This window comes from Streptomyces sp. HB132 (assembly GCF_016909575.1).
In the GTDB taxonomy this organism is placed as follows: Bacteria; Actinomycetota; Actinomycetes; order Streptomycetales; family Streptomycetaceae; genus Streptomyces.
In genome coordinates, this window is the sequence record NZ_JAFBGA010000012.1 from 114,913 (window position 1) to 169,743 (window position 54,831).

57 protein-coding genes and 2 pseudogenes (2 of these 59 cut by a window edge) are annotated in these 54,831 nt (G+C 70.0%); 24 read left to right on the forward strand and 35 right to left on the reverse strand.

Annotation, left to right across the window (positions count from 1 at the left end):
• Positions 1-1,255, forward strand: the 3' portion of a protein-coding gene (locus JOC24_RS24365; RefSeq protein WP_205022520.1) for a 3-oxoacyl-ACP reductase. 65 nt of this gene lie to the left of the window's left edge; only the last 1,255 of its 1,320 coding nucleotides appear in the window; the start codon falls outside the window, past its left edge; its stop codon occupies positions 1,253-1,255.
• 2 nt (positions 1,256-1,257) lie between these two features.
• Entirely contained in the window at positions 1,258-2,097 is an 840-nt protein-coding gene (locus JOC24_RS24370) for a MaoC family dehydratase (protein WP_205022521.1), read from the forward strand.
• A 33-nt stretch (positions 2,098-2,130) separates the two neighbouring features.
• On the opposite strand, the gene JOC24_RS24375 is transcribed toward JOC24_RS24370, so the two are convergent.
• Positions 2,131-2,751 (reverse strand): TetR/AcrR family transcriptional regulator, encoded by a 621-nt coding sequence (locus tag JOC24_RS24375; RefSeq protein ID WP_205022606.1) that lies wholly within the window; start codon positions 2,749-2,751, stop codon positions 2,131-2,133.
• A gap of 238 nt (positions 2,752-2,989) precedes the next feature.
• On the opposite strand from JOC24_RS24375, the gene JOC24_RS24380 reads away from it, so the two are divergent.
• Entirely contained in the window at positions 2,990-4,198 is a 1,209-nt protein-coding gene (locus JOC24_RS24380; protein ID WP_205022522.1) for an alpha/beta hydrolase family protein, read from the forward strand.
• Between the two features lie 254 nt (positions 4,199-4,452).
• On the opposite strand, the gene JOC24_RS24385 is transcribed toward JOC24_RS24380, so the two are convergent.
• From JOC24_RS24385 to JOC24_RS24405, 5 genes are all read right to left on the reverse strand, one after another.
• The gene (locus JOC24_RS24385; RefSeq protein WP_205022523.1) at positions 4,453-5,808 is read right to left on the reverse strand and encodes a dicarboxylate/amino acid:cation symporter; all 1,356 of its coding nucleotides are present in this window, start codon (positions 5,806-5,808) and stop codon (positions 4,453-4,455) included.
• A gap of 391 nt (positions 5,809-6,199) precedes the next feature.
• Positions 6,200-6,496: a DUF4229 domain-containing protein gene (locus JOC24_RS24390; protein WP_205022524.1), complete on the reverse strand. Its 297-nt coding sequence runs from the start codon at positions 6,494-6,496 to the stop codon at positions 6,200-6,202.
• 113 nt (positions 6,497-6,609) lie between these two features.
• A complete protein-coding gene (locus tag JOC24_RS24395; protein ID WP_205022525.1) occupies positions 6,610-7,137 on the reverse strand; it encodes a GNAT family N-acetyltransferase in 528 nt (175 codons plus the stop codon).
• 142 nt (positions 7,138-7,279) lie between these two features.
• Complete coding sequence (gene mqnE / locus JOC24_RS24400) at positions 7,280-8,443, reverse strand: aminofutalosine synthase MqnE (RefSeq protein ID WP_205022607.1); 1,164 nt, start codon at positions 8,441-8,443, stop codon at positions 7,280-7,282.
• Between the two features lie 101 nt (positions 8,444-8,544).
• Positions 8,545-9,000, reverse strand: a complete 456-nt coding sequence (locus JOC24_RS24405; protein ID WP_205022526.1) for an Lrp/AsnC family transcriptional regulator — start codon at positions 8,998-9,000, stop codon at positions 8,545-8,547.
• A gap of 121 nt (positions 9,001-9,121) precedes the next feature.
• On the opposite strand from JOC24_RS24405, the gene JOC24_RS24410 reads away from it, so the two are divergent.
• On the forward strand, positions 9,122-9,271 hold the full coding sequence (locus JOC24_RS24410; protein WP_205022527.1) for a hypothetical protein: 150 nt from the start codon (positions 9,122-9,124) through the stop codon (positions 9,269-9,271).
• A gap of 10 nt (positions 9,272-9,281) precedes the next feature.
• Here JOC24_RS24410 and JOC24_RS24415 read toward each other — a convergent pair whose 3' ends face one another.
• Positions 9,282-9,947 (reverse strand): UbiX family flavin prenyltransferase, encoded by a 666-nt coding sequence (locus JOC24_RS24415; protein ID WP_205022528.1) that lies wholly within the window; start codon positions 9,945-9,947, stop codon positions 9,282-9,284.
• Positions 9,948-10,060: 113 nt separating this feature from the next.
• Here JOC24_RS24415 and JOC24_RS24420 point away from each other — a divergent pair, with 113 nt between their 5' ends.
• Entirely contained in the window at positions 10,061-10,654 is a 594-nt protein-coding gene (locus tag JOC24_RS24420) for a rhomboid family intramembrane serine protease (protein ID WP_205022529.1), read from the forward strand.
• Between the two features lie 61 nt (positions 10,655-10,715).
• On the opposite strand, the gene mqnP is transcribed toward JOC24_RS24420, so the two are convergent.
• A complete protein-coding gene (mqnP, locus tag JOC24_RS24425) occupies positions 10,716-11,627 on the reverse strand; it encodes a menaquinone biosynthesis prenyltransferase MqnP (RefSeq protein ID WP_205022530.1) in 912 nt (303 codons plus the stop codon).
• Positions 11,624-13,081 carry a menaquinone biosynthesis decarboxylase gene (locus JOC24_RS24430; RefSeq protein WP_205022531.1) on the reverse strand — a complete coding sequence of 486 codons (1,458 nt, stop codon included), beginning with the start codon at positions 13,079-13,081 and terminating at the stop codon, positions 11,624-11,626. Before JOC24_RS24430 ends, mqnP begins: the two co-directional genes overlap by 4 nt.
• Before the next feature lie 89 nt (positions 13,082-13,170).
• Between JOC24_RS24430 and JOC24_RS24435 the strand changes: the two genes are divergently transcribed.
• On the forward strand, positions 13,171-13,593 hold the full coding sequence (locus JOC24_RS24435) for a PLD nuclease N-terminal domain-containing protein (RefSeq protein ID WP_205022532.1): 423 nt from the start codon (positions 13,171-13,173) through the stop codon (positions 13,591-13,593).
• A gap of 24 nt (positions 13,594-13,617) precedes the next feature.
• Here JOC24_RS24435 and JOC24_RS24440 read toward each other — a convergent pair whose 3' ends face one another.
• Positions 13,618-14,058: a MarR family winged helix-turn-helix transcriptional regulator gene (locus JOC24_RS24440; RefSeq protein WP_205022533.1), complete on the reverse strand. Its 441-nt coding sequence runs from the start codon at positions 14,056-14,058 to the stop codon at positions 13,618-13,620.
• 176 nt (positions 14,059-14,234) lie between these two features.
• Here JOC24_RS24440 and JOC24_RS24445 point away from each other — a divergent pair, with 176 nt between their 5' ends.
• Both JOC24_RS24445 and JOC24_RS24450 read left to right on the forward strand, forming a co-directional pair.
• Entirely contained in the window at positions 14,235-14,930 is a 696-nt protein-coding gene (locus tag JOC24_RS24445; protein ID WP_205022534.1) for a type 1 glutamine amidotransferase domain-containing protein, read from the forward strand.
• Positions 14,927-16,252 (forward strand): aldehyde dehydrogenase family protein, encoded by a 1,326-nt coding sequence (locus JOC24_RS24450; RefSeq protein WP_205022535.1) that lies wholly within the window; start codon positions 14,927-14,929, stop codon positions 16,250-16,252. Before JOC24_RS24445 ends, JOC24_RS24450 begins: the two co-directional genes overlap by 4 nt.
• A 66-nt stretch (positions 16,253-16,318) precedes the next feature.
• On the opposite strand, the gene ccsB is transcribed toward JOC24_RS24450, so the two are convergent.
• The 7 genes from ccsB to hemL all read right to left on the reverse strand — a co-directional run bounded on the left by ccsB (position 16,319) and on the right by hemL (position 23,973).
• On the reverse strand, positions 16,319-17,401 hold the full coding sequence (gene ccsB / locus JOC24_RS24455; RefSeq protein WP_205022536.1) for a c-type cytochrome biogenesis protein CcsB: 1,083 nt from the start codon (positions 17,399-17,401) through the stop codon (positions 16,319-16,321).
• Positions 17,398-19,104, reverse strand: coding sequence for a cytochrome c biogenesis protein ResB (locus JOC24_RS24460; protein ID WP_205022537.1), 1,707 nt, complete (start codon positions 19,102-19,104; stop codon positions 17,398-17,400). The genes ccsB and JOC24_RS24460 overlap by 4 nt, the downstream gene beginning before the upstream one ends.
• Before the next feature lie 6 nt (positions 19,105-19,110).
• On the reverse strand, positions 19,111-19,875 hold the full coding sequence (locus JOC24_RS24465) for a cytochrome c biogenesis CcdA family protein (protein WP_205022538.1): 765 nt from the start codon (positions 19,873-19,875) through the stop codon (positions 19,111-19,113).
• Between the two features lie 4 nt (positions 19,876-19,879).
• Positions 19,880-20,485 carry a TlpA family protein disulfide reductase gene (locus JOC24_RS24470; RefSeq protein WP_205022539.1) on the reverse strand — a complete coding sequence of 202 codons (606 nt, stop codon included), beginning with the start codon at positions 20,483-20,485 and terminating at the stop codon, positions 19,880-19,882.
• A 67-nt stretch (positions 20,486-20,552) separates the two neighbouring features.
• Positions 20,553-21,806, reverse strand: a complete 1,254-nt coding sequence (locus JOC24_RS24475; RefSeq protein WP_205022540.1) for a polysaccharide deacetylase family protein — start codon at positions 21,804-21,806, stop codon at positions 20,553-20,555.
• Between the two features lie 173 nt (positions 21,807-21,979).
• Positions 21,980-22,669, reverse strand: a complete 690-nt coding sequence (locus JOC24_RS24480; protein WP_205022541.1) for a histidine phosphatase family protein — start codon at positions 22,667-22,669, stop codon at positions 21,980-21,982.
• On the reverse strand, positions 22,666-23,973 hold the full coding sequence (hemL, locus tag JOC24_RS24485; RefSeq protein WP_205022542.1) for a glutamate-1-semialdehyde 2,1-aminomutase: 1,308 nt from the start codon (positions 23,971-23,973) through the stop codon (positions 22,666-22,668). Before hemL ends, JOC24_RS24480 begins: the two co-directional genes overlap by 4 nt.
• Positions 23,974-24,265: 292 nt before the next feature.
• Here hemL and JOC24_RS24490 point away from each other — a divergent pair, with 292 nt between their 5' ends.
• Positions 24,266-24,850, forward strand: coding sequence for a hypothetical protein (locus JOC24_RS24490; protein ID WP_205022543.1), 585 nt, complete (start codon positions 24,266-24,268; stop codon positions 24,848-24,850).
• A 106-nt stretch (positions 24,851-24,956) separates the two neighbouring features.
• Here the strand turns inward: JOC24_RS24490 and JOC24_RS34270 are convergent.
• The 6 genes and pseudogenes from JOC24_RS34270 to JOC24_RS24515 form a co-directional block, all read right to left on the reverse strand.
• A pseudogene (locus tag JOC24_RS34270) lies at positions 24,957-25,204 on the reverse strand (site-specific integrase); the annotation flags it as partial.
• Between the two features lie 57 nt (positions 25,205-25,261).
• Positions 25,262-25,795, reverse strand: coding sequence for a hypothetical protein (locus JOC24_RS24495; protein WP_374104521.1), 534 nt, complete (start codon positions 25,793-25,795; stop codon positions 25,262-25,264).
• A 95-nt stretch (positions 25,796-25,890) separates the two neighbouring features.
• Entirely contained in the window at positions 25,891-27,876 is a 1,986-nt protein-coding gene (locus tag JOC24_RS24500) for a hypothetical protein (protein WP_205022545.1), read from the reverse strand.
• Positions 27,873-29,033: a 5'-methylthioadenosine/S-adenosylhomocysteine nucleosidase family protein gene (locus tag JOC24_RS24505; RefSeq protein ID WP_205022546.1), complete on the reverse strand. Its 1,161-nt coding sequence runs from the start codon at positions 29,031-29,033 to the stop codon at positions 27,873-27,875. Before JOC24_RS24505 ends, JOC24_RS24500 begins: the two co-directional genes overlap by 4 nt.
• Complete coding sequence (locus tag JOC24_RS24510; protein ID WP_205022547.1) at positions 29,034-29,777, reverse strand: NUDIX hydrolase; 744 nt, start codon at positions 29,775-29,777, stop codon at positions 29,034-29,036. It lies immediately after the preceding gene.
• Between the two features lie 598 nt (positions 29,778-30,375).
• Positions 30,376-30,729, reverse strand: a complete 354-nt coding sequence (locus tag JOC24_RS24515) for a hypothetical protein (protein WP_205022548.1) — start codon at positions 30,727-30,729, stop codon at positions 30,376-30,378.
• A gap of 120 nt (positions 30,730-30,849) precedes the next feature.
• Between JOC24_RS24515 and JOC24_RS24520 the strand changes: the two genes are divergently transcribed.
• The 3 genes from JOC24_RS24520 (at position 30,850) to JOC24_RS24530 (ending at position 32,217) form a co-directional block, all read left to right on the forward strand.
• Positions 30,850-31,203 carry an STAS domain-containing protein gene (locus JOC24_RS24520; protein WP_205022549.1) on the forward strand — a complete coding sequence of 118 codons (354 nt, stop codon included), beginning with the start codon at positions 30,850-30,852 and terminating at the stop codon, positions 31,201-31,203.
• 73 nt (positions 31,204-31,276) lie between these two features.
• Complete coding sequence (locus JOC24_RS24525; RefSeq protein WP_239580915.1) at positions 31,277-31,756, forward strand: ATP-binding protein; 480 nt, start codon at positions 31,277-31,279, stop codon at positions 31,754-31,756.
• Positions 31,757-31,845: 89 nt separating this feature from the next.
• Entirely contained in the window at positions 31,846-32,217 is a 372-nt protein-coding gene (locus tag JOC24_RS24530; RefSeq protein WP_205022550.1) for an STAS domain-containing protein, read from the forward strand.
• Between the two features lie 13 nt (positions 32,218-32,230).
• On the opposite strand, the gene JOC24_RS24535 is transcribed toward JOC24_RS24530, so the two are convergent.
• From JOC24_RS24535 to JOC24_RS24550, 4 genes are all read right to left on the reverse strand, one after another.
• Positions 32,231-32,662: an STAS domain-containing protein gene (locus tag JOC24_RS24535; RefSeq protein ID WP_205022551.1), complete on the reverse strand. Its 432-nt coding sequence runs from the start codon at positions 32,660-32,662 to the stop codon at positions 32,231-32,233.
• Positions 32,659-33,759: a cobalamin B12-binding domain-containing protein gene (locus tag JOC24_RS24540; RefSeq protein ID WP_205022552.1), complete on the reverse strand. Its 1,101-nt coding sequence runs from the start codon at positions 33,757-33,759 to the stop codon at positions 32,659-32,661. Before JOC24_RS24540 ends, JOC24_RS24535 begins: the two co-directional genes overlap by 4 nt.
• Positions 33,756-35,435: a PP2C family protein-serine/threonine phosphatase gene (locus tag JOC24_RS24545; RefSeq protein ID WP_205022553.1), complete on the reverse strand. Its 1,680-nt coding sequence runs from the start codon at positions 35,433-35,435 to the stop codon at positions 33,756-33,758. Before JOC24_RS24545 ends, JOC24_RS24540 begins: the two co-directional genes overlap by 4 nt.
• Before the next feature lie 225 nt (positions 35,436-35,660).
• Positions 35,661-36,842, reverse strand: coding sequence for a PP2C family protein-serine/threonine phosphatase (locus JOC24_RS24550; RefSeq protein WP_307792754.1), 1,182 nt, complete (start codon positions 36,840-36,842; stop codon positions 35,661-35,663).
• Positions 36,843-36,936: 94 nt separating this feature from the next.
• On the opposite strand from JOC24_RS24550, the gene JOC24_RS24555 reads away from it, so the two are divergent.
• Positions 36,937-37,434: a MarR family winged helix-turn-helix transcriptional regulator gene (locus JOC24_RS24555; protein ID WP_205022555.1), complete on the forward strand. Its 498-nt coding sequence runs from the start codon at positions 36,937-36,939 to the stop codon at positions 37,432-37,434.
• Positions 37,435-37,609: 175 nt separating this feature from the next.
• The gene (locus JOC24_RS24560) at positions 37,610-37,918 is read left to right on the forward strand and encodes a hypothetical protein (RefSeq protein ID WP_205022556.1); all 309 of its coding nucleotides are present in this window, start codon (positions 37,610-37,612) and stop codon (positions 37,916-37,918) included.
• Here the strand turns inward: JOC24_RS24560 and JOC24_RS33480 are convergent.
• Positions 37,851-37,994: pseudogene (locus JOC24_RS33480) on the reverse strand (TIGR03086 family protein); the annotation flags it as partial. The gene JOC24_RS24560 and the pseudogene JOC24_RS33480 overlap by 68 nt on opposite strands.
• A gap of 110 nt (positions 37,995-38,104) precedes the next feature.
• Between JOC24_RS33480 and JOC24_RS24565 the strand changes: the two are divergent.
• Positions 38,105-38,854, forward strand: coding sequence for a Mut7-C ubiquitin/RNAse domain-containing protein (locus JOC24_RS24565; RefSeq protein ID WP_205022557.1), 750 nt, complete (start codon positions 38,105-38,107; stop codon positions 38,852-38,854).
• 37 nt (positions 38,855-38,891) lie between these two features.
• Here the strand turns inward: JOC24_RS24565 and JOC24_RS24570 are convergent, their stop codons facing one another.
• Entirely contained in the window at positions 38,892-39,392 is a 501-nt protein-coding gene (locus JOC24_RS24570; RefSeq protein WP_205022558.1) for a hypothetical protein, read from the reverse strand.
• Positions 39,393-39,496: 104 nt separating this feature from the next.
• Here JOC24_RS24570 and JOC24_RS24575 point away from each other — a divergent pair, with 104 nt between their 5' ends.
• The 3 genes from JOC24_RS24575 (at position 39,497) to JOC24_RS24585 (ending at position 41,707) form a co-directional block, all read left to right on the forward strand.
• Positions 39,497-39,832 carry a YnfA family protein gene (locus JOC24_RS24575; protein ID WP_205022559.1) on the forward strand — a complete coding sequence of 112 codons (336 nt, stop codon included), beginning with the start codon at positions 39,497-39,499 and terminating at the stop codon, positions 39,830-39,832.
• A gap of 63 nt (positions 39,833-39,895) precedes the next feature.
• A complete protein-coding gene (locus JOC24_RS24580; protein WP_205022560.1) occupies positions 39,896-40,654 on the forward strand; it encodes an SDR family NAD(P)-dependent oxidoreductase in 759 nt (252 codons plus the stop codon).
• A 168-nt stretch (positions 40,655-40,822) separates the two neighbouring features.
• Positions 40,823-41,707, forward strand: a complete 885-nt coding sequence (locus JOC24_RS24585) for an LAGLIDADG family homing endonuclease (protein ID WP_205022561.1) — start codon at positions 40,823-40,825, stop codon at positions 41,705-41,707.
• A gap of 54 nt (positions 41,708-41,761) precedes the next feature.
• On the opposite strand, the gene JOC24_RS24590 is transcribed toward JOC24_RS24585, so the two are convergent.
• A complete protein-coding gene (locus tag JOC24_RS24590) occupies positions 41,762-42,955 on the reverse strand; it encodes an RtcB family protein (protein ID WP_205022562.1) in 1,194 nt (397 codons plus the stop codon).
• Between the two features lie 171 nt (positions 42,956-43,126).
• Between JOC24_RS24590 and JOC24_RS24595 the strand changes: the two genes are divergently transcribed.
• From JOC24_RS24595 to JOC24_RS24605, 3 genes are all read left to right on the forward strand, one after another.
• Positions 43,127-43,984 (forward strand): DUF3558 domain-containing protein, encoded by an 858-nt coding sequence (locus JOC24_RS24595; protein WP_205022563.1) that lies wholly within the window; start codon positions 43,127-43,129, stop codon positions 43,982-43,984.
• Positions 43,985-44,212: 228 nt separating this feature from the next.
• Positions 44,213-45,043 (forward strand): DUF3558 domain-containing protein, encoded by an 831-nt coding sequence (locus JOC24_RS24600; protein ID WP_205022564.1) that lies wholly within the window; start codon positions 44,213-44,215, stop codon positions 45,041-45,043.
• A gap of 182 nt (positions 45,044-45,225) precedes the next feature.
• On the forward strand, positions 45,226-46,641 hold the full coding sequence (locus tag JOC24_RS24605) for a DUF2637 domain-containing protein (RefSeq protein WP_205022565.1): 1,416 nt from the start codon (positions 45,226-45,228) through the stop codon (positions 46,639-46,641).
• Positions 46,642-46,707: 66 nt separating this feature from the next.
• Here JOC24_RS24605 and lysS read toward each other — a convergent pair whose 3' ends face one another.
• Positions 46,708-48,474 carry a lysine--tRNA ligase gene (gene lysS, locus JOC24_RS24610; RefSeq protein WP_205022566.1) on the reverse strand — a complete coding sequence of 589 codons (1,767 nt, stop codon included), beginning with the start codon at positions 48,472-48,474 and terminating at the stop codon, positions 46,708-46,710.
• Between the two features lie 147 nt (positions 48,475-48,621).
• Here lysS and argS point away from each other — a divergent pair, with 147 nt between their 5' ends.
• On the forward strand, positions 48,622-50,391 hold the full coding sequence (gene argS, locus JOC24_RS24615; protein WP_205022567.1) for an arginine--tRNA ligase: 1,770 nt from the start codon (positions 48,622-48,624) through the stop codon (positions 50,389-50,391).
• Positions 50,392-50,465: 74 nt separating this feature from the next.
• Here argS and JOC24_RS24620 read toward each other — a convergent pair whose 3' ends face one another.
• From JOC24_RS24620 to JOC24_RS24630, 3 genes are all read right to left on the reverse strand, one after another.
• Complete coding sequence (locus JOC24_RS24620; RefSeq protein WP_205022568.1) at positions 50,466-50,828, reverse strand: DUF5955 family protein; 363 nt, start codon at positions 50,826-50,828, stop codon at positions 50,466-50,468.
• Positions 50,825-51,439: a DUF6232 family protein gene (locus tag JOC24_RS24625; RefSeq protein WP_307792755.1), complete on the reverse strand. Its 615-nt coding sequence runs from the start codon at positions 51,437-51,439 to the stop codon at positions 50,825-50,827. Before JOC24_RS24625 ends, JOC24_RS24620 begins: the two co-directional genes overlap by 4 nt.
• A gap of 188 nt (positions 51,440-51,627) precedes the next feature.
• Positions 51,628-53,067 carry a transcriptional regulator gene (locus tag JOC24_RS24630; RefSeq protein WP_205022569.1) on the reverse strand — a complete coding sequence of 480 codons (1,440 nt, stop codon included), beginning with the start codon at positions 53,065-53,067 and terminating at the stop codon, positions 51,628-51,630.
• A 389-nt stretch (positions 53,068-53,456) separates the two neighbouring features.
• On the opposite strand from JOC24_RS24630, the gene JOC24_RS24635 reads away from it, so the two are divergent.
• Positions 53,457-54,194, forward strand: a complete 738-nt coding sequence (locus JOC24_RS24635; protein WP_205022570.1) for a DUF4232 domain-containing protein — start codon at positions 53,457-53,459, stop codon at positions 54,192-54,194.
• 213 nt (positions 54,195-54,407) lie between these two features.
• On the opposite strand, the gene JOC24_RS33485 is transcribed toward JOC24_RS24635, so the two are convergent.
• The gene (locus JOC24_RS33485; RefSeq protein ID WP_374104522.1) at positions 54,408-54,641 is read right to left on the reverse strand and encodes an alpha/beta fold hydrolase; all 234 of its coding nucleotides are present in this window, start codon (positions 54,639-54,641) and stop codon (positions 54,408-54,410) included.
• Here JOC24_RS33485 and JOC24_RS24645 point away from each other — a divergent pair.
• Positions 54,640-54,831 carry the start of a sigma-70 family RNA polymerase sigma factor gene (locus JOC24_RS24645; RefSeq protein WP_205022611.1) on the forward strand. 333 nt of this gene lie beyond the right edge of the window, so the window shows 192 of its 525 coding nt (coding positions 1-192); its start codon is at positions 54,640-54,642; its stop codon lies beyond the right edge, outside the window. The genes JOC24_RS33485 and JOC24_RS24645 overlap by 2 nt on opposite strands.

Here is a 54,831-nt window from a genome sequence, read left to right on the forward strand (position 1 = left end):
CCTGCCGCAGCCCGCGCCGCTCCGCCGCTGGACACTGGAAACCCCCACTCTCGACGGGCCGTTGCTCCACCTGACCGCGGGACACTCCGCCGCCCCCGACCTCGGCCCGGTGCTCGCCGCGACGGGGCTGAAGGTCACCGGGCAGGCCGAACGCCCCGCCGCCGTCGTCCTGGACGCCACCGGCGTCACCACGGCCGCAGGGCTCGCCGACGTACACGCCGCTCTCCACCCTGTCGTACGGTCGCTGGCCGGCGGCGGCCGCGTCGTGGTCATCGGCACCGCACCGTCCGCCGACGACCACCACCAGGCGGCGGCCCAGCAGGCACTCGAGGGGTTCGTACGCTCGCTCGGCAAGGAGGTCGGCCGGGGTGCCACCGCCCAGCTGCTGCGGCTCGCCCCCGGCGCGAGCGCGGCCTCGGCCGAGTCCACGCTCCGCTTCCTGCTGTCACCCCGTTCGGCGTACGTCAGCGGCCAGGTCGTCGAGCTCACCGCCGACGCGCCCGGCGAGGTGGCCGACTGGGCGGCACCGCTGTCCGGGCGCACCGCACTGGTCACCGGCGCGGCGCGCGGCATCGGAGCGTCCATCGCCTCCGTCCTCGCCCGGGACGGCGCCCAGGTGATCTGCCTCGACGTCCCGCAGGCCCAGGAGGAACTCGTACGCACCGCCGACCGGCTGGGGGCCACCGCCCTGCCGCTGGACATCACCGCACCCGACGCAGCCGACCTGATCGCCGCGGCCGCCCCCGGCGGCCTCGACGTCCTCGTCCACAACGCGGGCATCACCAGGGACCGGCGGCTCGCCAACATGCCGGCCGACCGCTGGGCCTCGGTCGTCGACGTCAACCTCGACAGCGTCCTGCGCACCACGGACGCCCTGCTGGGGGCGGGCACCGTGAACCGCGGTGGCCGGATCGTCGCCACCGCGTCCATCGCCGGGATAGCGGGCAACGACGGCCAGACCAACTACGCGGCCAGCAAGGCCGGCATCATCGGCCTGGTCCGCTCGCTGGCCCCACGAGCCGCAGCCGAGCACGGCGTCACCGTCAACGCGGTCGCTCCCGGCTTCATCGAGACCAGGATGACGGCCGCCGTGCCCCTCTTCATCCGGGAGGCCGGACGGCGCATGAACTCCCTCTCCCAGGGCGGGCTGCCGGTCGACGTCGCGGAGACCACCGCCTGGTTCGCCCAGCCCGCGTCCGGCGCCGTCAACGGCCAGGTCGTGCGGGTCTGCGGCCAGAGCCTGCTGGGGGCGTGACCATGACCGGCCTGAGCCTGTCCCTCGTCCGCGGGGCCGTCACCTCCCCCTTCAAGCGGGCCGGGCGCCCCGGCGCCACACTGCCCGCCGGCCGCGAGGTGCTCCCACCCGGACGCGTCGCCCCCGGCCCGCTCGCCGCGTACAGCAGGGTCTGCGGCTTCGCCGAATCCGGCCCGCTGCCGCTCACCTATCCGCACGTGCTGGGCTTCCCGGCCGCCATGCGGCTGATGACGGCCCACGACTTCCCGCTGCCGGTACTGGGACTGGTCCACACCTGGATCGAGATCACCGGGCACCGGGCGCTGCATCCCACGGATGAGCTCGAACTCACCGTGTACGCGGACGGCTTGACGCCACACCGCCGCGGCACCGAGGTCACGATGGTGACCGAGGCGCGCCTCGGGGGCGAGCTCGTGTGGGAGTCCCGCAGCGGCTACCTGTCCCGCCACACGACCGGAGCGGCAACAGCTCCCCCGCCTCCGCCTGCCGCGCCCCCGGAGCTGCCCGCCGTCGCCGAGTGGCGGCTGCCCGCCGGTCTCGGGCGGCGGTACGGAGCCGCTTCGGGTGACCGCAACCCCATCCACCTGCACCCCGTGACGGCACGCCTCTTCGGCTTCCCCCGGCCCATCGCACACGGGATGTGGACCGTGGCCCGCTGCCTGGCGGAAGCGGGGGGCGGCGCCGGAGCGGGTGAGTCGGGCCGTATCCACTCCGTGCGGGCGGACTTCAGGGCCCCCGTCCCGCTGCCCTCCACCGTCACCTACGCCGCCGACGGCTCCGACTTCCAGGTGCGGGCCGGCAGCCGCGTCCACCTCACCGGCAGCGTGACCCGGGAGGGATGAACACTCCGGCGCGGCCCGGGAGGGATGAACCCTCTACTCCCCCCGGGACTGCCAGCCGCGCCCGTGCATGAGGTTCTCCAGCCCCGCCCAGGAGAAGTTCATCAAGGTGGTGGCGGCCTCCTTGGCCGAGACGCCGGGAGTGACGTTCGCCCATCCGGCGAGCGCCTCCGCCGCCCCCACCAGCGCCTGCGCGAGCCCCGCCACATCCCGGTCGGGCAGCGCGCGATCACGGTGCGCCTCACGCGCCGCCGCACCGATCAGACCCGTCACGAACGCAACGATCTCCTTGCGCAGTGCCCCCACCTCGCTGACGAACGGCTCCCCGTGCGAGCTGGCCTGCTGGTGCAGCACCGCCCAGCCGTCCGGGTTGTCCGCCGTGTGCGTGAAGAACGCCCGCAGCCCCGACCACAGTTGCCGATCCGCCGGAAGCCCCGGTTCCACCGCTGCCTGCACGGCTTCCACCAGCGCTTTCGACTCGCGGCGGATGCACGCGGTGAAGAGCTCCTCCTTGGAGTTCAGATACAGGTAGACCAAGGGCTTGGACACACCGGCCAGTTCGGCGATCTCGTCCATCGAAGCGGCCCGGTAACCACGCTGCGCGAACGTCCGCACGGCCGCGTCCATCATCTGCTGCTCACGCACCGCGCGCGGCATCCGTTTGCTCTTCACTGCACTCACGTCAGACATCCCTCCCACCCCCACTGCGCTGCTCCCGGGTAAGAGTACGGCGCGGCCCTGCGGCCCGCCGTACGGAAGGGAGACGGCGAGGCCCGCCCCGGCCGGGAGTCGTCCCGAAGGACCATCGGGCGGCGCTTCGTACATCCCTGGTCCCCCACCGGATAGCACCTCAGGCCGACTCCTTCGCCCGAGTCCGCCGTCTAGTGTCCCGGGCATGACGATCAGACCACGCACATCCGTTGTGGCCGCTGCCGCCCTCACCGCCTTGGTCCTCCTGGCCCCGGTCGCCACCGCCCACGCGTTACCGGGCCCCGCGAGGGCATCCGCTCCGACCGCGACCGTCGCCGCACTCGGACTGCCCCGCCCCACCGGCCCGTACTCCGTCGGCGCCGAGGTACTGCACCTCGTCGACCACAGCCGCACCGACCCCTGGGTCCCCGCGGCGGGGGCCCGGGAGCTGATGGTGTCGCTCCACCACCCCGCCCGCCCCGGCGGCGCGGGCGCCCCCGCCCCGTACATGAGCACGGAGGAGGCGCGGCTGATGCTGGTGCAGCGCGGGCTGGAGGACGTCGTGCCCGCCACCGCCGTCAGCTCCGCCACCACCCATGCCCGCCTGGACGCCCGCCCCGCCCCGGGCCGGTTCCCCCTGGTCTTGCTCTCCCCCGGCTTCGGTACGCCGCGCGCCACCCTGACCTCCCTCGCCGAGGACCTGGCGAGCCGGGGCTATGTCGTGGCGAGCGTGGACCACGCGTACGAGTCCACCGGGACCTCCTTCCCGGGCGGGCGGGTACTGACCTGCGCCGCCTGCGACGCCGACAACGCCACACCGGACGAGGCGGCGGCACGGGCTCTGCGGAAGAGGGTCTCCACCGGACGGGCGGCCGACCTCGCGTTCGTACTCGACCGGCTGACCGGCCACCGTCCCGCCTGGGACCACGCCCGCATGATCGACCCACGCCGGGTCGCGGCAGCCGGCCATTCCATCGGCGGCAGCGCGGCGGCCTCCACGATGCTCGCCGACTCCCGCGTGGACGCCGGGATCAACATGGACGGCACCTTCTTCGAGGAGATCCCGGCCACCGGCCTGGACGGGCGCCCGTTCATGATGCTCGGCACCGACGCCCGCCACAGCCCCGGCACCTTGGACACGTCCTGGAACGACGGCTGGAAGCGACTGGACGGCTGGAAGCGCTGGCTGACCGTCAAGGGCTCGGGGCACTTCACCTTCACCGACACCCCGTACCTGGCCGAGCAGGCGGGCCTCCCGGTGGACCCCACGGCCCCCCTCTCCGGCGCCCGCTCGACGGGAATCACCCGGGCCTACGTCGCCGCCTTCCTCGACCGGCACCTGAAGGCCCGGCATCAGCGGCTCCTGGACGGCCCGACGCCGGGCAACCCCGAGGTGGTCTTCAACAACCCCTGACACGCACCGGGGCCCGTCCGCCCCCGGCCTGTCCGGTCTGGCGTGGTACGACGTCGAGGACGGGGTCGACGGCGACCCGTCGGGCAGCGACTTCTCTGCTGGGCACCTGCGGGGCCCCTGGCGTCGTGAGAACTTCGTCGCCGAACCGGACGACCGTCTCCTGGACGTACTGGGCACCTGCCCGGACGCACGAAACCGCCCTGCCCCCGGCCGGAGCCGGGGGCAGGGCGGTTCTTCGCACGGGCCGGGTGTCGTCACGCCGTGACGGGGACGCCCTTCGGCTCCGCGTCGCGGACCTCGGGCTCGTCGACCGGGGAGGACGACGCGGAGTTGTACGCGTCGTGGTCGAGGATCTTCTCGCGGGCCGCGACGATCACCGGGACCAGAGCCTGCCCCGCCACGTTCGTGGCGGTGCGCATCATGTCCAGGATCGGGTCGATGGCGAGCAGCAGGCCCACACCCTCCAGCGGGAGGCCCAGGGTCGACAGGGTGAGGGTCAGCATGACCGTGGCGCCGGTGAGGCCGGCGGTGGCCGCCGAGCCGATGACCGAGACGAACGCGATCAGGATGTAGTCACCGATGCCCAGCTGGACGTCGAAGATCTGCGCGATGAAGATCGCCGCCAGCGCCGGGTAGATCGCGGCGCAGCCGTCCATCTTGGTCGTGGCCCCGAACGGGACCGCGAAGGAGGCGTACTCCTTCGGGACGCCGAGACGCTCGGTGACCTGCTGGGTGACCGGCATGGTGCCGACCGAGGAGCGGGAGACGAAGGCCAGCTGGATCGCGGGCCAGGCTCCCTTGAAGAACTGCAGCGGGCTGACCTTGGCGACCGTGGCGAGCAACAGCGGGTAGACGCCGAACATGACCAGGGCGCAGCCGATGTAGACGTCCGCGGTGAAGGTGGCGTACTTGCCGATCAGGTCCCAGCCGTAGTCGGCGATGGCGTAGCCGATGAGGCCGACGGTGCCGATGGGGGCGAGGCGGATGACCCACCACAGAGCCTTCTGCAGGAGCGCCAGGATCGACTCGCTGAAGGAGAGGATCGGCGCGGCCTTCTCACCGAGCTGGAGCGCGGCGATACCGGCGACGGCGGCCATGAAGACGATCTGCAGGACGTTCAGTTCGGTGAACGGCGTGATGACGTCGGTGGGGATGATGCCGGTGAGGAAGTCGAGCCAGGAGCCGGCGCTCTCGGGCTTGGCGCCGTCCTTCGGGGTGAGGCCGGTACCGGCGCCCGGGTTGGTGACCAGGCCGATCGCGAGGCCGATGGCGACGGCGATCAGCGAGGTGATCATGAACCAGAGCAGCGTGCGGGTCGCCAGCCTCGCGGCGTTGTTGACCTTGCGCAGGTTGGTGATCGAGACCAGGATCGCGAAGAAGACGAGGGGCGCGACGGCCAGCTTCAGCAGCTGGACGAAGATGTGGCCGACCTGGTCGAGCGTGGTGTAGAGCCAGCCGATCTCGAAACTGCGGGTGATCCAGCCGAGCAGTACGCCGAGGACCAGACCGGCGACTATCTGTATCCAGAACGGAATGCTGGGCAGGCGGAAACCGGAGCCGGACGGCTTGCCGGCTTCGGTCTCGGCGGGGGACGCGGAATTCGCGGACACGGACACACTCCAGATGTGACGCATCGGGACGTACGGGGACAGACGTACGGTCGTGCGGTCGAACAGGGGGACGGGGGTGCGGCGCCCGCGTCAGGGGCGGCGCCGCTGCATGATGCCGGTCAGACGCTGCGGCAACAGACCGCGGACATACAGCGGCAGAGATCGACGTGCAGGCGCACCACGAGCGGGACGCCCAAGGCGTGACGGGTGCGCACTGCGGTCATCATGTCGAATACGTTAACACTGCAACTTTGAGAACCTCAAAGGTCCACTTCTTGATCAACTTCGCACGCGGGGGCCCCGGACACGCCGAAGCCCCGGTCGGGAGCGGCTGCTCCGGTCCGGGGCTCGGTTCGTACGAAGTGCGGGTGTGAGGAACCTTACGCGGCGCCTACCGGGCGACACTGTCCTCGCGGGTGCGGTTCGCTTCGAGCCTGGCCTTGGTCCTGTCGACCGACGAGATGATCTGCTCGGACATCTCGTCGCGCTGCTTGCGCAGCAGGATGAAGCTGAGGGGTGCGGACAGCAGCAGGCCGAGCAGGAGGACCCAGACGACGTTGGATCCGCCGACGCCCGAGGGCAGCACGCCGAAGTGGACCGCCACGCCGGCGACGAAGAAGCAGCCCACGAAGATCAGCAGCCGCATGGCGGTGTACCGGATCGTTGCGCTCGGCTTGGCAGCGGACACGGCTGGCCTTCTCTCTACGTCCGACGTTCCTGCGGTCGTGCAGTGTGGAATCCTGCCCGACCAGTGAAGCATGCCCCGAATTCGATCAGTTCGCTGGGTTGTTCCCCGCACTCCTACCGGAAGAGCGGGAGCAGCATGATGACGTCGTCGCGGTAGTCGTCCTCGGAGACCCGGATGGCGTTCGGGACCCGGCCCACCTCCTTGTATCCGCAGGAGGCGTAGAAGCGGTCCGCCCCGGTGCCGCCGCGGCAGGTCAGCCGGATGGCGTCGATACCGTCGAGCCCCTGGGCGGCGTCGGCCGTGGCCGCCATCAGGGCGCGGCCGAAGCCCTTGCCCTGGTGGCGCGGGTGGACCATCACCGTGTAGGCGCCGATCCAGTGCCGCATCAGCCGGTGGGTGTTGCGGATGAGGAAGGCGGTGGCGGCGACCGTGCCGTCCTCGTCCCGGCCGATGACGAGGTGGGTGCGGCCCTCGGCCATCGCCGCGAGGTGTTTGACCAGCTCGGGCCGGACGTCGTCCTCGGTGACGGGCGGCACGAAGCCGACGGCTCCGCCCGCGTTGCTGACGTCGGCCCAGAGCGCGGTGATGCCGTCCCGCAAGGGCCGGTCGAAGGTGGGATCCACGGTGAAGGTAAGCGCCATATTCGCAGATTAACTATTACGAGAAGTGCTCTTCAAACCGCGTCCACCACGCGAGAAAGCCCCGGCCCGGGGACGGCGGGCCGGGACTTCCGGACAACGGGACACCTCGGGCACCCGCACCGGGCGCCCGACGGGCGGGGCCTCAGACGCGCATCGGCTGCGGCGTCTCGCGCCGGTCGGCGTCCGGACCCGGGTACTCGCGCAGGATCTCGTACCGGGTGTTGCGCTCCACGGGCCGGAAGCCCGCGTCCCGGATGAGGTCCAGCAGGTCCTCGCGGCCGAGCTTGTTCGGGGTGCCGTAGTCGTCGGCGTCGTGCGTGATCTTGTACTCGACGACCGAGCCGTCCATGTCGTCGGCGCCGTGCTGGAGCGCGAGCTGCGCCGTCTGCACTCCGTGCATCACCCAGAAGACCTTGACGTGCGGGACGTTGTCGAAGAGCAGCCGCGAGACGGCGAAGGTCTTGAGGGCCTCGGCGCCGGTCGCCATCGACGTCCGCGCCTGGAGGGTGTTACGGACCTTGCCGTCCTTCATGTCCACGAAGTCGTGCTGGTAGCGCAGCGGGATGAAGACCTGGAAGCCGCCGGTCTCGTCCTGCATCTCCCGCAGCCGCAACACGTGGTCGACGCGGTGACGGGGCTCCTCGATGTGCCCGTACAGCATCGTCGCCGGGGTCTTGAGACCCTTCTCGTGCGCGAGGCGGTGGATGCGCGACCAGTCCTCCCAGTGGGTGCTGTGGTCGACGATGTGCTGACGGACCTCCCAGTCGAAGATCTCCGCGCCGCCGCCGGTCAGCGACTCCAGACCGGCCTCGATCAGCTCGTCGAGGATCTCGGAGGCGGAGAGCCCCGAGATCGTCTCGAAGTGGTGGATCTCCGTCGCCGTGAAGGCCTTGAGCGCCACCTCCGGCAGGGCTTCCTTGAGCGCGCTGAGCGAGCGCGGGTAGTAGCGCCACGGCAGGGTGGGGTGCAGCCCGTTGACGATGTGCAGCTCGGTGAGGTTCTCGCCCTGCATCGCCTTCGCGAGACGGACGGCCTCCTCGATGCGCATGGTGTACGCGTCCTTCTCGCCCGGCTTGCGCTGGAACGAGCAGTACGCGCAGGACGCGGTGCACACGTTGGTCATGTTGAGGTGACGGTTGACGTTGAAGTGGACGACGTCGCCGTTCTTCCTCGTACGCACCTCGTGGGCCAGCCCGCCGAGCCACGCGAGGTCGTCGGACTCGTAGAGCGCGATCCCGTCCTCGCGGGTCAGCCGCTCGCCGGCCCGGACCTTCTCCTCCAGCTCGCGCTTGAGTCCCGCGTCCACTAGGGCGCCTCCCATATCTCCGTGTAACAGATCAGACGGCCCACGTTACTCCCCCGCCTTTCCGGCGGAGGACCCCCGCCCTCCCCCGCCGCCGCTCCGCGTCACTCCCCCTCGGGGAGCTCCCCCACCCGGTTCTCCCACTTGGTGGAGAGCACGACCGTCGTACGGGTCCGGGACACGCCCCTCGTGCCGCTGAGCCTGCGGATCGTCCTCTCGAGACCGTCCACGTCACCCACCCTCACCTTGAGCATGAACGAGTCGTCGCCCGCGATGAACCAGCAGTCCTCGATCTCGGCGAGGTCCTTCAGCCGGTGCGCGACGTCCTCGTGGTCGGCGGCGTCGGAGAGGGAGATGCCGATCAGCGCGGTGACACCGAGCCCCAGCGAGGCGGCGTCGACGGTCGCGCGGTAACCGGTGATGACGCCGGCGGTTTCCAGCCGGTTGATGCGGTCGGTGACGCTGGGCCCGGAGAGCCCTACGAGCCGTCCCAGCTCGGCGTACGAGGCCCTGCCGTTCTCCCTGAGGGCCTGGATGAGCTGCCTGTCCACCGCGTCCATATGACTGAAACCTTCCATTGTTCAGCAGTACAGCAAGTCTACGTGTAGAATCTAAGGCGCGACAGGGTCAGACCCTGCAAATGTTCTTCATCATCCAAGAAAAACTTTCGAATCTTCAGGAGTGACTTTCACCGTGTACACGATCGAGATGGCCTACGCCCGGATGCGCGAGATGCAGGACCTGGCCAACCGCTCGAGTGCCCACCAGTCCGCCGCCGCCCACCGGGCCGACCGCACCCGCACCCCTCGTCCGGGCCGCAAGAAGCGCTGACCCCGCCGGTTCAGTCCCGGGAGGCGCCACCGAGCTCCCCCTCCCAGCGGCGGTACAGCTGGTGCGGCACTCCCGCCGCGTCCAGCACCCGCCCGGCGACGAAGTCCACCAGGTCCTGGATGTGCGTCGCCCCCGCGTAGAACGCCGGAGAGGCGGGCAGCACCACGGCGCCCGCCTCGTCGAGCGCGACCATCTGCTTCAGCGTCTGACCGCTGAGCGGGGTCTCGCGGACGGTCACGACCAGCTTCCGCCGCTCCTTGAGCGTCACGCTCGCGGCCCGCTGGAGCAGGTCCTTCGAGAGCCCGAGCGCCACCCCGGCCACACACGCCGTCGACGCCGGGACGATCAGCATCCCCTTCGCCGGATACGACCCCGAGGACGGCCCGGCCGCCAGGTCTCCGGCCGCCCAGTGGCGCACTCCGCCGATGTCGGGCCGGAAGGTGTCCGGCTCCCCGTCCGCGCCCCGCGCCAGCCAGCTCCGCAGGTCCTCCTGCCAGTGGGCGTCCCGGAAGGCGATCCCCGTCTCGTCCAGCAGGGTGAGCCGTGAGGCACGGCTCACCACCAGATCGACGCTCTCCCCCGCGGCCAGCAGCCCGCGTAGCACCGAGGCAGCGAAGGGCGTGCCCGATGCGCCCGATACCCCGACAATCCAAGGCCTGCGCTGCGTCTGACTCATCGAAATCCCGGCTCTCACACCGCCGAGCCTATCCGGCACCCCGCTCCAGGAACTGAGTCAGGGCCCTCGGACGTTGCAACGGATGAGAGAACGCCCATGAACAGGGGGTGACCATGACGGGCACACGCGCGAGCGCCACCGCACGGGCCGTCACCGCCGGCGCGGTGATGCTCGCCTGGGTCGCGCTCCTGTGGCTGCTGGAGGGCATCGACACGGCGACGGGCCACTCCCTCGACACCTACGGCGTCAGCCCGCGCGAGCCCTCGGAGCTGGCCGACATCGTGCCGTCGGCGTTTCTGCACAGCGGCTGGGAACACGTGGCGTCCAACAGCGTCCCGCTGCTGGTCCTGGGCTTCATAGCCGCGCTGGGCGGGACGGCGAGGTTCGCGGCCGTGGTCCTCGTGGTGATCGTGACGAGCGGTCTCGGCGTCTGGATCACCGCGCCGCCGGACACGGTCACCCTCGGGGCGTCGGGCGTGGTCTTCGGCCTGCTCGGCTATCTGCTGGTCCGCGGCTTCGTGGACCGCAGCCCGCTGGACATCGTCGTCGGCGTGATCGTGGCCGCGGTCTACGGCTCACTGCTCTGGGGCGTGCTGCCGACCGACTCCGGCATCAGCTGGCAGGGCCACCTCTTCGGGCTCGTGGGCGGGGTGGCGGCGGCGTTCCTCTTCCGCCGGCCCCGTCGCCCGAAGGAGCCCGGGGGCTAGGGTCTTTCGTTTGGATCACCCCGCTCCCTGATCCGGCCTGATCCAACCGAGAGGCCCTACGTCACGGTGTGAGGCCGCGCACCAGCAGGTCGAGCAGGGCGCAGGCGAAGAGCGCGATCCCGATGAAGCCGTTGACCGAGAAGAAGGCGCGGTTGAGCCGGGACAGGTCGTGCGGCCGCACGACCCGGTGCTCGTACACGAAGGCCACGGCGACGATCACCATGCCGATCCAGTAGAAGACCTCCGCATCCGTCGCCAGCCCGAACCACACCAGCAGCCCGGTCGTCACCACGTGGCAGACCCGTGCGCCCCAGAGCGCGGCCGGGATCCCGAAGCGCGCGGGGAAGGAGAGCACCCCGTGGGCCCGGTCGGCCCGTACGTCCTGGCAGGCGAAGATCAGGTCGAATCCGCCGATCCAGACGCCGACGGCGAGCCCCAGGATCACCGCGTCCCACGACCAGCTGCCGGTCACCGCCAGCCAGGCACCGATCGGGCCGATGGCCTGGGCGAGGCCCAGGATCGCGTGCGGGAAGTTCGTGAACCGCTTGCCGTACGGGTAGACGACCATCGGCACCACTGCGACCGGTGCCAGCACCAGGCAGAGGGGGTTCAGCAGGGCGGCGGCCCCGAGGAAGAAGGCGAGGGCCACGATCGCCCCGGTCCACGCGGACCTCACCGTGACGGCGCCGGTCACGAGCTCCCGGCCCTCCGTACGCGGATTGCGGGCGTCGATCTCCCGGTCGATGATCCGGTTGGCGGCCATGGCGAACGTACGCAGCCCGACCATCGCGATGGTCACGAGCAGCAGCGTGCCCCAGTGGATCTTCCCGTCCACCCGGAACATCGCGGTCAGCGCGGCGATGTAGGCGAAGGGCAGCGCGAAGACCGAGTGCTCGATCATCACCAGCCGCAGGAACGCGCGGGACTTGCCGCGCGGCTGCGGGACAGTCGCCGCCGAGGCCGATGCACTCACAGGCCGTACTCCTTCCACCGGCGGTCGACCTTCGCCGCCGTCTCCGGGTCGGACTCGACCATCTCCGGCCAGCCCCCGTCCCGCGTGTACCCCTCCTCGGGCAGCTTGCGCGTCGCGTCGATGCCCGCCTTGCCACCCCAGAACTGCTGGTAGGAGGCGTGGTCGAGATGGTCGACCGGGCCTTCGGCGACCGTCAGGTCACGCGCGTAGTCGGTGTTCCCGAGCGCCCGCCAGGCGACCTCGTGCAGATCGTGGACGTCGCAGTCGGAGTCCACGACCACGATCAGCTTGGTCAGCGACATCATGTGCGCCCCCCAGATGGCACTCATGACCTTCTGGGCGTGCTTCGGGTACTTCTTGTCGATCGAGACGATCGCGCAGTTGTGGAAGCCACCCGCCTCGGGCAGGTGGTAGTCCACGATGTCCGGGACGATGATCTTGAGCAGGGGCAGGAAGAAACGCTCGGTCGCCCGCCCCAGCGGACCGTCCTCGGTGGGCGGCCGTCCCACCACGATCGACTGGAGCAGCGGACGCTTCCGCATCGTCACGCAGTCGATCCGCAGCGCGGGGAAGGGCTCCTGCGGGGTGTAGAAGCCGGTGTGGTCGCCGAACGGCCCCTCGGGCAGCATCTCGCCCGGCTCGAGCCAGCCCTCGATGACGACCTCCGCCTGCGCGGGGACCTGGAGCGGGACGGTCTTGCAGTCGACCATCTCGATCCGCTTGCCCTGGACGAAGCCGGCGAAGAGGTACTCGTCGATGTCCCCCGGCAGCGGCGCGGTCGAGGCGTACGTGACCGCGGGCGGCGCTCCGAAGGCGATCGCGACGGGGAGCTTCTCTCCGCGCCTGGCGGCCACCTGGTAGTGGTTGCGGCTGTCCTTGTGGATCTGCCAGTGCATCCCGATGGTGCGCTTGTCGTGGCGCTGCAGCCGGTAGAGCCCGAGGTTGCGAATGCCCGACTCGGGGTCCTTGGTGTGCGTGAGGCCCAGGTTGAAGAAGGAGCCGCCGTCCCCGGGCCAGGTGAAGAGCGCGGGCAGCTGGTCCAGGTCCACGTCGTCGCCGGTCAGGACGACCTCCTGGACGGGGGCGCTGTCGGACTTCACCTTCTTCGGCGGGAGGTGGGTCACCGCGCCGAGCTTCCCGAACGCCTCACGGATGCCGACGAACCCCTGCGGGAGCTCCGGCTTGAGGAGTCCGCCGATCTTGTCGCTGATCTCCGCGTAGGACTTCAGCCCGAGGGCCTTGAGCAGCCGCCGGTCGGTCCCGAAGACGTTCATGGCCAGGGGCATGGACGCGCCCTTGACGTTCTCGAAGAGCAGCGCGGGGCCGCCCGCCTTGTTCACGCGGTCGACGATCTCGCCGACCTCCAGATACGGGTCGACCTCGGCCTTGATGCGCTTGAGATCGCCCTCGCGCTCCAGAGCCCGGAGCAGGGAGCGAAGATCGTCGTAAGCCATAAGGCCCAGTATCGGACACCCGATACCCTGGACCCGTCACCGGGGGCGGTCCGTGCGCCTCCTCACCTCACCTCGGGGGATCTTGCACGATGCTCAGGGCCCTGATCGTCCTCCTGCCGCTGGCGCTGACGATCTTCGCGTTCATCGACTGTCTGAACACCCCGGAGGACGAGGCCAAGCACCTGCCGAAGGTGGCCTGGGTCTTCATCATCCTGCTGTTCTGGATCGTCGGACCGGTCGTCTGGCTCGCCGCGGGCAAGGTGCGCGAGGCGCCCGACGGCGGCCGCACCCCCTCCCAGTGGCGCCGCGGGCGCCGCACCACGTGGGTGGCACCCGACGACAATCCTGACTTCCTCAAGTCGCTGAAGGACGAGGGCGAGAAGGACGGGACGAAGAAGGACGAGTCGCTCCTCAAGGACTGGGAGGCGGACCTGCGCCGCCGCGAGGACGAGATCAAGCGTCGCGAGAGCGGTGCCGGCCCCGACGACCAGGCCCCGCCCGCGGCTTCCTGACGCCCTCCTCGTGACGTCGTGACGTCATGAGGACAGCAGGCGCCCCAGCCGGTCGAGCAGGGGCAGCAGCGCCGTGCGCTCCTCGGGCGTGAGGGATTCCAGAGCGCCGTGCACCACACGCATCTCGGCGCGGATGCGATGCGCCAGCTCGGTGCCCTCCGCCGTGCGCGCGGCCACCTTGGAGCGGCGGTCGCCGGGGGCCGGGGTGCGCGTCACCAGGCCGCGGGTCTCCATGCGGCCGATGAGGCCGGTGGCGTTGGAGGCGTCGCACACCAGATGACTGGCCAGCGCGCTCATGGGCATGGGTTCATTGAGGGCGATCAGCGCCCGGGCCTGCGAGGTGCTGAGCCCGTGCCGGCCGGCGACGGCTGTGAGGTCGTCGTGGTGGCCGCGGACGACGACCGCGAGGGGTTCCAGCAGTTCGTCCGGCGTAGGGACGGCGCGGGGTGCCGGTTCCTTCGTCATGGTCGGTCATCCTTCGTTCGGTACGCGCGGTCCGGAGGCCCGGACGCTGTCCGCCACACACCCGCATTCATTTGACATGCTCAACTTTTGCCCGTTACATGAACAGTGTTGCTTGAGCATATCAAGCTTCATGTTCACGCGTCTCACGCCTCTCGTCTCGTAGGGAGCACCCCGTCATGCCCTCCGTACTCTTCGTCCTCACCGGTGCCGACCACTGGACCCTCAACGACGGCACCGCCCACCCGACCGGCTTCTGGGCCGAGGAGCTCGCCGCCCCGCACCGCGTCTTCGCCCAGGCCGACTTCGACATCACGATCGCCACGCCCGGTGGCGTCGCCCCCACCGTGGACAGCGCCAGCCTCGCGGCTGAGGCCAACGGCGGCCAGGAGCAGGCCGACGCCGTCGCCTCCTACCTCGCCTCGATCGACGAGACGCTGCGCATCCCGGCCAGGCTGGAGGACGTCGTGCCCACGTCGTACGACGTGGTCTTCTATCCCGGCGGCCACGGCCCCATGGAGGACCTGGCCGTCAGCGAGGTGTCCGGCCGGCTGCTCACCTCCGCCCTGGACTCCGGCACCCAGGTCGCCGTCCTGTGCCACGCGCCCGCCGCCCTGCTGCCCGCCCGCCGCGAGGACGGCAGCTGGCCGTTCGCCGGCTACCGCATGACCGGCTTCAGCAACGCCGAGGAGACCCAGGCCGGCCTCGCGGCCAAGGCCCCCTGGCTGCTGGAGAACCGTCTCGTCGAGCTCGGCGCCGACTACGCGGCCGCCGACCCGTGGGCGGTGCACACCGTGCACGACCGCAACCTGCACACCGGTCAGAACCCGGCCTCCTCGGAGCAGCTGGCGCGCGAGATCCTGGAAGCGCTGTGAGCGCCGCCGAGACCGCGCGGGAAGCCCCGGCCGACGTCGTCGCCAGGCTCCGCGCCACCTTCCGCACCGGCCGCACCAGGGACCTCGCCTGGCGGACCGCCCAGCTGACGCGGCTGCGTGCCCTGCTCACCGAGCGCGGCGACGAGCTGGCCGAGGCTCTCCGGGCCGACCTGGGCAAGAGCCGCAAGGAGGCCTACCGGACCGAGATCGACTTCACGGTCCGCGAGATCGACCACACCCTGGAGCGTCTGGAGGCGTGGCTGGAGCCCGAGCCCGCCCCGGTACCGGCCGTCCTCGCGGGGGCCACAGCCCACACCGTGCAGGACCCGCTCGGGGTCGTCCTCGTCATCGCCCCGTGGAACTACCCGGTGCAGCTGCTGCTCGCGCCCGTCGTGGGCGCGCTGGCCGGGGGCAACGCGGTCGTCGCCAAGCCGAGCGAGCTGGCGCCCGTGACCTCCGCCGCCGTGGCCCGGCTGCTGCCGGAGTACCTCGACACGGACGCCGTCGCCGTCGTGGAGGGCGCGGTCCCGGAGACCACCGCGCTGCTCGCCGAGCGGTTCGACCACATCTTCTACACCGGCAACGGCACGGTCGGCCGGATCGTGATGGCCGCCGCGGCGAAGCACCTCACACCGGTGACCCTCGAACTGGGCGGCAAGTCGCCCGCGTTCGTGGACCGGGACACGGACCTGAAGACGGTGGCCGCCAGGCTGGCCTCCGGCAAGTTCCTCAACGCGGGCCAGACGTGCGTCGCCCCCGACTACGTCCTGACCGATCCGGAGACCGCACGAGCCCTGGAGGACGCCCTCGCGGCGGCGGTCGAGGGGCTGTTCGGGAAGGACGCGTCGGCCAGTCCGGAGTACGGCAGGATCGTGAACGAGCGCCACTTCGACCGGCTGGTCGGCCTCCTGGACTCGGGCCGCACGGTGACGGGCGGCGCCCACGACCGGGACGAGAAGTACATCGCTCCGACCGTGCTCGCCGATGTCGACCCGGACTCCCCCGTGATGCGGGAGGAGATCTTCGGCCCCGTCCTGCCGATCATCACGGTGGACGGTCTCGACGGGGCCATCGGCTTCATCAACGACCGTGACAAGCCGCTGGCGCTGTACGCGTTCACCGGCGACCCCTCCGTGCGCGAACGGCTGCTGACGGGGACCTCGTCCGGCGGGGTGGGCATGGGTCTGCCCCTCGCCCACCTGACCGTCTCGGACCTGCCGTTCGGCGGGGTCGGCGAGAGCGGCATGGGCAACTATCACGGCCGGTACTCCCTGGAGACGTTCAGCCACCGCAAGGCTGTCCTGGACGTCCCGCTCGGCTGACCGCACGTACGACGGGAGGGCGCGACCACGGATGGTCGCGCCCTCCCGTCGTACGCGGTGCGGCGGTCAGACTCCCGCGTAGGAGTGCTTGCCGGTGACGAAGATGTTCACGCCGTAGTAGTTGAAGAGCCAGCAGCCGAAGGCGACCAGGGCCAGGTAGGCGGCCTTGCGGCCCTTCCAGCCGGCCGTCGCGCGGGCGTGCAGGTAGGCGGCGTACGCGACCCAGGTGATGAAGGACCAGACCTCCTTGGGGTCCCAGCCCCAGTAGCGGCCCCAGGCGTCGCCCGCCCAGATCGCGCCCGCGATGATCGTGAAGGTCCAGAGCGGGAAGACGGCCGCGTTGATGCGGTACGAGAAGGTGTCCAGGGTCTTCGCGGCAGGCAGCCGCTCCATGACGGAGGTCGCGAACTTCCCGGGCGTGCCGCCGCTCGCGACCTTGTTCTCGTAGCTGTCGCGGAACAGGTAGAGCAGCGTGCCGACGGCGCCCAGGTAGAAGACGGCGCCGCAGATGATGGCGGTGGAGACGTGGATCCACAGCCAGTAGGAGTGCAGCGCCGGGACCAGCTGGTCGCTGTCGGTGTACAGCGTGGTGGTCGCGATGCCGAGGTCCAGCAGGACGGTGGTGACCAGCAGCAGGCCGATCCAGCGGACGTTCTTCCTGAGTGCCAGGAGGGTCAGGTAGGCACCGACCGCCACGGTGGAGAAGGTGATCGAGAACTCGTACATGTTGCCCCACGGGGCACGCTGCACCGACAGGGCGCGCGCGAGGACGCCGCCCGCCTGGACGGCGAAGGCGACGACGGTCAGGGAGACCGCGATCCGCCCCCAGAGGTCACCCTTGAACGTGCCGCCCGCGGCGCCGGGGCCGTCCGGGACGTCACGCGTCCCGGCTGCGGAACGGGTGACGATCCTGGGACGCTCCAGCACCGTGGTGCCGCCCGCCTGCGCGGCCTGCACCGTCACCGGTGCACCACCGGCGGACGAGTCCTTCTTCAGCGCGGCGGCCGTGCGGCCGACCTTGCTGCGGCTGCCGAGCACCCACTCCGCGATGTGCGCGAAGAAGGCCAGGGTGTAGACGGCCATCGACGAGTAGATCAGCGTGTTGCTGACGCTCGCCAGATTCTCGTTGGTTGCGGCGGCGAGATTCACTTCTCAGCCCCTTCGGCAGGTTCTTCGACAGGTTGTCCGGGCTCGGTCGCGGTGTCCGGCTCCGGGTCGGGTGCGGTCGGCGCCACGGTGTTGAGGGCGACCGCGAGGCCGGCCAGCTCCTCGGGAAGCTTCGCGGACTCGCTGCGGCCGAGGCCCGCCATCTCGACGACGGTGACTCCGTCCGGCCCCCGTACGGCCCGCACCCACACCCGGCGGCGCTGGATGAAGAGCGAGCCGGCGAGCCCGATGATGGCGGCGACGGCGCCGGTCAGGGCCCAGCCGCTGGCGGGCTGGCGCGAGATCTGGAAGCTGGCCCATTCGTCGACGCTCTCGAAGGTGACCGAGCCCGCGCCGTCGGGGAGCTTCATCGTCTCGCCGGGACGCAGCCGCTTCTTCAGCTTGTCCCCGTTGCTGTCCTTGAATTCCTTCATCTTGGACGTGTCGAGCTGGTAGACGTTCTGCGGCAGCCCTGAGTCGACGCCGAGGCTGCCGTAGTAGCCGTTGAGCGCGAGCACCGGGTAGTCGAGGCCGGGGTACTGCGAGAACATCGTGCCCTTGCCGTCACCGGCGAACGTCGGGACGAAGAAGGCCTGGAATCCCAGCTGGGTCTTCTTGCCGTTCTTGTCCTTGTAGCCGTCCATCACCTTGATCGCACCGGTCGAGGTGACGTTGTTGTCGATGGGCAGCAGGGGTACGGAGGTCCTGTAGACCTCCTTGCCCTTGCCGTCCTTCACCGAGATGACCGGGGCGTAGCCGTGCGCGTTGAGATAGACCTTCGTACCGTCGACGGCGAGCGGCTTGTTGACCTCGATGACCTTCTTCTTCGTCTCGCCGTCCGCGCCCTCGGCGTACGTCACCCTGGCCTCGTAGGTCCGGGGCGTACCGCGCTGGGGGCCGCCGCGCTCGTACGTACCGACGAAGTCCTGGAGGTCGAAGCTGAAGGGGGCGAGGTCGTCGTTGTCGAAGAGCGAGCCGGACTTGAAATCGTCGTACTGGGTGATCGTGTTGGCGAAGCCGTCGCCCTCGACGATGAGCTTGCCGCCCTCGGACTTGAAGAGCTGCCCGCCGGCGAACGCGACGAGCATGACGATCAGCGCGATGTGGAACAGCAGGTTCCCGGTCTCGCGCAGGTAGCCCTTCTCGGCGGCGACCGCGTCACCCGCGGTGTGCGAGCGGAAGCGCCGCTTGCGCAGAATGGTGAGCGCGGCCTCGTGGACCTGCTCGGGTGCGGCTTCGGTGCGCCAGGTGGTGTACGCGGGCAGCCGGGTCAGCTTCTTCGGGGCGCCGGGCGGGCGGCCGCGCAGCTGGCCGACGAACTGCGCCGTGCGCGGGACGATGCAGCCGATCAGCGAGACGAACAGCAGGATGTAGATCGCGGAGAACCACACCGAGCTGTAGACGTCGAAGAACTGCAGCTTCTCGTAGACCGGCGTGACCGTGGTGTGGGCTTCCTTGAAGGTCTGCACCTTCAGTTCGTCCACGCTGTTCTGCGGGATCAGCGAGCCGGGGATGGCGCCGAGGGACAGCATGAAGAGCAGGATCAGCGCGACCCGCATCGACGTGAGCTGCCGCCAGAACCAGCGGGCCCAGCCGATGACGCCCATCGAGGGCACGGAGGCGGCGGACTCCTCGCGCGGCGCGGTGGAGAGCTGCTCCCCGGCCCGGCCGAGGTCGCGCTCGTCCGTGGTGTTCGTGTTGCTCATGAAAACTCAGATCCCCACAGTGAAGCCGTCGGACCAGACTCGCATCTCCTGCATGAGCGCGTCCCAGGCACCCGTCAGCAGGAGCACTCCGGTCACGATCATCATGCCGCCGCCGATCCGCATGACCCATGCGTAGTGGCGCTTGACCCAGCCGAACGCACCGAGTGCCTTGCGGAAGGCGAGGGCCGCCAGGACGAACGGGACACCGAGCCCGATGCAGTAGGCGACGGAGAGCACCGCTCCGCGGCCCGCGGTCCCCTGGTCCACCGCGAGCATGCTGACGGCGGAGAGCGTGGGGCCGAGGCACGGCGTCCAGCCGATCCCGAAGAGCGCACCGAGCAGGGGCGCGCCGGCCAGTCCGGTCACCGGGCGCTTGTGGATACGGAATTCGCGCTGGGTCATCCAGGGCATCAGGCCCATGAAGAAGACGCCCATCAGGATCATCAGTACGCCGAGGACCTTCGAAAGGGTCCCGCTGTAGTCCTGGAGGGTCTGGCCGAAGTAGCCGAAGAGGGCCCCGCCGGAGACGAAGACGGCGGTGAAGCCGAGCACGAAGAGGGAGGCGCCCGTCACGGTTCTGCCGCGCCGGCCCTGGGCCAGGTCGGTGCCGCTGACGCCGGTGACGTAGCTCAGGTATCCCGGCACGAGCGGCAGGACGCACGGCGAGAAGAACGAGACGAGACCGCCGAGCAGGGCGATGGGCAGAGCCACCAGCAGCGCACCGTTGAAGACGGTGTCGTTGAAACCGGTTGCCGCGGCCAGCTGGAGCACGGCGTCACTTCTCCGCGATCAGCGGGTCGATCATCTTCCGCAGCTTCTCCGCGTCGAGGGCGGCGAGCGTCCGGGCGGCGAGCTTCCCGTCCCGGTCGACGACCACGGTCGACGGGATGGCCTGGGGGTTCAGCGTGCCCTTCGGGAAGCGCAGGAGCAGTTTCCCGGTCGGGTCGTAGATGCTCGGGTAGGTGACCCCGAAGTCCTCCTCGAAGCTGACCGCGAGGGACTTCTTGGGGTCTCTGGTGTTGACGCCGACGAACTGGACGCCCTCGCCCTCGGTCTCCTTCGAGACCTTCTGGAAGTGCTTGGCCTCGGCACGGCAGGGGCCGCACCACGATCCCCAGAAGTTCAGGACGACGACCTTGCCCTTGTAGTCGGCGATGTCGAGGGGGGTGCCGTCCAGAGTCGCTCCGTCGAGCTTCGGCGCGTCGGTGCGTTCACCCTTGGCGACGGTGGAGATCCCCCCGCTGCCGGTGACGAAGTTCGTGTTGCCGCCGCCACCCGCCTGGCCGCCGTCGCCACCGCATGCGGACAGGGTCAGGGCACCGGCCACGGCAGTGGCGGCGAGCAGGGTGGAGCGGCGTCGGGGTGCACTGCCAGAGCTCATGTGAAAAGTTTCGCATGGCAGTTCCAGGGATCTTGGGCACCCCCCTCGGTGCCCGTAAAGACCCTTGTCAAGCCTGTTTAAAGAAGGTGTTCCAGCCACCCTCGGGCGCCTGTCCGACCTGAAGCGTACGGAGCTTCGCGAGTACCGCCGGGTCCTGTGCGTCGAGCCAGTCGACGAACTGCCGGAAGGAGACGAGGCGCACATCCGGCTTGCCCGCGATGTGTTTGAGCGCGTCCTCCACGGCGTCCATGTAGATGCCGCCGTTCCACTCCTCGAAGTGGTTGCCGATGTAGAAGGGCGCGCGATTCGTCTCGTAGGCGCGGTCGAATCCGGCGACATAGGACCCGGTGGCCTGGGTGCGCCACCCCGGATAGCGCGAGGGCATGCCGTTCGTCGAATTCTTCGACTGGTTGGCGAGGATGTTGTAGTCCATGGAGAGGACTTCGAAGGTGTGGCCGGGGAAGGGGATGCCCTGCAGCGGAAGGTCCCAGACGCCCTGGCGCTTCTCGGGCCACATCTGGGTGCCGCCGGGCGAGCTCGCGTCGTAGCGCCAGCCCAGCTGCTTCGCGGTGGGCAGCAGATTGTCCTGTCCGAGCAGACAGGGCGTGCGGCCCCCGACCAGTTCCTTCCGGTAGTCGAACGGCAGCGGGTCGACGTCCTCCCAGCCGGTGTTCGTGCGCCATTCGGTGACGAACGACACGGCCTGGTCGATCTCGCTCTGCCATTGCGCGGGCGTCCAGTCGCCGACCGATCCGGAACCGCCGCAGAAATGCCCGTTGAAATGGGTCCCGATCTCGTGCCCGTCGAGCCATGCCTGACGGACGTACTTCAGGGTCTGCTTGACGTGGTCGTCGGATAGATAGCCGATGTCCGAGGCGCCCCGGGGGTTGTTGGGCGGCCGGTAGAGGGACTTCTTCGACTCGGGCAGCACATAGAGCCCTGAGAGGAAGAAGGTCATCGCCGCGTCGTGTTCCTCGGCGAGTTCCAGAAAGCGCGGAAAGAGCCCGTTGCCGACCTCGCCCGCCCCGTCCCAGGAGAAGATCACGAACTGCGGCGGAGTCTGCCCGGGTTCCAGCCGGACCGGAGCGGCGGGCTGATTCGGCTGCTTTCCGGTGTCCGCCGTGGAACCGTCGCCGATCAGCCTGACGTGTTTCCCGGAGGAGCCGCCGCTGCCGTGCGTCCCCTTGCCGCCTTTGCCGCCCTTCTCCGGCTCCGGCCCACCGCCGTCCGATGACCCGAGGGAGCCGCAGCCGGTCATCGTGAGTGCGGCTGCGGCTCCGAGTCCGGCCCCGAGCAGGCCCCTTCGGTTCATTTCACGCATAGCGTCCCCATCTGCGGTCGTATTACCTCATTGCCATACAAACTGGCGATGGCTTAGATGAGGAAACCGACACGGAGGTTCCGCCGATAATCACAAAAGTTGTTACGTGGGCAGACCCTTACAGGTGCTGCACATGAGACACAGAAGGGTGGGGACGAGGGCCCGGCGACCCCTCAGGCTCCGAACGCCTTGGACTTCCCCTTGACCGGCTTCGCACCCGCGAGCAGATGCGCCGGCACGAGATCCCGGGCGGGCTCGGTGTACCCGACGGACACGATCTTGTCCCCCTGGTACGTGAAGCTCGTGAGCGAGGCCAGGGTGCACTGCCGCTTGCGCGGGTCGTGCCAGAGCCGGCGCCGCTCCACGAAGCTCCGCACGATCCAGATCGGCAGCTGATGGCTGACGCAGACCGCCTCGTGCCCACGCGCGGCGTCACGCGCGGCGTCCAGGGCGCCCATCATCCGTACGACCTGGTCGACGTACGGCTCGCCCCAGGACGGCTTGAAGGGGTTGGTGAGGTGCTTCCAGTTCTCGGGCTTGCGCAGGGCGCCGTCGCCGACGCCGAAGGTCTTGCCCTCGAAGACGTTGGCCGCCTCGATGAGACGCTCGTCGGTCGCCAGTTCCACGCTGTGCGACTTGGCGACGGGCATGGCCGTCTCCTGGGCACGCTCCAGCGGCGAGGCCACGACGTGCGTGATGTCGCGAGCCTCCAGGTGCTCGGCGACCCGGTCCGCCATCCGGCGGCCGAGCTCGGACAGGCTGTATCCGGGGCGGCGCCCGTAGAGCACGCCGTCCGGGTTGTGCACCTCACCGTGTCGCATCAGGTGGACGACGGTGATGTCCTTCTCCGTACGCGCGCTCATGCCGTGGCCTCCGATGCGGCGCGGGCGGCGGCGGGCAGCGCCGCGGCGATCCGCTCCAGCGCCCGCGCGTCGTGGGCGGTCGAGACGAACCAGGACTCGAAGGCGGAAGGCGGCAGGTACACGCCCTGCTCCAGCATCGAGTGGAAGAACGCGGTGAAGCGGAAAGCTTCCTGCTTCTTCGCGTCCTCGTAGTTCCGGACGGGTCCCTCGGTGAAGAAGACGGAGAACATGTTGCTCGCCGCCGACACCGTGTGCGCGACGCCCTCCTTGGTGAACGCCTCGCCGACCAGGGAGCGCAGCTCCGCGGAGACCGCGTCGACCTTCGCGTACGCCGCGTCGTCGAGCAGCCGCAGCTGGGCGAGGCCCGCCGCGGTGGCGACCGGGTTCCCGGAGAGGGTGCCCGCCTGGTAGACGGGACCGGCGGGAGCCAGGTGCGCCATCACGTCGGCACGGCCTCCGAAGGCCGCCGCCGGGAAGCCGCCGCCCATGACCTTGCCGAAGGTCATGAGGTCGGGCCGCACCCCGTCGATGCCGTACCAGCCGGCCTTGGACGTACGGAAACCGGTCATCACCTCGTCGGAGATGTACAGCGCGCCGTCGGCCGCGCAGATCTCCTTCAGCCCGGCGTTGAAGCCGTCCAGCGGCGGCACGACGCCCATGTTGCCCGGCGACGCCTCGGTGATCACACAGGCGATCTCACCCGGCTGTGCCGCGAAGACGGCCCGCACGGCATCGAGGTCGTTGTACGGCAGCACGATCGTGTCGCCCGCCTGGGCGCCGGTCACGCCGGGCGTGTCGGGCAGGCCGAAGGTGGCCACCCCGGATCCGGCGGCGGCCAGCAGGGCGTCGACGTGACCGTGGTAGCACCCGGCGAACTTCACGACCTTGGCGCGCCCGGTGAAGCCACGGGCGAGCCGGATCGCGGACATGGTCGCCTCGGTGCCGGACGACACCAGCCGCACCTGCTCCACGGGCTCGATCCTGGCCACGATCTCCTCGCCGAGCGCGACCTCGCCCTCGCCGGGCGTACCGAACGAGGTACCCCGGGCCACCGCGTCCTGGACGGCGGCGATGACTTCGGGGTGCGCGTGGCCGAGGATCATCGGCCCCCACGAACACACGAGGTCGACGTACTCACGGCCGTCGGCGTCGGTGAGGTACGGGCCCGTGCCGGACACCATGAACCGGGGCGTACCGCCCACGGCCCGGAAGGCACGCACGGGTGAGTTCACGCCGCCGGGCGTCACGAGGGACGCACGGTCGAAAAGCGTCTGCGAAACTGGGGCTTCGTATGAATACGCCACTTTGGTCCTGATCTGCGATTCGGGATTCGGGGGGCCCGGCCGGAAATCCCGGCCGCCGGTGAGCGGGGAGCGCGCTCTCCCCGTATGAGGCTCGTACAACGAAAGGGCGTCAGTCTCCTCGCGTCTGCGAAACTGGGGCGTCATGGGGAAAGCTCACACATGCCATGGTGTCAGAGGCGTCGGCCGTCTCGCGGACAGGTGTTTCACCGCACGCCCGTGGGGGAGGTCACTGACGATGATCGGGTTGCGCGGCGGGGCTGAGTCTCCTAAGAAGTAGTCGGGTGGATGAGATATGCATCGCGGTGGCGGAGTGGGCGAAGGGACCGACGACCTGGGGCCCGAGCCTGACCGGCGAGGGCGGCACCGGCGCAAGGCCGAGCGCGTACGGAACGCTCAGGCGGAAGGTGCCGATGGTTCGGGGAGCAGGAGCAGTGGACGGGTGGGGGTGACCTACAAGTACTTCGGTGCCCCTGACGGGGCCACCGCCGCACGCGTGCCCATTTCGATGCGTCCCGAGGAACTGGGCGGCGACGAACTGGGCATGGGCGGCATGTTCAGCAAGATCAAGCCCGAGACGGTGGCGGCCATGGTCCTCACCGGCATACAGGGCATACCCCTGAACAAGGTCCCCCCGCTGGAGCTGGTCGTGCTCCACCCCGACTACGCGGTGGTCAAGCTGCCGATGACGGTGGTGGACCCGCTGCGGGAGGTCGGCGAGGAATCGGTCGGCGCGGCGGCCTTCATCTGGTCCACCGTCCCGGACCGCGGGGGTCCTCGCGACGCGTTCAACGTCTACCAGCTGCTGCACGAGTGGCAGGACTTCTCCCACCGGCTGCATGACGCGGGACACCAGGCGTACTGCCTGGTGTGGCCCTGATCCGGGGTTTCGGTGGTGGTGGGCGCCGCCTTCGGGCCTCGCCCCTCTCCGTGCCGGACCGGGGCCGCAAGGCGGCCAGGACGCATTGAGGCATTCGAGGAGCGCCCTTGACGCTCGCCCCCGCGTCCAGGAGCACGGAGGCGTGGGCGTGTCGGACGGCATGCTCGCCGGCGTCCGGCGCGCCCTGGAGGCACCTCGCCCGCGCTCGCGGGGAGGGACCACGCCGACGGCGGTCGGCTGAGCCGTCAGGGGGACCGACCGGGTCTTGCCGTCCTTCGGCCGGGCGAGGACGGGCTGTCCCACCAGCCGTACCTGACGGTTGACATGGGTCCGGCAGCCTTTGAGATCGATGTCGATGCCTACAGGCGAACGGCCCCGTCCGAGATCTCCGGACGGGGCGGCGGAGCCGCGCTATCGCTCCGAATAGCGCAGGAACTGCCAGCCCAGTACCGCCAGGGCAAGTGTCTGTGCGAGGGAGACGACCACGAGTAGGGGCGGGACGTCGGGAGAGCACCAGAACGCAGCCACGCAGATCATCGGCAAGGCCACGTACGTGAAGAGATCCACTGCGCTCTGCAGTCGCTTGCGCATGGTGCGGCTCGCGTCGTCGCGGTGGTAGACCTCCCAGCCGAACACTGCACCGGGGGCGCCGCTGAGCTCGGCGAGCCGCGGCCCCAGCCGATCGCGGATGTAGCAGCCGACCGCCGAGATCTTCTCGTCGTTGACCAGGTACGTCCAGCCCAGGACCAGGCAGATCACAGGGACGGCGAGCAGCAGTTGAGCCTGCCCGCTCTGGACGGCGATCGCCAGAGCCCCGGTGGAGGCGGCGAGCGTGAAGTAGAGCAGGTTGTCACGGAACCCTATTCGGGTTTTCTGCTCCTCCTTGATGCGGTCGTACTCGGCCAGCAGCAGTCTGCTCTCGGTGACGTCTTCTGTAGCGGCCACAACCATCCCTAAGCTCGGGTTCCGCGCGGACTGATGAATGGGCGGGCGAGGACCCGGCGCTCCGGCGCCTCGCCCGCCCTGAGGGCCCGCAAGGCTCAGTCGGCAGGACGGAAGGATGGCAGGTTGTTCGGGTTGTTCCGTTCGATCCACCCCTTGCCGTCCGCCGCGATTCCTTCCAGGAGGCGGAAGGTGTGGATGAAACCGGCCGAATTGAGATTGATCTCGGCGATTTCCTGGGCGTTCTCGTCCGGTGCCAGTTGGTGGGTGTCGGCGTCTTTGACACGAATGTTCCTGGACGGCCCGTTGGTGAGGACGAGCTCCAGGTCGTAGCCGACATCGGCGCGTTCCGTGACCTGCACCGATGACAACGCGTCGAACCGGTAGTTGCTTCGCTGCTCGTTCCCGCGTTTCGCGTCGGTGAAGTCGAACTCCGTGCTGATTTCACGGACGCCGTCCTGTGTGACCAGGAACAGACGGAAGCTGTAGCGCGAGTACCGCCAGGGACCGCCCTTCACACGCCCCCGCTTGTAAGGGCGCGCGGGGGTCATCAGGATGGTGTGGGTGATCAGGTCGCGCCAGGTGAGCTGGTAGTGGCGGAGCGCTTCGTCGACGAACAGCGTCTTGTCACAGGTGAGCCAGGTCTCCATTTCCAGCTCGGTGGGCCGCGTGGTGTCCAGGAACGACTTCCAGTTCTGGTACGCGGTTTGCCGCGCGGTCAGCCGCTCCTGGTATTCCTGGGTTTCCTCGGCCAGCCGGTGCTCCTCACCCCGGGCCTCCGACCAGGAGGACGCAGCCGCACGTCCGGACCAGACCGCACCGGCCACGGCCAGGACGGCCAGCAGCACCTGCGACGCGCCGGCACCCGAGGCCACTGTCCCGAGCAGGGCCATGGTCGTGAAGCTGAGAGCGATGAGGGCGACCACGCACAACCCCTTCGCCACCACCGGTGTCCGGTCGCGATGGCGGTGGTCGAACAGGGTGCCCTTGTTGTGCCGGTCCCGGGCATCCTCCGCGAGGTAGCGGATCAGCCAGTTGACGCGGTCCACACTGATGCGGCTCTCGCGGTAGAGAAAAGCGATCTCCGCGACGAGGCTGTTGCGCAGGTGGACGGTGTGACCGAACCATTCGTGCGGGGCGAGTCCGTGGGGCACGCGGGTACTGAAGTAGTGGTCGAACGAATGACGGACGCGGTTCGTGAATCCGTCCCCGGTATAGACGGGATCGCGCGTGTTCGGGATGTGGGACTCACGGTTCCTGGCCTTCAGCTGATGTTCCTGGTAGAGCCACCGGCGGCCGAAGTGAGCCGCGGTCAGGCCCGCACCGAGCCCCACCAGCAACTCGATGACTGCCGCGGCGGGTTCCGCGACCAGCGCCAGGATCCAGAGGAACGTGGTGGCGACGACGAACAGGCCGGCTCGGACGGGGAAGGCTGCCTGAGCGGCAGCAGCGGTGCTCGGGCGGGGCGGCGCGGCCCGTGGCCCGATGGGGTCGGGTTCGAAGTAGGCCCAGACCCGTTGGACCCGGTCGTTGCCGAAGCGAGCCGTCTCGGCCCGCTCGCGGTTCTCGGCCCACAAGCTGTCCTTCAGCCCTCCGGTGAGTACGAGGTCCAGGTGATGGAGGATCGCGTCCCGCCGGCGAGGTGAGAGGGCTCGCAACCGCTCCAGCACTCGGCCTGTTTCGCCGTCCGCGGTACTGAGCATCGCCAGCAGTTCGAAAGCGACGCGCAGAGCGTCCTTCCACTCTCCCTCGGCGTAGGTGCGTACGAGCCCGGAGGCATGGTGCAGTCGCTGGATCTCTTCGGTGCCGAGGTCGTGGTAGGCGCGTGCGCTGAGCATGGCGAGCACCCAGTGGAAACGCACCTCCGCGTTGTCGTGCCCGTGGGCGATCGCGTCACTGATCATGTCGCGCGCACGGCTGGGGATCCCGTCTTCCAGAAACCGCACGCCGACCTTGTACTTCTCCTGAGGCGACGCGTCCGGATGGACGAAGTACACGTTGGAGTTGTGTACCGTCTCGGCCTGGATCCCGACGGTGGAGCCGTCTGCGGCCGAATTGTGCGTGCCGTTGCTGCCGCCGTTCATGAGAGGCCACCCGCCGCGACGACCAGGGGGGCCAGCCTTGCCACCAGCTCGGGGAACTCTGCGATCAGACCGCGTAACCTCTTCATCGCCATGGTCGCCGTCTTGGACGATCCGGCGGTGTTCTCCCTTGCCGCCCGGCAGGCGCCGTCCAGCTCGGCCAGTGCCTCTCGGTAGGTGTCTTCGTCGAGGGCGTCCTCGGCACGGTGACGCCGCAGGCGCTCCCGTAAGGCGTCCAGTTCCGCGACCAGATCTGCCGGACCGGTCACCTTCGGGTCCGCGTTCACGTGGACGCTGCTCCCCTTGACCGAGCCGGCCATGATGCCGACGGTGCTGTTGTGGACGGTGTTGCTGACGTGCCCTTCGAGTCTGTCGGCCGTATGGGCCCTGTCTGCCTCGGACATCGCGATCTGCTCCTGTTCTCCCACCAGTTCCACGGCCAGCCGTGTGGCGAATGCCGCCGCGTTCGCCGCGGCCCGCGGTTGCCAGTCACGGTCCTTCGCGCTGCTCTTCGTCCCGTCCGCCCGGTCGCTGATTCCCCGGATGATCGCCACCGGCGCCCCGTTGAGATGACCGGCCTGCGCCACACCGGCGGCCTCCATCTCGATCGCCAGCGCGTCGTTGTAGTGCCGGCGGATCCACCGCGCCTCGGCCGAGATCTTCGAGTTCTGTACGACCTCGCCGGCGGCGATCGCGCCGAAGCGCACCTGCGGCGCGCGCCGACCGGGCGTGTCGTCCGCCCAGTCGTCCACGCGAGCCAGATGCGAGCCGAGCTGGCTGATACCGTGCGCCGCTTCCCACACCCGGGGACGGGCCTTGAGTCCGTCGTCCTCACTGGTACCGCCGTGGTAGGCGTACACGTGCGTCGCCATCACCACGTCGCCCAGCCTGGCGGTGTCCCACAGGGCACCGGCGACGCCGACGAACAGGACGGCCACCGGCGAGAATTCCTGCACAGCGCGCTCGGCGATCACTGCGGCGGAATGATTCCCCTTGTTCGTCAGGCCGAGCGCGACACGGCATGAAGTGCCCTGCACGGTTCCGACTTCGAACCGCGTCCCACGCTCATGGCGGTGCACCTGTGGGCCGGCCAGTCTCCGGCGCACGGCCTGGTATTCGAGATTGAGGGCGGTGAGAATCACCACCAGGTCTTTCGACATCTATTCGTCTCCCTTCCTCTTGTCCTCTTCCTTCGTGGACGGCACAGGCCGGATCAGCGGCGGGAACAACACCGTCTTCGGATCGGCCCGGTACAGCCGCGCGGGCCGTCCGCCCGTGGTCCTGCGTCCCGAGCCGGCAGGAATGATGAAGCCCTTTATGGCCTGGACTTTCCGGTAGAAATTACGGATGTCGAGTTCGGTGCCCCAAACCGCCTCGTACACCTGTTGCAACTCGGCTATCGTGAAGAGTTCTCCGCAGAACGCCGTGGCCAGCGCCGAGAATTCGAGCTTGGTGCGCGCACGTTCGATCCCGTCCGTCACGATCCGGCGGTGATCGAAGGCCAGCTCCAACTCACCGGACAGGACGGCGTCCGCCGGGACCCACGCGGCATCCGTGGCATCCGTTCCCGCGACCGGTTCGGGGAGTCCGGGCGCGATCGCCAGGTGCGCCACGGAAACGACCCGCCCCCGTGGATCACGGCCTGCCGCCCCGTAGGTGGCCAACTGCTCAAGGTGCACCCACCCGGCGACCAGAGCGGTTTCCTCACTCAGCTCTCGGTGGGCGGCGTCCAGGATCTCCTCACCGGCGTGACTGAGGAATCCGCCAGGCAGAGCCGACATGCCCTGAAAAGGATCTTCGCCCCGCTCCACGAGCAGGACACACAGCCGCCCCTCACGCAGCGTCAGAATTACAAGATCGACTGTCAGCAGTACGGGCGTGGGTTTCCACGCGTCAACTTGCATGCCAGTCAAGGTACTTCAGTTCCTGTCACTTCAACAAGAAGGCCGACGCGAAGACCGCTGGTGCGGTATGCGGAGGCGCTCCGGCCGGCCGTCCGGGCGCCTGCCCCTCAGCCAGGCGCGGGCCATCGTGGGCTGCCGGTCCGGTGTTGCCCGCCTTCCCGGGCGGCGTCCGCTCCCGAGCCGCTCGGAAGGCGTCGGTGGGGCAGGAGAGCTCGATGGTCTCCGTCAGCCCTTCGATGCCGTGTGGTTCCATCCCGCCTGCCCCTGCCCGCAGTTGGGGGTGGGGACCGCCTGCCTGCCGTGGAAGCGGTGCAGGAGCTTTGGGCGGGGCCTCCGGTCCAGCGCTCCGCCGCGTCCCATCGCTCCGGATGGGACAGACCCCTCCCACCGGCTGCATGACGAAGGGCCACACCAGGCGTACTGCCTGGTGTGGCCCTGATCCGGGACTCCACCGGCCGGTCCGGCTCGCGGAGACCGGCCGCAGGCTCCGGACGTGGCGGAAACCTGGACGTGGCGAGCCCGGGGCGTGGCGGGCCCTGGACGTGGCTGGGCCCGCCACGTCCGTAGCCGGACGGGCCCGAGCGGCGTCCGTCAGGACTCAGTGGTAGCTGAAGTCACCCACGGTCCAGGCGTCGACGTCCTCGATCGCGACCCGGTACATCCCTCCCGTCTCCGGGATGCCCACCGTGCCCTGAAGGATGCGCGCGACGTGGAAGTGCAGATGGGTGGGCGGCCCGTCCCTTTCCGCGCGCCGTGCGAAGACGGCGGAGAACGCGCCCAGGTGGTCCGAGTCGTCCAGGACCTCCGAGACCCGTCGGCTCCACACCGCTTCAGGAGCCAGCCGGCCGGTGATGACGGCTCCGCCGGTGACCACCGTGAGGGACATCTGATTGCTGCGCCCGGACTCCACCAGTGCGGCGAGGTCAACGAGCAGCTCGTCAGGCTTCGACATGGGAGCGGATTCTATGCACGCCCGCGACGGCGCCCCCCTCCGGGACACCCGGACCGTCCCCCGTGCACCGGCGGGGAGGGGCCGACACCTCCCGCCGGAGCGATGTAGGAAGATACAGCCATGACGGGAGATGATCTGAGGGTGGTCGTCGAGACCGCGGACGACGGAGTCGTACTGATCCGGGTCCGTGGCAATCTTGACGCGTGGTCCAGCTCCAAGGAACTGGTCGGCGCGCTGACGGGTGCGGCCAGGGGCGGCGGACGCCGCACGGTGGTGGACCTCTCGGGGGTGGAGTTCGCCGACTCGGCGGGGCTGCACGCCCTGCTGCACGGCCGGCGGAAGCACGGCGATGCCGGGATACCCCTGGTGCTGGCGGGGCCCATGACGCCGACCCTGCACCGGCTCTTCGAGGTCACGGGCACGCTCGACGCCTTCGAGATCGCGGACTCCGTGGACTCGGCGTTCACCTGGTGACCGGCGGCGCCCACCGCCGCCCGCTCCCGGGCGGATGGTGTGACCTGCGGCCCGCCGGGCAGTCGGAGAATGCATGAACGGGGAAATGGAACATCCGGTGGACGGCACGATCTCAGGGAACGGCCCCGGAGACGCCGCCAGAAGCGCTGAACCGCCGTACACGGCGGGCGGGACGGGCGTCGCACCCCGGAACGCGGCGGCGGCCCGCGAGGCCGTCACGCGCCTCCTGGCCTCCTGGCCGTCCGGACCGGCAGGGAAGGGTCTGGCAGAGGTAGTCGTCGCCGACGCGCTCCTGGTCACCTCCGAACTGGTGACCAACGCCTTCCGGCACGGGGGCGGGCTCACCGGCTTCACGGCCGAACTCACCGGAGAGGGTCTGCTGCTGGCCGTGGCGGACGCCAGCACCGACGCACCCGTCACGTCCCCGCACCCACCGCGGACGGCCCACGTCGGAGGCTACGGATGGCCGTTGGTGTGCCGTCTGGCCGAGCGGGTGTCCATCACGTTCCACCCCGGCGGCAAGCGCATCACCGCTCTCATCGCCCTGACCTGACCACCTGCGGAGAGCCATCTCACAGGGGCGCCCCGGACGCGCCCTCGGTTCCGTCCGTCGGGCCCCGCACACTTGGCATACTCTGCGGCATGTCCAGTTCGTCTCCGCCCCCGCCGCATCCCGGATCCGTGCCGGCACGGGCACCCGTGACGGCGGAGTTCGAGAGCCACGGCTGCTGGGTCGTCCGGGCTCGGGGCGACCTCGACAGCGACACCGTCGACCCGCTGTTCCTCGCCATGTGGGAGGCCGCCGCCAGTCACGAGGTCGTCGTACTGGACGCCGCCGACGTCACGTTCGCGGACTCCTCGTTCCTGAGCCTGCTCATCCAGGTGCACCAGCAGACGAAACTGCGCATAGCCGCTCCGGGAACGGCAATGCGGCGTCTGCTCACCACGGCGGGCGTCGACCACCTGCTGGACTGCTACAGCACCCTCGATGAGGCTCTGGCCGCTCCCCGCTGAGAGCGGTCCGGACTCAGCCCGAGGGCGTGCGGGGCGGAACCCCGTACATCGCAGGTCCGGCCGGCCCCGAGCCCTCGTCCGCCTGAGCCTGCGCCTGCTCGGGCTGTTCGTCCGCCGCGCTCGTCTCGAAGAGGTGGCGGGTGCCCGTGACGGTGAGGATCCGCTCGAGGAACGGCGGCGGAGAGTCCAGGTGGAGGCGCACGCCGCGCGCAGCGGTGCTCCGGTGGATCAGGAGCAGGGTGGAGACACCCATGGAATCGCACATCCGCAGCTCGGCGCAGTCCAGGTGCAGGGCGTCCGGACCGTGCGCCTCCAGACAGGCGTCCGCGCGCGCGGCGAGCTCACCGCTGGTGTCGTAGTCCAGGTCACCGCCGATACGCAGATGCACGGTGCCCGGTCCGGTCTCAACGGTGACCGTGAAGAACGGGTGGGGCATGGTCGTCATGCAGGGGCTCCGGAGGTGTGACCGGCGGACGCCAGGGTGGCGTCCAGCGCGAGACGGGCGTGATCGAGCAGCCGGACGCTGCGGGGGAAGTCCTGGAGTTCGGCTGCGAGAACGTCCAGGACGGGGAGCAGGGAGACGGCCGGGACGTCACGAGCGGTGAGGATGCCCGCCGTCCAGTCCAGGAACGTCGGGAGCAGCGCGTCGTCGTCCGTGTAGAGACCGACCGCGAGGTGGTCCACGACATGGGCGATGTCCTCGGCCGTGTGCTCCCGCTGCTGAGGGGTGTAGGCGTTCATCGCCGGGAAGCGCTTCTCCAGCTGGGTCAGGACCTCACGGACGAGCAGTCCCTGGCTGCGCGCCACGTAGGTGTACTCCTGGTCGGCCAGGTGGGGCAGGTCGTCGACCTGCGTACGGCCGATGGCCAGATCCGGGGCGGGGATGCCGTCCGCCAGCTGCCGGACGGCGGTGCGCGCGTCGGGGGCCCAGGCGTTGGCGCCCAGCAGGCGCGCGTAGCGCCCGTCCGGTCCGAAGGCCGCTCCGCCCACCAGGACGGGAACCCCCACGGCCTGGCAGGCGGTGATCGCCGCGTGCGCGGTGGGCAGCCGGGTGGGCAGGGACGAGGAGAGCGCGACGGTCTCCGCACCGCTGGTGTGGAGGTGCGCGATGAGGTGCGGGGTGGGGACCTGGGCGCCGAGGAAGTCGACACGCCAGCCGCGCAGCGTGAGGACCTCCGCGAGCAGACGGGCCGGCAGTACGTGCCACTCCTTGTCCACACAGGCCACGGTGATCCTGCCCAGCCCCGGGTCCCGCCGGGTGGAGGGGTGATGGGCGAGGGCCGCGATGACACGCTCGGCTATCGCGCTGGCGGCGTGCTCCTGCGCGACGGTGAGGCGGTTGGCCGCCCACTCGGTGCCCACCTTCGCCTGGACCGGTGCGATGACGTCCAGCAGGGCGGTCTCGGCGTCCATCCCGCCGTCCAGCGCGGCGAAGACGACGCCTGCGGCGAGGTGTTCGTCCCGGTCGCTCACGGCGGCCCACAGCTGATCGCGCAGCGTCCGGAAGTCGTCCGTACCGGTGGTGATGACAGGCGTGTTCATGCGGTGTACCTGCCCCGCGTGTGCCCGTTCACCGCACTCAGGTGAGTGGTGCGCGGGGCCGTGATCGCCACGAGGGCCATGTCGTCGTGCCTGCCCTCGCGCAGCCACTGGGACGCGAGCATCTGGATCCGTTCCACCACGGCCGCGCCGGGAAGCCCCGCGCATCCGGACAGGGCCCGTGCGAGGCGTTCCTCGCCGAAGAGTTCGTTCCCCATGGGGCCTCCCCGGGCCTCGGTGACCCCGTCGGTGTACAGCAGGCAGGTCTCGCCCGGCTGCAGGTGGACCTCCACGGTGCGGGCCTCGACGTGCGGGAGGGCCCCGACCAGGGTGCCGTGCGTGGCGACCTCCTCGACCCGGCCGTCGTTGCGCACCACCATGGGGGCCGGGTGGCCCGCCGAGGTGAGGTTCAGCCGCACCTGGCTCTCCGTACGCAGGACGGAGGCGAGCACCAGCGTGGCGAAGCGGGTGTGATGCGAGCTCAGGAGCGCTCCGTTGAGGAGCTGCAGCATCTTCCGGTGGTCCTCCGCCATCGGCGTCAGCGCCTGGAGCGTGTTGCGGATCTTTCCGGTGAGTACGGCGGCGTCCAGGCCCTTGCCGCAGACGTCGCCGAGGACCACCAGGGACGGCTCCCCGTCCGTGGCGCCCGGATGGACGTCGTAGAAGTCACCGCCCACCCGTTCCCTGGCTCCGGCCGGCTGGTAGCCGCCGGCGAACTCGACGCCGTTCACCCGGTGGAGATCGGGGGGCAACAGGTCACGCATCAGCGTGCGGGTGATGTCGCTCTGCTCCGCGTACAGCCGCGCGGCGGAGAGCGCGGCCCCGGCGCGGGCCGCGAACTGCCGGGCGAAGAGCTCCTCGCTGGCGCTGAACTCCGCCCGCCCGTTCCTGCGCAGCAGGATCAGGGCGCCCGCGGGCACCCCGTGCCCGGGCAGCGGGGTGACGGCGACCGATCCGATCGCTCCGGTGAAACCCTCGGGAAGCATCCAGTCGGGCAGGGTGACGGGGTCGATCCACCGCGAGGGCACGGGAGGGAAGCCCTGGAGCGCCTCGCTCAGCCCCGGCACGAGGGACGGGTCGTCCGCGATCAGGGATTGGGTGGCCTCCTGGCCCGCCACCGCGTGCGCGACGGGCGTCGTGCGTCCGGAGGCCGGCGCGACGACGACCGCCGCGTCGGCGAGGTACCGGGCGGCGAGTCGCGCGGTCGCCAGCATGCACCGCTCGGTGTTCAGCGAGGCCATCAGCACGTTGGACGCCTCGGCGAGGAACGACGCACGCTCCCGCTCCGTGGTGAGCGCCGCTTCCGCCAGCCGCTGGTCGGTGTCGTCGACCAGCCACCACACGACGTGCCCGTCCGGGCTTCGCGACGGATGGGCCTCGAAGCTGTGCTCACCGATGTGGCCACGTGCGAAAGGGAGTGCGCCCGCCTCGCCCGGGCTGTTCGGGACCGTGTCTCCGACGACGACGTCGGCATGCGCCTCCGCCAGCCAGGAAGGTGCCACATCCGACATGCCCGCGCCCGGCACCACACCGTCCATCAGGAACGCGGCCGCCGCGTTCACCTCGACGACCGTGCCGGACCCGTCGGCCACGACCACGGGGTAGGGGGCGGTGACCCACACACCGCCGGCGGGCTGCTCATGAATGATCGTGGCTGTACTTTCCTTCGGAGGAGCCATGAGGGGGGGCCCGCCTGGGGCGAGCCGCACCACCTTCCAACTGGACGAAAATTAGTTTCCCTTCGGCAACCATCGCCCAGAGGTGCTCCGAATAGCAACCCGCCCTCCGAGAGCCCAGCGCCCGCAGGGCCCTGACCGGCCGCCGCCCACTCGGCTGTTTCGATACCTTCACCGCGCCTGCACGATTGCGGGCTTCCGGTGCCGCCGCGGGCCCCTGCGGCCCGCTCAGCCCTCGGCGGGCCGGCCGTGCCAGTCCAGACAAAGGACCAGCGCGTCGTCCATGGACGGCCCCGGACCGCGATGGCCGAGCAGCTTCTCCAGCACACCCCGCGGGACCTGGGTCGCGGGCAGCAGACGGGTCTCGGTGATGGCCTTGAGAAGGGCGTGCAGGCTGTACTTCTCGCCTGCGGGCGACAAGGCGTCATAGACGCCGTCGCTGACGAAGAAGAGGCGGTCCCCGGGTTCGACGGTGAAGTGCTGCGGCGTGTAGACCGTGTCCTCGAACATCCCCAGCGGCATCTGCGCCTCCAGCTCGACCGCCTCGACCTCTCCGCCGCGCAGCCGCCAGATGCGCGGCGATCCCGCGTCGATGATCTCCACGTTTCCGGTGGGGAGGTGGAACCGGAGCAGCAGCGTGGCCAGGTAGCTGCCGCCCTGGTACTGGCCGTAGATGGCCTGATCGGCCAGGTACGCCTGGTCCGCCAGGCTCAGACCGGCACGGCGCGCGTTGCGCAGGGCGTTGACCGCGAGGTTGGTCAGCAGCGCGGCCTCGATGCCCTCCCCCATCCCGTTGTTGACGGTGAGGGTCAGGTCGTCGGCGGACGCCGACCAGTCGAAGTTGTCCCCGTGGACGGCGTAGGCGGGTTCCAGCTGGGCGCCGATGCTGTACTCGGGCCGGGCGCACGACCGGCCCGGCAGCAGCTGCCACTGCATCTCGGCCGCGAGGGTCAGGCGTTCGGCCCGCCGGGCCCGCAGGAACAGATCGGTGTCCCGTTCCGCGACGACCAGCTCGTGCGCAAGCGCGTCGGCGCAGGTGCGGAGGTCCTCCACCAGAGCATCGTCGGGACCGCTCCCCCCGTTGGGCAGTGTGACGCTCAGCACTCCGTGCCGGTCGCCGCGGACACTGACCGGTACGTACACGGTTACAGTGGATGCACCGGGGTTGCGCACAATGTGCGGCTCCTGAGCACCGAAGGCCCGGCCCGGGTCACTGCCGTGGACCGGAACCGGCCTGCGGGTGTGAGGAAGGACACCGACGGGCTGGAGCATGGTCATCGCGTAGTCGGCGACCAGCAGTTCCACTCGCGAAGCGCCGTAACGGCTTCTGATCAGGCCTTGGAGCACGTCGAAGATCTGGTGGGGGGCAGCCTCGCGGAGTACACGCTCGATGCCGTCGGGTCTGTCCACCTGTACCGGTCCTTCTTTCTTTGACATATTTTCTTTGTTCGACTGTTCACATCGGCCAGCCGGAACGGGCAAATGCCCCACACGGGAGTGTCACATGCGCGAGGAGCCAGTACCGCTCGACCGGTATGCCCCGGACGAGGCACCCGAGGTCAGGCGGGTACTCGAACTCCTCGAGATCGCCTGGGAGCGTGGGCGCCACACGCTGGCGCCGGCTCCCGTCTCCGCTGCACAGCTCCGAGTGATGTACATCATCGAACGCGATCCCGGAATCAATCTTCGGACACTCGGGCGCCATCTGGACGCGGCGGCCCCCTCGGTCAGCCGTCTGTGCGACCGCCTGCAGGCAGCCGGATTCGTCGGCAGGACCCCTCGCCCCGATGACCGTCGCGAGATGCTGCTGGAGCTCACGGAAGCCGGCGCGGCGCACCTGCGCGACGTACGGCGTCGGCGCGAGCAGGCTCTGTACCAGGCGATGAAGCGTATGACCCCGGACGCACGGGAAGCCCTCTCCAGCGGGCTGTCGGCCTTCTGCGAGGCGGCCGGGGAAGCAGCCCTGCCGGCGGAGTCGCCGCAGCGGCGGGAGACCGTCTGAGTGACGGAGCAGCAGCTGGCGGCGGGACTCGACCGCCCCGGCGAAGTTCACCCGCTCGGCACTGCGTGAAGGCCGAGGGCGTCCCTCGGCCGGGCGTCCCTCGGCCGAAGAGCGCCATCCAGCCGCACGGCGGGGCCGGCCGACGCAAGAAGGACAACTCCCGAGAGGCCCCTGCGTGGATGATCTGTTGCTGGCCCTGACCGTCCCGGCCGTGGTCGTCGCGAGCGGGGTGTACGCCGTCTACGACTGCCGCCGGCAGCGCCGACGGCCGCCGCTGCCGTACACCCACCGGGCGGCCCGTCTCGCGGCGGCCGACGCGCTGGCCCGGGCCGAGGCCGTCGTCGACAGCGCGTACGCCGGCCTCGGCGGGCTCTATGCCGACCCTGGCGTCCCGCGGACCGGGACCTTCCCGGCGGTCAGTGGCCGGCCGGACGCCGGCCGGGATCGCGGCCCGTCACGGCCGACACCCGCTCGAAAGCGGTAGCTCCGGGCGCCAAGGGAAACGACTCGCCGAACACCTTCTTCTGCCGCGCCTGCGGGACCGTCGCCGCCGGTCCCGGTCACAGCGACCAGGCCCACACCGCCAGGGACTTCACGGCCACGCCGGGTGTCCTCCGGCCGCCTTCGCACAGCGCTGACACCCGCGTCCGCGCAATGGCATCCTGACCGGGTGAACGGACCCGAGATCACCCTCGAAGTAGCGCCCGAACTGCGGCTCTTCGTCGCCCACGACCGCCGCCACGGACGCACGGTCGTCACCACGGACGGGTCGTCGACCCTCGGACACGTCGTGGAGTCCCTCGGTGTCCCGCTGACCGAGGCCGGTCAGCTCCTCGTCGACGGCCGCCCCGTGCCCGTGTCCCACATTCCCGGCGCGGGCGAGCTGGTCGAGGTGCGTGCGGTGCGGCGCCCTCAGCAGGTTCCGGGCGCGCCGCTGCGCTTCCTGCTCGACGTCCACCTCGGCACACTCGCCCGGCGGTTGCGGCTCCTGGGCGTGGACGCCGCGTACGAGAGCGAGGACATCGGCGATCCGGCACTCGCCGCCCTCTCCGCGGAGCAGCGGCGCGTGCTGCTCTCACGAGACCGTGGGCTGCTCCGCCGCAGGGAGATCTGGGCGGGGGCGTACGTCTACAGTGACCGGCCCGAGGAGCAGCTCCGTGACGTCCTGGGGCGGTTCACCCCCGTGCTGGCGCCGTGGACCCGGTGCACCGCCTGCAACGGGGAGCTCGCGGCGGCGGACAAGGACTCCGTGAGCGCCGGCCTGGAGCAGGGCACGCAGGCGTCGTACGACGTGTTCGCGCAGTGCGCCGACTGTGGGCGGGTGTACTGGCGGGGTGCCCACCACGCCCGTCTCGAAGCCGTCGTGACCGACGCCGTACGCGAGTTCGGCGCGGCGGGAGACCAGGCGTCGACGCCCTGAGACCGGGGGCGTCCGGCTTCCGCCCGGCGCCCGGGGCTCAGAAGACGTACGGGTCCCCCGTGGCGAGGGCCAGCACCTCCTGCGTGTCGTTCTTCCGGTTCCGGTCGCTCGCTCCACCGTTCCACACGGTGTCCACCCGCACCGCGACCTCGGCGGGCCGGCCCGTGAAGCGCAGACCGAGGGCGGTGCGACGGGCCGGCCCGCCGACCCGCAACGGCCCGGTCGCGCACAGCACCGTCCGGCTGCCACCGCGCAGACAGCCCTGGGGCAACCGCTGCCAGGCCGCGAGCGGTACCGAGAAGCGCAGCCGCACCGTCGCGTCGGCGAGCGGCGACGGCCCCCGGTTACCGGTCCGCAGCTGGATCCCGATCCGCTCCTCCCCGAGCGAGACACGGCCGTGGTGGGTCACGTCCGCCTCCGGGGCGATCATCCGCGGCGCCGGCTCGGCCACGGCGGACAGCCCCGGGCCCAGCACCAGGGCTGCCACCGTCGCCGCCGTAGCGGGCACCTTCAGCACTGCTCCACGCGTCACTCGCATGCGTCGAACGTACCGATATCTCACCAATCGCCCCTACATGAGGCCCGGTTCGTCGCCCGCGCCCACCCGCACGGCCCACCGCTCCCGCATGACACCCTGGTCCCATGCTCGTGGCCCGTTCCATCGCCCTCTTCGTCGTAGCCGCGCTCTTCGAGATCGGGGGCGCCTGGCTCGTCTGGCAGGGCGTGCGCGAGCACCGCGGCTGGATCTGGATCGGCGCGGGCGTCATCGCGCTCGGCGCGTACGGATTCGTGGCCACGCTCCAGCCGGACGGTGACTTCGGGCGCATCCTCGCCGCGTACGGCGGAGTGTTCGTCGCCGGTTCGATCGCCTGGGGCATGGTCGCCGACGGCTACCGCCCGGACCGCTGGGACGTGACCGGCGCACTGATCTGCCTGGCCGGCATGGCGTTGATCATGTACGCCCCCCGCGACCACTGAGTGCCCGCGGAGGGCGCCCGCCTATCCTGGGCCCCGTACCGATCAGCTGTCCGAGGAGTTCGCATGGCCGCCACCCCCATCGCCGTCATCACCGGCGCGAGCAGCGGCATCGGCGCCGCGACCGCCAGGCAGCTGGCCGCCGCCGGATACCGCGTGGTGCTCACCGCACGCCGCAAGGACCGCATCGAGGCACTCGCCGCCGAGCTCACCGAAGCGGGCCACCAGGCGACGGCGTACGCCCTGGACGTCACCGACCGCGCCGCGGTCGACGAATTCGCCACCGCGTTCCGCTCGCTCGCCGTCCTGGTCAACAACGCCGGCGGCGCACTGGGCGCCGACCCCGTCGCCACGGGCGATCCGGCGGACTGGCGCCAGATGTACGAGACCAACGTCATCGGCACCCTCAACGTCACCCAGGCCCTGCTCCCCTCCCTCACGGCGAGCGGGGACGGCACCGTCGTGATCCTCTCCTCGACGGCGGGCCTCTCCACGTACGAGGGCGGCGGTGGGTACGTCGCCGCCAAGCACGGCGAGCACGTCCTGGCGGAGACCCTCCGCCTGGAGATCGTCGGCACCCCGGTCCGCGTGATCGAGGTCGCTCCCGGCATGGTCAAGACCGAGGAGTTCGCCACCACCCGCTTCCGCGGCGACACCGGGAAGGCGGCCAAGGTCTACGCCGGCGTCGACGCCCCGCTCTCCGCCGACGACGTGGCCGACACCATCACCTGGGCCGTCACCCGCCCGAGCCACGTCAACATCGACCTGCTGGTGGTCCGCCCCCGCGCCCAGGCCTCCAACTCGAAGGTCCACCGAACCCTCTGAGTCGGCGTACCCGCACAAGCCGTCGACTCGTACGGGTGATCGCGGCGCATCCCGCGTCGGGGGGCCGCAACCCTGTTCAAGGTGGTTCACAACGCTATACACAACGACCCTCGAACAGGATTGCAGTCCTGTCCGAGGGCCTCACCACCAAGGAAGTAGGGCTTCCCCGTGGCTGAATACGACCCTAGCGCCCCCGCTCTCTTCGAAGTCGGCGAGATCCTGCCGACCGACACGTCGTTCATGGACCTCGAAGATCCCCGCTACGCCTATATGTTCGGATTCCTGCAGGCCGATGGCCACCTCGCCGCAGGACCTGGTCGGAAAGGGCGGCTGACTGTCGAGATCAACGTGCGGGACATCGCGATCCTCCGCGAGTTCCAGCGCCTGACTCCGTACAACAGCAGCGTCACCGAACGCGTCCGGTCCACGAATTTTTCGGCAAGCCACCACTCGGCCACCTGGACACTCTGCGCCCTGGAAGCCAGGAATACGATCAACCGACTCGGCCTGCCCTACGGGCGGAAGTCGAAGCGAATCACTCCACCACGGGTGGAGTTCGCCCGCCGCGACTACCTGCGCGGCGTCATCGACGCCGACGGCTCCGTCGGCCGGACGAGCCAGGATCTGCCGTTCGTCTCACTGACAACGGCCAGCGCTGCCGTTGGGGCCTACTTGTGCCGGTACGCCAAGAAGGTGACGGGAGCCCACCGTGAGATCAGGCGCAATACGCGGGACAAGATCTACAACGTCCTCTACACAAAAGAGGCTGCCGTCGATCTGGCCGGGCATCTTTACTACCCGGGGTGCCTCTCCCTCGCACGCAAGCAGACAGCCGCTGAGAACCTGCGCTCCTGGGAGCGCCCCGCAGCCATGCGTCTGCGACCGGTGAGTCGCCGCTGGAAGCCGTGGGAGGACCACATCCTGCTGGATCTCGGTGACGCCTCTGCCGCAGCCGTCGAACTGAGCCGGAGCGAGGCCAGTTGCTCGGTCCGGCTATGGCGGTTGAAGACCGGCCGGGTCAAGCTTCCCCCACCTGTTCCACCCAACCAGTAGGCGCCGACCGAGCGGGCGGGAGGCACCATGTGCTCCGGTCGCCTCCGGCCCGCCTCAGCCCTTCACGCAGACGATCTGCTTGATCTTGGCGACTACCTCCACCAAGTCCCGCTGCTGCTCCATGACCTGCTCGATCGGCTTGTACGCGGCCGGGATCTCGTCCAGGACGCCTGAGTCCTTGCGGCACTCCACGCCCCGTGTCTGCTCCTCCAGGTCGCGCGTCGTGAAGCGGCGCTTCGCCGCGTTCCGGCTCATCCTTCGACCGGCACCGTGAGACGCCGAGTTGAACGCCTTCTCGTTACCGAGGCCCTTCACGATGTAGGAGCTCGTCCCCATGGAGCCGGGGATGATGCCGTACTCGCCGCTACCCGCGCGGATCGCGCCCTTGCGGGTGACGAGCAGGTCCATGCCCTCGTACCGCTCTTCCGCAACGTAGTTGTGGTGGCAGGAGATCTCGCGTTCGAAGACCGGCCGCGCCTTCTTGAACTCCTTACGGACCACCTCCTTGAAGAGCGCCATCATGATCGCGCGGTTGTACTTGGCGTACTCCTGAGCCCAGTAGAGGTCGTTGCGGTACCCGGTCATCTGCGGGGTCTCAGAAATGAAGACCGCCAGGTCCCGATCGACCAGCCCCTGGTTGTGCGCCAGCCTCTGGGCAATCCCGATGTGATGCTCGGCCAGCTCCTTGCCGATGTTCCGCGAGCCTGAGTGCAGCATCAGCCAGACCGCTCCGGCCTCATCGAGGCAGAATTCGATCATGTGGTTGCCCGAGCCGAGCGTTCCCATCTGCTTCGTGGCGCGCTCCTGACGGAACTTGACCGCCTCGGCGATCCCGTCGAACCGCGACCAGAAGTCGTCCCAGCCACTGGTCGGGAAGCCGTGGAGCTTGCCCGGATCGACCGTGTCGCCGTGCATCCCCCGGCCCACCGGGATGGCCTGCTCGATCTTCGACCGCAGTCGCGAGAGGTCCCCCGGCAGGTCGTTGGCCGTCAGCGAGGTCCTCACCGCCGACATCCCGCAGCCGATGTCCACACCCACCGCGGCCGGACAGACCGCGCCGTGCATCGCGATCACCGAGCCGACGGTCGCGCCCTTGCCGTAGTGGACGTCCGGCATCACGGCGAGGCCCTTGATCCAGGGCAGCGTGGACACGTTCCGCAGCTGCTGCATCGCGCCGTCCTCGACCGACGCCGGATCCGCCCACATACGGATGGGAACCTTCGCACCCGGTACCTCTACATACGACATAACCCCTCGATTCCCCCGAAAAGACTGAAAGCGCAAAACTGGTGCCTAGATCGGCATACAGGTCGGCCGACCGGCATTCACAGCGGCGCGTGCGATACACATTGTGTCCATCGGCCGCCATCGAGCGGCAACCCGTTTTCGTACCGAAGGGAGCCTGGGACCGTGCGACACATGGCGTACGTACCCGGCGTCGCGCTTCTCGTGGCGCTCGTCGCCGGCTGCAGCGCCGGCTCCGACGCAGCCGACTCCGACGCCGACAGGAAGCCCGGCAGCCCGACGGTCTCGGCCGCGCCTCCCGGAAAGTACCGGACGCTGCCCGAATCCTGCCGTGCCGTACCGCGTTCCACGCTCAAGGACCTGCTGCCGGGCGCCGCGGAGATGCCCGAGGAGCAGCAGGAGAAGGTGTACGAGGGCACGGCCACCGTCACCTACGACACCGACCGCAAGGTCGGCTGCCGCTGGAAGTCGGACGCCCGGGACGCCTCCCGGAACCTGTCCATCGACTTCGAACGCGTCGTGTCGTACGACCCCTCGGTGAGCGACGACGACCGGGCCCGGGATGTGTACGCGAAGAAGGAGGAGGCCGCCGACCTCCCCACCTCGGCCGGTGTCACGCCCAGTGAGACCCCCAGCGGCTCGGCCTCCGCGTCGCCCGGCGGCAAGACCTCCGGCGCGTCCGCCTCCCAGGGCGGCACACCCTCCGGAAAACCCTCCGCGGACGCGTCCGGCAGCGACGACGCCGAGGAAGGCTCGTCGGGCGGAACCACCGACGCCGATCCCGACCTCGATCTGCGGCCGCGGCTCCTCGACGAGCTCGGCGACGCCGCGTTCCTGGACGACGCGCTCACCCGTGCGGGATCCACCTCACAGCGCCGCACCGTGAGCGTGGTATTCCGCACATCGAACGTCATCGTGACCGTCCTGTACACCGAGCAGCCCGCCCGCGTCACCGAGGTCCCCGACAGCAGGGAACTGCAGGAGAAGGCCCAGGCCCTGGCCCGGAAACTGGCCGAGACGATCACCGAGTAGCCGGGCCGGGACGGTCCCGGCCGCCGTCCCCGGCCGCCCCGGGGCCGGCGGCCGGAGGCGGCATCCGGCCGCCGTCCGACGTACCGTGGCCCCCGGCCGACGAACCGAGCGGCCTGCCGGGCGGCGAACGGACGGCGCACCACCCGACCGCCGCACCACCCGGCAGCCCGACCCACCGCCCGACCGCCCGCACGACCGAGACCGCCGTGCCGTTTGAGTGAAGGAACCATGCACCGATCAGCCCCGCGACTGTCCCGCATACTCGCCTGCGCCGCCGTTCCGGTGATGCTCGTCGTCGCCGGCTGCTCGTCGGACTCCGACGACGCGAAGAGCTCGGGCGGCTCGGCCTCCCCGAGCGCGAAGAAGTCCGAGCCGACCGTCGAGCCCGCGAAGTTCTCCTCGCTGCCCGACGCCTGCGAGTCGCTCGGCAAGAAGACGATCGAGGACCTGGTTCCGAAGACCAAGAACAAGGGCGGCACCCCGGGCAAGTCCAGCGACACCATGAGCCGTAGTGGCTGCTCGTGGAACGGCCTGGACGACAACGGCGTCAAGGGATCGCAGTACCGCTGGCTCGACGTCGGCTTCACCCGTTTCGAGTCGGACCCTTCCCTGGGCAGTGGCGCCAAGCGCGCGACGGCCGAGTACACGAAGCAGGTCGCCAAGGCACAGGCGACCGAGGACGCCAAGAAGGTGTCGGCCGAGCCCGCCACCGGTCCCGGCGAGCAGGCCACCTCCGTCACGTACGGCCTCGAGAAGTCCGGCGAGGACTTCGAGTACGCGACGGTCGTGGCCCGCACGGAGAACGTCGTGGTCACCCTCACCTACAACGGGGCCGGGTTCGCGGGCGCCAAGTCCCCCTCTGCCGCCGACATCCTCAAGGGCGCCAAGAAGGCCGCCGAGGAAGCCGTCTCCGCGGTCGGCGGCGAGAAGAAGTCCTCGGCATCGCCCTCGGCCGAGGCGTCGTCCTCCTCGTCCTCGAAGGCATCGGACAAGTCGTCCTCCAAGACGTCGGACAAGACGTCGGACAAGTCGTCCTCGAAGGCCGACGACAAGTCGTGATCCGGGCCCGGCAGGAGTGGCAACTCCCCTGCCCGGAGGTACGTTGACGAAGCCCGGTGCTCCCACGAGCACCGGGCTTCGTCCCCTCCCCACGCGACGGGCCCGGCCGGGCATGTGCCAGGCTGTGCCCGCGCCGGATGCCGAAGTGGAGCCGGTTCGTCGAAGTCGGGAGGGGATCGCGGGTGGCCGCAATGCAGCTGACACGCACACACCGCGTACTCATCGGGGTCGTCGTCGCCGGGGCCGTGCTCATCGCCGCGATCGGCTTCGCGGGCTCGTACGCCGCCGTGCGCGAACTCGCGGAGGAGAAGGGCTTCGGCCAGTTCTCCGTCGTCTTCCCGATCGGCATCGACGCGGGCATCTGCGTCCTGCTCGCGCTGGACCTCCTGCTGACGTGGATGCGCATCCCGTTCCCGCTGCTGCGTCAGACCGCCTGGCTGCTGACCGCGGCGACGATCGCCTTCAACGGCGCCGCCGCCTGGCCCGACCCGCTGGGCACCGGCATGCACGCGGTGATCCCCATCCTGTTCGTCGTCGCCGTCGAGGCCGCTCGGCACGCGGTGGGCCGGATCGCGGACATCACGGCCGACAAGCACATGGAGGGCGTCCGCCTCACCCGCTGGCTGCTCTCCCCCGTCCCCACGTTCAAGCTGTGGCGCCGGATGAAGCTGTGGGAGCTGCGCAGTTACGAGCAGGTCATCAAGCTCGAGCAGGACCGGCTGATCTACCAGGCCCGCCTCCAGGCCCGTTTCGGACGCAACTGGCGCCGCAAGGCGCCCGTCGAGTCGATGATGCCGCTGCGTCTGGCGAAGTACGGCGTCCCGCTCGCCGAGACCGCCCCCGCCGGCCTCGCCGCGGCCGGCATCGAGCCGGCCCTGCTGCCCCCGGCCCCGGCAGCCGTGGAGACCGCGCAGCACCCCCAACTCCCCTACGTCCAGCAGCCGGAGGGTCAGCTGGAACAGGACCTCCGGCAGGACCGGGCCCGCCGGCACCAGCAGGACGAGTTCGACCAGCGGGAACGGTACGACCAGCAGGACGAGTTCGACCAGCAGGACCGCTTCGTTCAGCAGGACGAGTTCGAGCGGCACCACCCGCAGGAGGGCCCCGGCTCGCACGGCAGCCCGTGGTTCGCGGCGCCCAAGGACGAGGCGTACGAGGGCGCGTACGACCCCGCGTACGAGGAGGGCCCGGAGACCAGCCCCGTGATGGTCCCCTCGGGCGCCCCCGGCCGGACCCGACCGCTCGGCAACGTGGGCACGATCGGAGCCGTGCCGCACCCGCGCGCCGCGGAGCCGGAGCAGGGTCCGCGGAACGAGCAGCCGGAGCACCAGGACCGGCGGCGGACGGAGCCGGTGCAGCAGGAGGCCGACCCGGCCGAATGGGCACAGACCGAGATCGAGTTCGGCGAGATCGCGTACGACGTGTTCACGGCGTACACGCATCAGCACCAGGACTACCCGAGTGCCGAGGTGCTCGACATCCACCTCTCGGACGGCCACAACGTCCGACATCCGCACAGCGCCGCTCTGCTCCGCAAGCTGCTTCCCGGCTTCAAGCAGCGCTTCGACAGCGAGATGGCCGCGGACCACATCGCGTAGGGCGCGGACGGACAGAGGAAACGGGCGGGCCGCTGAGCGGCCCGCCCGTTCTCACTTCAGGAGTCGCTACGCGCCGAGCAGCGTCCGCACCCGGTCCGCCCCGACCGCGAGCAGCAGCGTGGGCAGGCGCGGGCCGGTGTCACGGCTCACCAGCAGCCGGTACAGCAGTGCGAAGAACGACCGCTGGGCCACCTTCAGTTCGGGCGTCGGCTTGGCGTCCGGCGCCAGGCCCTCCAGCACCTTCGGTACGCCGTAGACGAGCGTGGTCAGTCCGTCCAGCGACCAGTGCGAGTCGAGCCCTTCCAGCAGCAGCCGCAGCGACTCGCGGCCCTGCTCGTCCAGGGAGCCGAGCAGCTCCTTGTCCGGCTCGTCACGGACGATGGTGCGGGCCTCGGCCGGCACCTGGGTGGTGATCCAGCTCTCGGCGCGGTCGAGCCGGGGCCGTGCCTCGTCCAGCGAGGTCAGCGGGCTCGAAGGGTCGAGCTCGCTGAGGATGCGCAGCGTCTGCTCCTCGGCGCCCGCCGTGATGTCGGCGACCGACGCGAGCGTGCGGTACGGCAGCGGACGGGGAGTGCTGGGCAGCTCACCGGCGGCCGTGCCGACGGCCCGCGCGTAGGCGGCGGCGTCGGCGGGCAGCACCGAGCCGTCGGCGACCTTGCGGGCCAGCGAGTCCCACTCGTCGTACAGCCGCTGGATCTCCTGGTCGAAGGCGATCTTGAAGGACTGGTTGGGCCTGCGGCGCGCGTACAGCCAGCGCAGCAGCGGCGCTTCCATGATCTTCAGCGCGTCGGCCGGGGTCGGCACGCCGCCCTTGCTGGAGGACATCTTGGCCATGCCGGAGATCCCGACGAACGCGTACATCGGTCCGATCGGCTGGACGCCGTCGAAGATCTCGCGCACGATCTGGCCGCCGACGACGAAGGAGGAGCCCGGCGAGGAGTGGTCCACGCCGCTGGGCTCGAAGATCACGCCCTCGTAGGCCCAGCGCATCGGCCAGTCGACCTTCCAGACCAGCTTGCCGCGGTTGAACTCGTTGAGCCGGACCGTCTCGGCGAAACCGCAGGCCGAGCAGGTGTAGTTCAGCTCGGTCGAGTCGTCGTCGTAGGACGTGACGACGGTGAGGTCCTTCTCGCAGTTGCCGCAGTAGGGCTTGTACGGGAAGTAGCCGGCGGAGCCGGAGCTGCCGTCGTCCTCGTCCGCCGCGCCGGAACCCTCGGCGGCCTCCAGCTCTGCCTCGTCGACCTTCTTCTGCTGCGGCTTCTTCCCGCCGGAGCCCTTGGCGCCCGCCGCGCCGTCCTTCTTGGTGCGGTAGCGGTCCAGGACGGCGTCGATGTCGGCGCGGTGCCTCATCGCGTGCAGGACCTGCTCGCGGTACGTACCCGCCAGGTACTGCTCGGTCTGGCTGATGCCGTCGTACTCGACGCCGAGCTCGTCCAGCGCCTCGGTCATCGCGGCCTTGAAGTGCTCGGCCCAGTTCGGGTACGCCGACCCGGCCGGGGCGGGCACCGACGTCAGCGGCTTGCCGATGTGGGCCTGCCAGGAGTCGTCGACGCCCTCCACACCGTTCGGCACCTTGCGGTAGCGGTCGTAGTCGTCCCAGGAGATCAGGTGGCGCACGGTGTGACCGCGGCGGCGGATCTCGTCGGCGACGAGGTGCGGGGTCATGACCTCGCGGAGGTTGCCCAGGTGGATCGGGCCCGAAGGGGAGAGTCCGGAGGCGACGACGACCGGTTTGCCAGGCGCACGTCGCTCCGATTCGGCGATGACATCGTCCGCGAAGCGGGAGACCCAGTCGGTCTCGGTGCTGCTCTGACTCGAAGCCACGGTCGGCACGTCCTTCTCTCGTGTAGGACTCGTAGGGGCGTCCCCCAGCAGGGGCACCCCCATTCTCCCAGGTACCACCCGCAGCGCGAAAACGGCTTTACACCCCGTGGGATACTGGGGTGATCCCTTGTCCTCTACCGAAACGGCAGCCGGCTCATGGCTTCGGTCCCCTCCCTCGCTTCCACGCTCCAGCAGCAGCTGGCGGACGCCCTGACGGCAGCACTGCCGGATGCCGGCACCGCGGACCCGCTGCTGCGACGAAGCGACCGGGCCGACTTCCAGGCCAACGGCATCCTCGCGCTCGCCAAGAAGCTCAAGGGCAACCCGCGCGAGCTGGCCTCCCAGGTCACGGCGGCCCTCCCGGCCGGTGACCTGATCAAGGACATCGAGGTGTCCGGCCCCGGCTTCCTGAACGTCACGCTCACCGACCGGGCGATCACCGAGACGCTCGCCGCGCGCGCCGCCGACGGCGACCGGCTCGGCGTCCCGCTGAAGGCCGCCCCCGGCACGACCGTGATCGACTACGCCCAGCCGAACGTGGCGAAGGAGATGCACGTCGGCCACCTGCGGTCGGCGGTCATCGGTGACGCGATGGTCCAGATCCTCGAGTTCACCGGCGAGAACGTCGTCCGGCGCCACCACATCGGCGACTGGGGCACCCAGTTCGGCATGCTCATCCAGTACCTCCTCGAGCACCCGGACGAGCTGAAGCACGAGGGTGACAAGGCTGACGGCGAAGCCGCGATGTCGTCGCTGAACCGCGTCTACAAGGCGTCGCGGGTCCTGTTCGACTCCGACGAGGAGTTCAAGGCCCGCTCCCGCGACCGCGTCGTGGCCCTCCAGGCCGGCGACCCGGAGACGCTCGCGCACTGGCAGCGCTTCGTCGACGAGTCGAAGATCTACTTCTACTCGGTCTTCGACAAGCTCGACATGGAGATCGCCGACCCCGACATCGTCGGCGAGTCCGGCTACAACGACATGCTCGAGGAGACCTGCCGGATCCTGGAGGAGACGGGCGTCGCCGTCCGCTCCGAGGGTGCGCTGTGCGTGTTCTTCGACGACGTGAAGGGCCCGGACGGCAACCCGGTCCCGCTGATCGTCAAGAAGACGAACGGCGGCTACGGCTACGCGGCCACCGACCTCTCCGCGATCCGCGACCGGGTGCAGGCCCTCAAGGCCGACACCCTCCTCTATGTCGTGGACGCCCGGCAGTCCCTGCACTTCAAGATGGTCTTCGAGACGGCCCGCCGCGCCGGCTGGCTGAACGACGACGTCAAGGCGCACCAGCTGGCCTTCGGCACGGTCCTCGGCAAGGACGGCAAGCCGTTCAAGACCCGTGAGGGCACCACCGTCCGGCTGGAGGACCTGCTGGACGAGGCCGTCGAGCGGGCCACCGCCGTGGTCCGGGAGAAGGCCGAGAAGGTGGGCCTGTCCGAGGAGGAGATCGTCGAGAACGGCCGGTACGTCGGTGTCGGCGCCGTGAAGTACGCGGACCTGTCGACCTCGGCCGTGCGGGACTACAAGTTCGACCTGGACCAGATGGTGTCGCTGAACGGCGACACGTCGGTGTACCTCCAGTACGCCTACGCCCGGATCCGCTCCATCCTGCGCAAGGCGGGAGACGCGAAGCCCGCCGCGCACCCGGAGCTGGGCCTGGCCCCGGCCGAGCGCGCGCTGGGCCTGCACCTGGACCAGTTCGGCGCGGTACTGGCCGAGGTGGCCGAGGGGTACGAGCCGCACAAGCTGGCCGCGTACCTCTACCAGCTGGCCTCGCACCTCACCACCTTCTACGACCAGTGCCAGGTGCTCAGCCCCGACAACGCCCCCGAGGTCGTCGAGAACCGGCTGTTCCTCGTCGAGCTCACCGCGCGGACCCTGCACCAGGGCATGAAGCTGCTCGGCATCAGGACGCCCGAGCGCCTCTGACCGGGCAGCCGGCCCCGCGCCGGACCACACCACACGACCGCCCGTGCGGGACAGCGTCCCGCACGGGCGGTGTCCTATGCGGCGGTCAGGAGTTCGAGCACCTTCCTGACCGCTTCGACCACCGGCTCCCCGACCGTCGACACCGTGGCCGCGATCCCCGCCACAGCCATCAGGGCACGATGCCGCTCCTCGGGCTGCCCCGCGCCGCCCTCACCGGTGAGGGCGGGCAGGTTGTCGTCCAGGACCCGGACACTGACCGGCGGGAGCTGCTCCCGCAGATCGCCGAGCAGCCGCAGGAGTTCCCGGACCGCCTCCTGCAGCTCCGGGGAGGCCGGCTCGGCACCGGAGGGACCGGAATTGTTGTGCACGATGCCCTGGTTGCCCGTCCCGCCGTACATGCTGACGCGATCACCGATGTGGTAGCTGTCGCCGCTCATGAATTGGCTATCCCCACGTTCCCCGAACCCCCGTACATGTTGATGTTGTCCCCGAAGTGGTAGATCTGCGGACTCGCGCTGATCCCTTCCACCCGCACCGTGAACTCGGCCTCCGGATGGTCGATCGCGTACGAGATGTGACCGACGAGCTGCCGCAGGTGGTTGGGGTCGGCGCTGGTCACCATCGCGGTGGACTGACCGGACGTCTCCACGGCCAGCACGAAGTGGGAACGGGCCGTCAGGACTGGGGTCAGCTCCGTCAGGAAGTAGACCAACGTGGCCAGCGTCACGATCCACACGAAGCTGATGAGCCCGCCGCCACCACCGCCGTCGTCCGGCTGCCCCAAGGACGCCAGGGACGTCGTCAGCCAGATGAGCACGGTGAATCCCGTCGCCGTGGAGACGGACAGCGCCACCCGCTTGCAGAAGAGCGCGATCGCCTCCTTGCGCCGCGGGCGCAGCACGAAGGTGAAGACGCGGGCGATGTTGTGCAGGGGGTAGGCAGCCTCCCCCACCCACAGCAGCCGCTTCTGGACCCGCAGATCGACCGCCTGCGCCAGGGGCGGTGGTGGCGGGGCGCTGGGTCTCGGCGGTACGGCCGGCATCTCCATCGGTTCCCCCTGTTCCGCGTGGCCACCGCGGCCCTGCGAAACGACAGCACCATCCCGCACCACGGGAGACCCATTAAGCATGCCGTCGCCCTTCGGAACAAGCGATTAATCACGCAACACGCGGCTCTGACAATGGAGTTGGCGAATTATCGACGCCCGCCGCGGACGGGGCGGGGGCCCCGTCACCGTCACCGCTCGGCCGGGACCCACTGGGCGGCATCCGAGCGGTAGTAGTACTCCGGCCGGGCCGTGAGGCTGCTCGTACGGAACGGCTCGCCCCCGTCGTCGATGCGCAGGGTCCCGCTCCGGCCTCCGCTGGTCCACTCCAGCTCCAGGTACCAGGTCACGTCGTGCCCCTCCACGTGCGCGTCGAGGTTGAAGACCTCGACGTCGGTGGAGCTCACCCGGTACGGGAAGTCCTTGGCGGGCACGACCTCCCCGGCGTCCTCCCCGGCGACGGGCTCCGCACGCGGACGGCCGTCGTCCAGGTCGATGTCGAAGGTCTGCGGCGTGATGCCTCCGCCGCAGCCGTTCCCCATCGAGTACGCGGACCGGGCGAGCGCCGCGTCACGGCCCAGCACCCGCACGTGCAGCCCGTTCAGCACGACCGCCTCGTCGGACTTCCCCTGGAGGGTGAGTTCGAGCTTCACGTCCCCACCGTCCACACCGCCGAGGGCCCGCGCCCAGCCACGGGTGTCCTGCGGCGCGGGGGGCGGGGGCACGTCGTCGGGCTCCTGGTCGAGCATGTAGTACTGCCCACAGGGCGATTCCCAGTTGTACGAGCTGATGGTGGCGTTCACGGGCACGCCACCGCCCTCGGGCCCGTCCGAGGACGGCGAGGGCTTGGCCGGAACACTCACTCCGGCCGACGGCGAGGCGGCGGTGGCACTCGGCTTCGCCGACGCGTCGGCGCTGCCACTCGGCTTCACACGCGTGCTCGCCCGCCCGCTGGGGACGACCGGCGCATGGCTGAACGCGGCATCCGGCTTGCCGTCGTCGGCGGGTTCGTCCTTCCCCAGGCCGTGGACGACGAGCGCCGCAGGGACGGTGAGGGCCACCACCGCCACCGCGGCGAGCAGGACGCGCAGCCTCCGGGTGGTACGGGGGCCGCGGCGGGGCACGTCGCCGGCGCCGGGCCCCTCGGGGGTGACGTCCTGCGACGGGAATCCGGCCGCCGGTCGTGATTCCGCTTCGGCTTCCGCCGCGTCCGTTCCGGCTTCCCTCCCGATCCGGTGCGCGGCGGGTCCGGGCGCGGCGGCATCGAGGGCGACCGGCTCGGGCGCGGCCGGCTCGGGGGAGTCGGGCTCGGCGGCCGACTCGTCAGCAGGCTCCGCAGCGAGTCGGGCAGGGGCCCCGCCCGCCTCCGGCTTCCGCGTCCCGCGCCGCTTCGCCTCGTCGGCCAGGATCCACTTCCGGTGCAGGGCGATCAGCTCGTCGGGGGACGCCCGGCACACCCGTGCGAAGCGCTCGACGGGTGCGTAGTCATGAGGGACGGCGTCGCCGTTGCAGTAGCGGTGCACGGTCGAGGTGCTCATGTGCAGCTTCTTCGCGAGCGCCCCGTAGCTGAGGCCGGACCGCTCCTTCAGCTCCCCCAGCAGCGCCGCGAAGTCCTGGATCTCTGTGCCCACCCCGACCGTTCTCCTTCTGTTCCTTCCCGGAACGGCGTCCCAGGGAAGCGATGTTCGCGCAGGTCAGAGTACGTAAGGCCGTTCCAGCGTCCCGCATGGCACGGCAACCGTTGTGACGAGGATCCGGACCTGGAAAGGATGTGGACACGCCGCGGCGTTCCCGCGATCCGCACATCCCACCGCCACCCGTCCCGGGAGCCGCCATGCGTACTCCACCCGAGCTCGACCTGATCGACGCGGTCGCCACGGGGGTACTGATCGCCTGCGTCGCAGCCGTCATCGCACTCCTGTATCGCCTCTGATTCCACGTCAAGACCAGTACACCCGCCCGCACCTCAGGGTGCCAACCGGCACCCCGGGCACCCTCACAACCGAACGGGGATTACCTCATGCGCAGCATTCGTTTCAGCCGCATCACCCGCACCTCCGTCCTGGGAGCCGCCGCACTGGTCTCCGCGCTGTCCCTGACGGCGTGCCAGAGCGGCGGCCCGGCGGCCTCGGACACGCCGACCGCCTCGGGGTCCCAGAAGCCGGCCGGCACCTCGGCGGCCCCGGCCTCGGACACCGGCAGGGAGACGGCCGAGGACTCGGGCGCTTCCGCTTCGTCCGGCGGAAAGCCCGACGCGAAGCAGCCGCACAGCGGCAGCAACGGCGACAGCAGCGCGGGCAGCAGCGACGGCGGGAACAGCGTTGATGGCAGCGGGAAGCTGCCCACGTGCACCGACGCGAACACCAAGCTCACGGTCACGAGCGTCAAGCGCCCCGTCAACCACATGCTGCTCACGGTGACCAACACCGGTTCGAAGTCCTGCTACGCCTACTCCTACCCGTTCCTGAGGTTCGGCGAGGCGCAGTCGGTTCCCCCGGTCGTCGAGGACAGCCGGCCGCAGTCCGTCGTCGTCCTCGACCCGGGCCAGTCCGCCTACGCCGGCATCCTGACCTCGTCGGCCGACGGCAGCGGCGACGGCGGCTACTCCACCCAGGAGCTGACCGTCGGCTTCCAGGGCGCGGACGGCCGGTCGGCGGGCGCGATGGCGGACGTCCCGCTGAGCGCGGAGGTGTTCGTCGACAGCACGCTGGCCGTCACCTACTGGCAGACCGAGATGGACGACGCCCTCATGTACTGATCCTCCGCCACGGGCGTGACACCGGGGCTGTCGTGCCTGGCCGGCGTCGTGGTGAGGACGACGCCGCCCGGGCCGCCCCGGCGGCCCGGGCGGCATGGCCATCGGGAGAGCCTCCGGTGCCAGCCGTCGCCGGTGTCGGCTGCGGGGCGCACTGTCTGTTCCCACTGGTGGAGCCATTCGCGTCCACGTCGGACTTCAGGGGCGTGAGCCAGGTCATCCGCCGAGGAACGCCGCCGTGGTCGCCACGAACCGGTCGGCGTCGTCGATCCACGGACAGTGGCCCGCTCCCGGCTGCACCACGAGCCTGGCGTCAGGGAAGGCTTCCGCGATCTCGGCCGCGGCGACAGGCGGGCTGTTCAGGTCGAACTCTCCGGTGAGCAGCAGCGCGGGAGCCTCGCAGGAGGCGAGCGCCGCACGGGTGCTCTCCGGGCTGATACTCGCCGGCATGAACGAGGTCATCCGGGCGGGTGAGGAGATGCGCAAGCTGCGCGCCGAGATGATCAAGGTGTTCGCAGACTTCGGCTGGACACAGGAACGCATCGCGCAGCTCACGGACATGAGCCAGCCCGCCGTGTCCAAACAGATGGCGAAGCACAGGACCGACGAGCCACGGCCCCCGATGGAGGTGTCCCTCGAC

Bases quoted from the DNA above. Each gene is read 5' to 3' on its own strand.
- JOC24_RS24500 (WP_205022545.1), bottom strand. From the start codon at position 27,876: ATGAACGGCGGCAGCAACGGCACGCACAATTCGGCCGCAGACGGCTCC.
- JOC24_RS24380 (WP_205022522.1), top strand. From the start codon at position 2,990: ATGACGATCAGACCACGCACATCCGTTGTGGCCGCTGCCGCCCTCACC.
- JOC24_RS24480 (WP_205022541.1), bottom strand. From the start codon at position 22,669: ATGAGCGCGCGTACGGAGAAGGACATCACCGTCGTCCACCTGATGCGA.
- JOC24_RS24580 (WP_205022560.1), top strand. From the start codon at position 39,896: ATGGCCGCCACCCCCATCGCCGTCATCACCGGCGCGAGCAGCGGCATC.
- JOC24_RS24515 (WP_205022548.1), bottom strand. From the start codon at position 30,729: ATGTCGAAGCCTGACGAGCTGCTCGTTGACCTCGCCGCACTGGTGGAG.
- JOC24_RS24460 (WP_205022537.1), bottom strand. From the start codon at position 19,104: ATGAGCAACACGAACACCACGGACGAGCGCGACCTCGGCCGGGCCGGG.
- JOC24_RS24375 (WP_205022606.1), bottom strand. From the start codon at position 2,751: ATGCCGCGCGCGGTGCGTGAGCAGCAGATGATGGACGCGGCCGTGCGG.
- JOC24_RS24470 (WP_205022539.1), bottom strand. From the start codon at position 20,485: ATGAGCTCTGGCAGTGCACCCCGACGCCGCTCCACCCTGCTCGCCGCC.
- JOC24_RS24510 (WP_205022547.1), bottom strand. From the start codon at position 29,777: ATGCAAGTTGACGCGTGGAAACCCACGCCCGTACTGCTGACAGTCGAT.
- JOC24_RS24525 (WP_239580915.1), top strand. From the start codon at position 31,277: ATGAACGGGGAAATGGAACATCCGGTGGACGGCACGATCTCAGGGAAC.
- JOC24_RS24475 (WP_205022540.1), bottom strand. From the start codon at position 21,806: ATGCGTGAAATGAACCGAAGGGGCCTGCTCGGGGCCGGACTCGGAGCC.
- JOC24_RS24535 (WP_205022551.1), bottom strand. From the start codon at position 32,662: ATGACGACCATGCCCCACCCGTTCTTCACGGTCACCGTTGAGACCGGA.
- JOC24_RS24430 (WP_205022531.1), bottom strand. From the start codon at position 13,081: ATGGCTTACGACGATCTTCGCTCCCTGCTCCGGGCTCTGGAGCGCGAG.
- JOC24_RS24435 (WP_205022532.1), top strand. From the start codon at position 13,171: ATGCTCAGGGCCCTGATCGTCCTCCTGCCGCTGGCGCTGACGATCTTC.
- JOC24_RS24620 (WP_205022568.1), bottom strand. From the start codon at position 50,828: ATGAGCGGCGACAGCTACCACATCGGTGATCGCGTCAGCATGTACGGC.
- JOC24_RS24595 (WP_205022563.1), top strand. From the start codon at position 43,127: ATGGCGTACGTACCCGGCGTCGCGCTTCTCGTGGCGCTCGTCGCCGGC.
- JOC24_RS24530 (WP_205022550.1), top strand. From the start codon at position 31,846: ATGTCCAGTTCGTCTCCGCCCCCGCCGCATCCCGGATCCGTGCCGGCA.
- JOC24_RS24540 (WP_205022552.1), bottom strand. From the start codon at position 33,759: ATGAACACGCCTGTCATCACCACCGGTACGGACGACTTCCGGACGCTG.
- JOC24_RS24520 (WP_205022549.1), top strand. From the start codon at position 30,850: ATGACGGGAGATGATCTGAGGGTGGTCGTCGAGACCGCGGACGACGGA.
- JOC24_RS24440 (WP_205022533.1), bottom strand. From the start codon at position 14,058: ATGACGAAGGAACCGGCACCCCGCGCCGTCCCTACGCCGGACGAACTG.
- JOC24_RS24420 (WP_205022529.1), top strand. From the start codon at position 10,061: ATGACGGGCACACGCGCGAGCGCCACCGCACGGGCCGTCACCGCCGGC.
- JOC24_RS24370 (WP_205022521.1), top strand. From the start codon at position 1,258: ATGACCGGCCTGAGCCTGTCCCTCGTCCGCGGGGCCGTCACCTCCCCC.
- JOC24_RS24635 (WP_205022570.1), top strand. From the start codon at position 53,457: ATGCGCAGCATTCGTTTCAGCCGCATCACCCGCACCTCCGTCCTGGGA.
- JOC24_RS24575 (WP_205022559.1), top strand. From the start codon at position 39,497: ATGCTCGTGGCCCGTTCCATCGCCCTCTTCGTCGTAGCCGCGCTCTTC.
- JOC24_RS24625 (WP_307792755.1), bottom strand. From the start codon at position 51,439: ATGGAGATGCCGGCCGTACCGCCGAGACCCAGCGCCCCGCCACCACCG.
- JOC24_RS24555 (WP_205022555.1), top strand. From the start codon at position 36,937: ATGCGCGAGGAGCCAGTACCGCTCGACCGGTATGCCCCGGACGAGGCA.
- JOC24_RS24570 (WP_205022558.1), bottom strand. From the start codon at position 39,392: ATGCGAGTGACGCGTGGAGCAGTGCTGAAGGTGCCCGCTACGGCGGCG.
- JOC24_RS33485 (WP_374104522.1), bottom strand. From the start codon at position 54,641: ATGCCGGCGAGTATCAGCCCGGAGAGCACCCGTGCGGCGCTCGCCTCC.
- JOC24_RS24445 (WP_205022534.1), top strand. From the start codon at position 14,235: ATGCCCTCCGTACTCTTCGTCCTCACCGGTGCCGACCACTGGACCCTC.
- JOC24_RS24415 (WP_205022528.1), bottom strand. From the start codon at position 9,947: ATGAGTCAGACGCAGCGCAGGCCTTGGATTGTCGGGGTATCGGGCGCA.
- JOC24_RS24600 (WP_205022564.1), top strand. From the start codon at position 44,213: ATGCACCGATCAGCCCCGCGACTGTCCCGCATACTCGCCTGCGCCGCC.
- JOC24_RS24590 (WP_205022562.1), bottom strand. From the start codon at position 42,955: ATGTCGTATGTAGAGGTACCGGGTGCGAAGGTTCCCATCCGTATGTGG.
- JOC24_RS24395 (WP_205022525.1), bottom strand. From the start codon at position 7,137: ATGGCGCTTACCTTCACCGTGGATCCCACCTTCGACCGGCCCTTGCGG.
- JOC24_RS24545 (WP_205022553.1), bottom strand. From the start codon at position 35,435: ATGGCTCCTCCGAAGGAAAGTACAGCCACGATCATTCATGAGCAGCCC.
- argS (WP_205022567.1), top strand. From the start codon at position 48,622: ATGGCTTCGGTCCCCTCCCTCGCTTCCACGCTCCAGCAGCAGCTGGCG.
- JOC24_RS24490 (WP_205022543.1), top strand. From the start codon at position 24,266: ATGCATCGCGGTGGCGGAGTGGGCGAAGGGACCGACGACCTGGGGCCC.
- JOC24_RS24405 (WP_205022526.1), bottom strand. From the start codon at position 9,000: ATGGACGCGGTGGACAGGCAGCTCATCCAGGCCCTCAGGGAGAACGGC.
- JOC24_RS24505 (WP_205022546.1), bottom strand. From the start codon at position 29,033: ATGTCGAAAGACCTGGTGGTGATTCTCACCGCCCTCAATCTCGAATAC.